This window comes from uncultured Mobiluncus sp. (genome assembly GCF_947254095.1).
Classification (GTDB): domain Bacteria; phylum Actinomycetota; class Actinomycetes; order Actinomycetales; family Actinomycetaceae; genus Mobiluncus.
Genome location: NZ_CAMYBV010000003.1, coordinates 1 through 57,671, shown reverse-complemented (window position 1 = coordinate 57,671; position 57,671 = coordinate 1). Strand labels below are relative to the sequence as shown.

General features: G+C 59.0%; 46 protein-coding genes (1 of these 46 running past the window's edge). 31 read left to right on the top strand and 15 right to left on the bottom strand.

The features are described from left to right. Positions 1-1,471, top strand: the 3' portion of a protein-coding gene (locus Q0X47_RS01570; protein ID WP_297722019.1) for a cell wall-binding repeat-containing protein. It extends 449 nt beyond the left edge of the window; the window shows 1,471 of its 1,920 coding nt (coding positions 450-1,920); the start codon falls outside the window, past its left edge; it ends in the stop codon at positions 1,469-1,471. Positions 1,472-1,610: 139 nt separating this feature from the next. Then, a complete protein-coding gene (locus Q0X47_RS01565; protein ID WP_297722016.1) occupies positions 1,611-3,041 on the top strand; it encodes a sodium:alanine symporter family protein in 1,431 nt (476 codons plus the stop codon). A gap of 77 nt (positions 3,042-3,118) precedes the next feature. Here Q0X47_RS01565 and Q0X47_RS01560 read toward each other — a convergent pair whose 3' ends face one another. Next, entirely contained in the window at positions 3,119-4,114 is a 996-nt protein-coding gene (locus tag Q0X47_RS01560; protein ID WP_297722013.1) for a bifunctional riboflavin kinase/FAD synthetase, read from the bottom strand. Between the two features lie 153 nt (positions 4,115-4,267). Here Q0X47_RS01560 and Q0X47_RS01555 point away from each other — a divergent pair, with 153 nt between their 5' ends. The 5 genes from Q0X47_RS01555 to Q0X47_RS01535 all read left to right on the top strand — a co-directional run bounded on the left by Q0X47_RS01555 (position 4,268) and on the right by Q0X47_RS01535 (position 11,468). Next, entirely contained in the window at positions 4,268-5,683 is a 1,416-nt protein-coding gene (locus Q0X47_RS01555; protein ID WP_297722010.1) for a cell wall-binding repeat-containing protein, read from the top strand. 78 nt (positions 5,684-5,761) lie between these two features. After that, the gene (locus tag Q0X47_RS01550) at positions 5,762-6,817 is read left to right on the top strand and encodes an NAD(P)H-quinone oxidoreductase (RefSeq protein WP_297722007.1); all 1,056 of its coding nucleotides are present in this window, start codon (positions 5,762-5,764) and stop codon (positions 6,815-6,817) included. Positions 6,818-7,183: 366 nt separating this feature from the next. Next, the gene (gene rpsO, locus Q0X47_RS01545; RefSeq protein WP_297587615.1) at positions 7,184-7,453 is read left to right on the top strand and encodes a 30S ribosomal protein S15; all 270 of its coding nucleotides are present in this window, start codon (positions 7,184-7,186) and stop codon (positions 7,451-7,453) included. Positions 7,454-7,660: 207 nt separating this feature from the next. Next, positions 7,661-10,042 carry a polyribonucleotide nucleotidyltransferase gene (locus Q0X47_RS01540; RefSeq protein WP_297722004.1) on the top strand — a complete coding sequence of 794 codons (2,382 nt, stop codon included), beginning with the start codon at positions 7,661-7,663 and terminating at the stop codon, positions 10,040-10,042. A 76-nt stretch (positions 10,043-10,118) separates the two neighbouring features. Next, positions 10,119-11,468 (top strand): carboxylate--amine ligase, encoded by a 1,350-nt coding sequence (locus Q0X47_RS01535; RefSeq protein ID WP_297722001.1) that lies wholly within the window; start codon positions 10,119-10,121, stop codon positions 11,466-11,468. Positions 11,469-11,480: 12 nt separating this feature from the next. Here the strand turns inward: Q0X47_RS01535 and Q0X47_RS01530 are convergent, their stop codons facing one another. Together Q0X47_RS01530 and Q0X47_RS01525 are read right to left on the bottom strand one after the other, a co-directional pair. Next, positions 11,481-11,738, bottom strand: coding sequence for an MFS transporter (locus Q0X47_RS01530; protein WP_297721998.1), 258 nt, complete (start codon positions 11,736-11,738; stop codon positions 11,481-11,483). Positions 11,739-11,750: 12 nt separating this feature from the next. Further along, positions 11,751-14,180: a PspC domain-containing protein gene (locus Q0X47_RS01525; RefSeq protein ID WP_297721995.1), complete on the bottom strand. Its 2,430-nt coding sequence runs from the start codon at positions 14,178-14,180 to the stop codon at positions 11,751-11,753. Between Q0X47_RS01525 and Q0X47_RS01520 the strand changes: the two genes are divergently transcribed. The 5 genes from Q0X47_RS01520 to Q0X47_RS01500 all read left to right on the top strand — a co-directional run bounded on the left by Q0X47_RS01520 (position 14,179) and on the right by Q0X47_RS01500 (position 20,164). Continuing rightward, positions 14,179-14,319: a hypothetical protein gene (locus tag Q0X47_RS01520; protein ID WP_297721992.1), complete on the top strand. Its 141-nt coding sequence runs from the start codon at positions 14,179-14,181 to the stop codon at positions 14,317-14,319. The two genes, Q0X47_RS01525 and Q0X47_RS01520, sit on opposite strands and share 2 nt — an antisense overlap. Beyond that, positions 14,306-15,580, top strand: coding sequence for an ATP-binding protein (locus Q0X47_RS01515; RefSeq protein ID WP_297721988.1), 1,275 nt, complete (start codon positions 14,306-14,308; stop codon positions 15,578-15,580). Before Q0X47_RS01520 ends, Q0X47_RS01515 begins: the two co-directional genes overlap by 14 nt. A gap of 13 nt (positions 15,581-15,593) precedes the next feature. Further along, entirely contained in the window at positions 15,594-16,295 is a 702-nt protein-coding gene (locus tag Q0X47_RS01510; protein ID WP_297721985.1) for a response regulator transcription factor, read from the top strand. Between the two features lie 102 nt (positions 16,296-16,397). Beyond that, positions 16,398-17,534, top strand: coding sequence for a sialidase family protein (locus Q0X47_RS01505; protein WP_297721982.1), 1,137 nt, complete (start codon positions 16,398-16,400; stop codon positions 17,532-17,534). Further along, positions 17,531-20,164: an ATP-dependent helicase gene (locus tag Q0X47_RS01500; RefSeq protein ID WP_297721979.1), complete on the top strand. Its 2,634-nt coding sequence runs from the start codon at positions 17,531-17,533 to the stop codon at positions 20,162-20,164. Before Q0X47_RS01505 ends, Q0X47_RS01500 begins: the two co-directional genes overlap by 4 nt. Before the next feature lie 45 nt (positions 20,165-20,209). Here Q0X47_RS01500 and ppk2 read toward each other — a convergent pair whose 3' ends face one another. Further along, entirely contained in the window at positions 20,210-21,196 is a 987-nt protein-coding gene (gene ppk2, locus Q0X47_RS01495) for a polyphosphate kinase 2 (RefSeq protein ID WP_297721977.1), read from the bottom strand. 164 nt (positions 21,197-21,360) lie between these two features. Between ppk2 and sucC the strand changes: the two genes are divergently transcribed. The 8 genes from sucC (at position 21,361) to Q0X47_RS01455 (ending at position 31,594) form a co-directional block, all read left to right on the top strand. Further along, a complete protein-coding gene (gene sucC / locus Q0X47_RS01490; protein WP_297721974.1) occupies positions 21,361-22,521 on the top strand; it encodes an ADP-forming succinate--CoA ligase subunit beta in 1,161 nt (386 codons plus the stop codon). A gap of 15 nt (positions 22,522-22,536) precedes the next feature. After that, positions 22,537-23,460, top strand: coding sequence for a succinate--CoA ligase subunit alpha (gene sucD / locus Q0X47_RS01485; RefSeq protein ID WP_297721972.1), 924 nt, complete (start codon positions 22,537-22,539; stop codon positions 23,458-23,460). A 350-nt stretch (positions 23,461-23,810) separates the two neighbouring features. Next, positions 23,811-25,229: a DUF6350 family protein gene (locus tag Q0X47_RS01480; protein WP_297721970.1), complete on the top strand. Its 1,419-nt coding sequence runs from the start codon at positions 23,811-23,813 to the stop codon at positions 25,227-25,229. Beyond that, a complete protein-coding gene (gene purN, locus Q0X47_RS01475; RefSeq protein ID WP_297721967.1) occupies positions 25,226-25,870 on the top strand; it encodes a phosphoribosylglycinamide formyltransferase in 645 nt (214 codons plus the stop codon). Before Q0X47_RS01480 ends, purN begins: the two co-directional genes overlap by 4 nt. A 114-nt stretch (positions 25,871-25,984) precedes the next feature. Then, positions 25,985-27,841, top strand: coding sequence for a bifunctional phosphoribosylaminoimidazolecarboxamide formyltransferase/inosine monophosphate cyclohydrolase (locus tag Q0X47_RS01470; protein ID WP_297721965.1), 1,857 nt, complete (start codon positions 25,985-25,987; stop codon positions 27,839-27,841). 88 nt (positions 27,842-27,929) lie between these two features. Continuing rightward, positions 27,930-28,292: an intracellular motility protein A gene (locus tag Q0X47_RS01465; RefSeq protein ID WP_297721962.1), complete on the top strand. Its 363-nt coding sequence runs from the start codon at positions 27,930-27,932 to the stop codon at positions 28,290-28,292. Positions 28,293-28,343: 51 nt separating this feature from the next. Next, on the top strand, positions 28,344-30,245 hold the full coding sequence (locus Q0X47_RS01460; RefSeq protein ID WP_297721959.1) for a long-chain fatty acid--CoA ligase: 1,902 nt from the start codon (positions 28,344-28,346) through the stop codon (positions 30,243-30,245). 131 nt (positions 30,246-30,376) lie between these two features. Then, complete coding sequence (locus Q0X47_RS01455) at positions 30,377-31,594, top strand: NADP-dependent isocitrate dehydrogenase (protein ID WP_297721955.1); 1,218 nt, start codon at positions 30,377-30,379, stop codon at positions 31,592-31,594. On the opposite strand, the gene Q0X47_RS01450 is transcribed toward Q0X47_RS01455, so the two are convergent. The 4 genes from Q0X47_RS01450 to Q0X47_RS01435 are packed head-to-tail and all read right to left on the bottom strand — an operon-like array spanning position 31,551 to position 42,209. Next, positions 31,551-32,579, bottom strand: coding sequence for an adhesin (locus Q0X47_RS01450; RefSeq protein ID WP_297721952.1), 1,029 nt, complete (start codon positions 32,577-32,579; stop codon positions 31,551-31,553). The genes Q0X47_RS01455 and Q0X47_RS01450 overlap by 44 nt on opposite strands. After that, on the bottom strand, positions 32,564-33,535 hold the full coding sequence (locus tag Q0X47_RS01445) for a class C sortase (protein ID WP_297721948.1): 972 nt from the start codon (positions 33,533-33,535) through the stop codon (positions 32,564-32,566). Before Q0X47_RS01445 ends, Q0X47_RS01450 begins: the two co-directional genes overlap by 16 nt. 56 nt (positions 33,536-33,591) lie before the next feature. Next, positions 33,592-35,049 (bottom strand): SpaH/EbpB family LPXTG-anchored major pilin, encoded by a 1,458-nt coding sequence (locus Q0X47_RS01440; RefSeq protein ID WP_297721945.1) that lies wholly within the window; start codon positions 35,047-35,049, stop codon positions 33,592-33,594. Between the two features lie 29 nt (positions 35,050-35,078). Beyond that, positions 35,079-42,209, bottom strand: coding sequence for a DUF5979 domain-containing protein (locus Q0X47_RS01435; RefSeq protein WP_297721943.1), 7,131 nt, complete (start codon positions 42,207-42,209; stop codon positions 35,079-35,081). 468 nt (positions 42,210-42,677) lie between these two features. Between Q0X47_RS01435 and Q0X47_RS01430 the strand changes: the two genes are divergently transcribed. The 3 genes from Q0X47_RS01430 to Q0X47_RS01420 are packed head-to-tail and all read left to right on the top strand — an operon-like array spanning position 42,678 to position 45,811. Next, on the top strand, positions 42,678-43,964 hold the full coding sequence (locus Q0X47_RS01430) for an ABC transporter permease (RefSeq protein WP_297721940.1): 1,287 nt from the start codon (positions 42,678-42,680) through the stop codon (positions 43,962-43,964). Continuing rightward, the gene (locus Q0X47_RS01425) at positions 43,961-45,169 is read left to right on the top strand and encodes an ABC transporter permease (RefSeq protein WP_297721936.1); all 1,209 of its coding nucleotides are present in this window, start codon (positions 43,961-43,963) and stop codon (positions 45,167-45,169) included. Before Q0X47_RS01430 ends, Q0X47_RS01425 begins: the two co-directional genes overlap by 4 nt. Before the next feature lie 9 nt (positions 45,170-45,178). Next, positions 45,179-45,811, top strand: a complete 633-nt coding sequence (locus Q0X47_RS01420) for an ABC transporter ATP-binding protein (protein WP_296178986.1) — start codon at positions 45,179-45,181, stop codon at positions 45,809-45,811. 45 nt (positions 45,812-45,856) lie between these two features. Here the strand turns inward: Q0X47_RS01420 and Q0X47_RS01415 are convergent, their stop codons facing one another. Continuing rightward, positions 45,857-47,245 carry a sodium-dependent transporter gene (locus Q0X47_RS01415; protein WP_297721932.1) on the bottom strand — a complete coding sequence of 463 codons (1,389 nt, stop codon included), beginning with the start codon at positions 47,243-47,245 and terminating at the stop codon, positions 45,857-45,859. 323 nt (positions 47,246-47,568) lie between these two features. On the opposite strand from Q0X47_RS01415, the gene Q0X47_RS01410 reads away from it, so the two are divergent. The 3 genes from Q0X47_RS01410 to Q0X47_RS01400 all read left to right on the top strand — a co-directional run bounded on the left by Q0X47_RS01410 (position 47,569) and on the right by Q0X47_RS01400 (position 49,473). Further along, positions 47,569-48,540, top strand: a complete 972-nt coding sequence (locus tag Q0X47_RS01410) for a diaminopimelate dehydrogenase (RefSeq protein ID WP_297721929.1) — start codon at positions 47,569-47,571, stop codon at positions 48,538-48,540. A gap of 218 nt (positions 48,541-48,758) precedes the next feature. Then, positions 48,759-49,043 carry an HU family DNA-binding protein gene (locus Q0X47_RS01405; protein ID WP_004008105.1) on the top strand — a complete coding sequence of 95 codons (285 nt, stop codon included), beginning with the start codon at positions 48,759-48,761 and terminating at the stop codon, positions 49,041-49,043. A 121-nt stretch (positions 49,044-49,164) separates the two neighbouring features. Then, on the top strand, positions 49,165-49,473 hold the full coding sequence (locus Q0X47_RS01400) for a DUF3039 domain-containing protein (protein ID WP_282921877.1): 309 nt from the start codon (positions 49,165-49,167) through the stop codon (positions 49,471-49,473). Here Q0X47_RS01400 and Q0X47_RS01395 read toward each other — a convergent pair. Next, positions 49,470-50,807, bottom strand: a complete 1,338-nt coding sequence (locus tag Q0X47_RS01395) for a nicotinate phosphoribosyltransferase (RefSeq protein ID WP_297721926.1) — start codon at positions 50,805-50,807, stop codon at positions 49,470-49,472. The genes Q0X47_RS01400 and Q0X47_RS01395 overlap by 4 nt on opposite strands. Positions 50,808-50,957: 150 nt before the next feature. Between Q0X47_RS01395 and Q0X47_RS01390 the strand changes: the two genes are divergently transcribed. The 4 genes from Q0X47_RS01390 to murI all read left to right on the top strand — a co-directional run bounded on the left by Q0X47_RS01390 (position 50,958) and on the right by murI (position 53,135). Next, a complete protein-coding gene (locus tag Q0X47_RS01390; protein WP_297721924.1) occupies positions 50,958-51,098 on the top strand; it encodes a hypothetical protein in 141 nt (46 codons plus the stop codon). 72 nt (positions 51,099-51,170) lie between these two features. Beyond that, entirely contained in the window at positions 51,171-51,473 is a 303-nt protein-coding gene (gene clpS / locus Q0X47_RS01385) for an ATP-dependent Clp protease adapter ClpS (protein ID WP_297721922.1), read from the top strand. Positions 51,474-51,488: 15 nt separating this feature from the next. After that, positions 51,489-52,307, top strand: coding sequence for a DUF2017 family protein (locus Q0X47_RS01380; RefSeq protein WP_297721919.1), 819 nt, complete (start codon positions 51,489-51,491; stop codon positions 52,305-52,307). Between the two features lie 18 nt (positions 52,308-52,325). Further along, on the top strand, positions 52,326-53,135 hold the full coding sequence (gene murI / locus Q0X47_RS01375) for a glutamate racemase (protein ID WP_297721916.1): 810 nt from the start codon (positions 52,326-52,328) through the stop codon (positions 53,133-53,135). An 18-nt stretch (positions 53,136-53,153) separates the two neighbouring features. Here murI and Q0X47_RS01370 read toward each other — a convergent pair whose 3' ends face one another. From Q0X47_RS01370 to Q0X47_RS01350, 5 genes are all read right to left on the bottom strand, one after another. After that, positions 53,154-53,318 (bottom strand): hypothetical protein, encoded by a 165-nt coding sequence (locus Q0X47_RS01370; protein ID WP_296178977.1) that lies wholly within the window; start codon positions 53,316-53,318, stop codon positions 53,154-53,156. Between the two features lie 34 nt (positions 53,319-53,352). Continuing rightward, the gene (locus tag Q0X47_RS01365; RefSeq protein ID WP_297721913.1) at positions 53,353-53,622 is read right to left on the bottom strand and encodes a hypothetical protein; all 270 of its coding nucleotides are present in this window, start codon (positions 53,620-53,622) and stop codon (positions 53,353-53,355) included. A gap of 220 nt (positions 53,623-53,842) precedes the next feature. Beyond that, entirely contained in the window at positions 53,843-54,538 is a 696-nt protein-coding gene (rdgB, locus tag Q0X47_RS01360) for an RdgB/HAM1 family non-canonical purine NTP pyrophosphatase (RefSeq protein ID WP_297721910.1), read from the bottom strand. Beyond that, a complete protein-coding gene (rph, locus tag Q0X47_RS01355) occupies positions 54,535-55,308 on the bottom strand; it encodes a ribonuclease PH (protein WP_297721906.1) in 774 nt (257 codons plus the stop codon). The genes rdgB and rph overlap by 4 nt, the downstream gene beginning before the upstream one ends. 12 nt (positions 55,309-55,320) lie before the next feature. Then, positions 55,321-56,538, bottom strand: a complete 1,218-nt coding sequence (locus Q0X47_RS01350; protein ID WP_297721903.1) for a PDZ domain-containing protein — start codon at positions 56,536-56,538, stop codon at positions 55,321-55,323. 18 nt (positions 56,539-56,556) lie between these two features. Here Q0X47_RS01350 and Q0X47_RS01345 point away from each other — a divergent pair. Beyond that, positions 56,557-57,671 (top strand): zinc-dependent metalloprotease (locus Q0X47_RS01345; protein ID WP_297721900.1); only part of this gene is annotated, 1,115 nt, incomplete at its 3' end.

Genomic DNA, 57,671 nt, shown 5'->3' with positions numbered 1-57,671 from the left:
TTTTGGGCCGACCCGGCAGTCGACCACTGCCGTGAACGATTACAAAGCCAACCCTCAGTATGATGCTGCGGTTATGCACCTGGAGAACCCGGTTTATTCCATCCCCCCCGTCACTTTAGCCTCCGGGCCAGCCAAAGTCGGCGATGTGGCGGTGGAGTATGGCTGGGGCGGCACTTCCAATGCCCTCCTGTCTACGTCACAACGAATTGTCGCGACCTGTTTCACAGTGGTTCGAGGCGATAAACAGGGTGAATTTGCGGCGAACTGCAACGTGCCTAGCGCCCCCGGTCAGTTCAGCTACAAGACCTCGTGGCCGGGAGTGAAAACGGAACATGGGGACTCCGGCGGACCCCTGGTGGTGGGGAACCAGGTCATAGGCACTTTGATTGGGGGTAACGATCAGGGGGCTTACTTTGGTTCCGTGATTCCCCTAGCTTCGTGGCTGAAAGACATCACCGGGGTGACCCTGGGTTCGCCGTCTCCTAACGCGGCTGAATATCCTTATGAATCTCGATTGAACCGGATTGGCGGAGCCGACCGTGTCTCTACAGCCTTGGCGTTGCACGCGGCCAGCGGGACCAGCGGGGACGCGATTGCGCTGACCACCGGGCGGCTCGCTCCGGATGCTCTGAGTTCGGCAGCTTTGGTGGGGGCACGAGGCGCAACGGTGCTGCTCACGGTGTCCAACCCGGTGGAACCGGCGGTGATTTCCGCCATCAAGGCCTCGCAGCGCAAGACCCTCTATGTAGTTGGCGGGGGAGTAAAACTCTCGGCTGCCCAACGCACGGAACTGCAGCAAGCCGGAATCTCCATCACCGACCTAGGGGGTCAAGACCGTTTCGATACCGCCAGCCGGGTCGCGGCCTGGGCGGCCCAGGAAAACGCTTCGGTCGTTGCCAACACAAAGATCCTTGACGTCTTCCTGGTCGACGCCGTTAGCGACCCCAACATTCCCGACGCCATCGCCGCCGGTCCCTCGGTGGCAAACACCCACGGTGTCATCCTCTTCACGCGCTCCAACAGTATCCCCCCAACCACCCGTCAAGCGATTACTAACCTAGCGAATATGGCGGCACAGCAGGGGGGCAAGCTGCGCATCTGGGGCGTAGGCGGTGGGGCTGCCGCAGCTGCTACCGCTAACTCTGCCTGGGGTGCTGCCGCTAGCGAGGTAAAGACCATCGTGGGTAAAGATCGTTTCCAGACCTCCACCAAGTTGGCCCAAAACTTCTTCCCTAACACCTCGGGGTACCTGATTGCTTCGGGTACCGTGTTTGCGGACGGCTTGGCCGGCTCCGGCTACGCGCACGCGAATAACCAAGCCATTTTGCTTAGCCGCCCCGCCGCCCTGGACGTGAGCCTGCAAAGTTTCGTGCAGGCTCACTCGCAGGCCTCCTACACCATCGCCGGTGGCTCCGGGGCGGTGTCACGAGGCGTAGCAAACCAGATTGGCGCCCTGCTGACGGCGCGGTAACCGGCCGAAAGCACCGCCCCCATCCACCGGCCTTGTCGCCTGTCTCGAATAGTGGACAACAGTGCCGAATTATGGATAACCGGGCTCACTCGCTAAACTTGCCACAAGTTTGTATCCGAAAATACTGAGGCAATACACTATGGACAAGTTTTTTGAGGTTCTCAAAACCATCGACTCTTTCGTCTGGGGGCCGTTTTTCCTGATTCCCCTGCTGCTGGGAACCGGATTGTGGCTGACCATTCGGCTGTCGGGAATCCAGTTCCGCAAACTCGGTCCCGCCATGCACCTCGCCCTGCTGAAACGCGACGAGGGCACCGGGGAAAGCCCCGAGGGGAAACAACCGCTCGACGACACTATTGAGGGCGACATTTCCCACTACCAAGCGTTGACTACCGCCCTAGCCGCAACCGTCGGGGTTGGCAACATCGCCGGCGTCGCCACCGCTATCCACATTGGCGGACCCGGAGCGGTGTTCTGGATGTGGGTTACCGGTTTAGTTGGCATGGCTTCTAAGTATTCCGAGGCTTTCCTGGCAGTGCGTTTCCGCACCAAAGACACTAAAGGTGAGATGAGCGGCGGTCCGCAGTACTACCTGGAACACGTCACGAAAGTGAAGTGGCTGGGTCGGACTCTGGCTATTGCCTTTGCGATTTTCGCGATTATTGCCTCGTTCGGTATCGGTAACTTGACCCAAGCGAACTCGGTTGCGACCCAGCTAGAGGCCTCTTTCGGGGTGAACCCGTGGATGACCGGCCTGTTCATGGCGGCTCTGACCGGTATCGTCCTGCTGGGCGGAGTGAAATCCATCGGCCGGGTGACCTCGGCTTTTGTCCCCATCATGATTATTCTCTACGTGGGAGCCTCGCTGATTGTGCTGGGTCTGTACGCCACGAAAATCCCCGGCGCCTTGGCGCTGATTGTTCACGATGCCTTTACGGGCAGCGCCGCGACGGGCGGTTTCGTGGGCTCCACGTTCATGGTGGCGCTCCAGTACGGGGTGGCGCGCGGGATTTTCTCTAACGAGTCCGGGATGGGCTCGGCCGCGATTGCTGCGGCCGCGGCCCGCACTCGCGAACCGGTCCGGCAAGGGCTCGTCTCCATGACCCAAACCTTCATCGACACCATCATCGTGGTGTCCATGACGGCGCTGGTCATCGTCGTTACGGGAGCTTGGCAAGCGACCGACGCCAGCGGTGAGACGCTGGATGGTTCACCTCTCACCGCCCAAGCTTTCAACATCGGTTTCCCCGGCGGCCAGGGCCACTTTGTGGTGGCAGTGTCCCTGGTGTTCTTTGCGTTTTCCACCGTGCTGGGCTGGGCCTACTACGGGGAACGCTGCGTGCAGCGTTTGTTCGGCCTCCAAGCCGTCGTCGTCTATCGTTTGTTGTTTGCCATAGTTGTTTTCGTGGGCTGCATCACGGAGCTAAAAGTGGCCTGGACCTTGGCTGATGTCACGAACGGGTTGATGGCTCTGCCGAACCTGATTGGGCTAATCCTGGCTTCGGGTTTGATTGCCCGCGAAACCCGGGCCTACCTGAAACGCGACCCGAAACTGCAAGAATCGGCTTAAACTCGGTCTGCCCTGACTTCGGCAAAAGGCGCTCCCGGGTCCCGTTTGCCAAAAGACGCTGAGCCCACCGCGCGACCTCAGACTGTGACCGCGCCGGGGTCGATACGTTGGGATTTCGGAACCCCCAGAACCACGGCCGTCTCCAGCAGGTCGCGATCCATGCGCTCCAACAGTGCGTCCAAAGAATCAAAAGCCAGGTTGTCGCGAATCCGATGCACGAACTCGACCACGACTTCTTCCCCGTACAAATCCAAATCCGCGCGCCCTAAAACGTGAGCTTCCACGGTGCGCCCCACGTCGCCAAAATGCGGGGAAGTTCCCACCGAAATGGCGGCGGGCACCACCTCTAGTGAAGTCGGACTCTTAGAGTGGGGCGGGTAAGGCATCCGCAGCCAACCGGCGTAAACACCATCGGCGGGAATCGCCTCCACAAACTCCGCGTCCAGGTTAGCGGTGGGAAATCCCAGTTTGCGCCCCCGCCGCTTGCCGTGAATGACCGTGCCGCGCACCGAATGGGCGCGACCCAACACATAAGCTGCCTGGTCAACCCGACCTTGAGCCAGCAGCTCACGCACCCAAGACGAGGACCAGCGGCGCCCAAAAATCGGATCGACGATGTTAGACACCGTCACGACGGTAAAACCGTACTGTTCCCCCAGTTCCCGTAAAGTATGGGCATCTCCGCTGTTCTTGGATCCGAAATGCATATCTTCCCCGATGACGACCACCAGGGGATGCAGGGGGGTGACCAGGTAGTTATTGACAAACTCGGCGGGGGACTGGGCGGCAAAATCGAGGTCATACTGTTGGACCCAGGTTGCGTCCACCCCCAGCTGTTCAATGCGGGTCAGGCGGTCTGGCAGGGAACAAATCAACTTATTCTTGGGGTCGGGGTGGTGAACTTGGCGAGGCAGCGGGTCGAACGTCAACACGGCAGAGGCCACCTCGTGCTCGTGAGCCAGCGCCACGACTTTCTCGATGATTCGCTTGTGTCCGGTGTGAACACCGTCAAAAGTACCTATGGTCACGACACTCGGCCCGAAACTTGACGGTTTGTCACGAAAAATTTGCACCCCTCAACCTTAGCATGACGCTATCCGCTCCGATTTCGCCCCTGTTCCGGCGCGGGGAAGGGGCGGGACTTTCACCCTTTTGGGTGTTCAGTTATCAAAAGTGCCTCAATAGGCTGAGTGGGTCACGACTGTTGCAACGGAAAGGTTACAGATATGCAGGCATGGGTAAAGCGCGGAGCCATTTCCGGCGCCGTGGGAGCCTTGACTTTAGCGATGATGACCCTGGTCACCGTCAGCGAATCTCAGGCAGAGGGGTTGAACTATGAACGTCTGGCGGGGCCCAGCGGGGTGGAAACCTCCCTGGCGGTAGCCAAGCACACTTGGGGGACAAACTGGCCGGTGGTCTACGTGGCCGCGAATCGTAACCCGGTGGACGCCCTGCCGGCGGCGACTATCGGGGACGGGCCGGTGGTGCTCACCGATGGCAAGCAGCTGAACCTTGGTGGGGTCAAACCCGGCCATATCGTGATTTTGGGCGGATCGGGCGCGGTTCCTGACAGCATTGCCCAGCAAGCCCGGCAAACCTGCGGCGCAGAAAACGTGGAACGCCTGGCTGGCCCGGACCGCAACGCGACTGCCCGGGCTATTGCGGACCGCTGGATAAGGGTAAACGGCGCCACCAACCGGATGTATCTGACGAGAAATGCCGGGTCCGGTTCCCCCGACGCGGTAGCCGGTTCGGTGCTGCGTGACGGTCCCATCATCACCTATACGAACGAGGCCAGCATCAGCGCCGCACAGCAGTTCGTGGCGATGCGGATGCCGGCGGACCAGCCGGCTGGCGCACAACTGGTGGCTTTGGGCGGATCTGGCGCGGTTCCCGACGCGGTACTCCAAACAGTCGCGAACGGTGCGGCAACCCAACGTTTTGCGGGAACAAATCGTTATCTCACTGCCCTAGAAATCGCCAAGTTTGCCGCCACTGATCCGGCCCGAAAGGTCGCCTACGTGGCGTCGGGAACCGCCCTGAAAGACGCGATGGTGGCGGGGGCATCCAAGGACGGTTTTATCCTGCTGACACCCCCCGGTGGTGGAGGTACTTTCCAGCAAATCGTGTCTATGAGCGCTAACAAGATTGTATTTATCGGAGGAGAAGGCGTGTTGCCCCAAAGCACTGTAGCCATGGCAGCCGGCGTTGGTTTAGGTGCGGATGGTCCCGGTAATCCGCATTACATCACCAATAACGTGGGTTTTCAGCTTGAAGGCCTCATTCGGGTACTAAGTGCAAAGGAACTTATCCAGATGGAGAACCTCAAGAATGTATCGGAGTTGTCCGAAGTGTTCGCTGGCTCCGAATACGCTGTGCTCATTTTGGATGAACCGGCGGTATTCGACATTTCCTATGCTTCGGATATTGGGCCAGGCAACCCCACTAATCCGCGCGAGGCTGACATAGTCTTGCTCGCGGACAACTATTCCGAGGCTACCCTGGAGTCGTGGCGTGGATACAATGGTGTGCGGGCGTCTGTTACCTTTAAGCCTTACAGTCTTTTCTGGCCCACCGACGTGAGGCTTCCCATCAATGGCGCGCATTCTGAAGGAGCCTATATCGACCACGGCAAAGGATAGCGCTCGCGGGGCTGCTTCGCTGATTTCATTGACCCCCTTGCTTTAGACTTGGAAAAGACTTAAAGCAAGGGGGTTTTCATGTGGAGCGTACAGGGCGTTGACGGTGTGCCGGTCCTGGTCGAGGCGGACCGTCCCCAGGTCGGTGCCGGACAGATTCTCATTGAAGTGGCGGCCGCGGGAGTGAACCGAGCGGACTTGCTGCAGGTGGCAGGCCATTATCCGCCGCCTGCCGGGGCGCCGCCTACGCTCGGGTTGGAGGCCGCCGGCACCGTCGTGGAGGTGGGGTCGGGTGTTGACTCGGCTTGGCTGGGACGTGCGGTGGTGGCCTTGGTGGAAGGTGGTGCCCAGGCGGAATACTGCGTGGCTAATCCTGACCTGTGCCTGCCGGTGCCGGTGGTGGGACGCTTGGACGGCTATGTGGCCGGGGCGGCGCTGCTGGAGGCAGCGGTGACCTCCTGGCATAACCTGGTCAATTTGGAACCACGGATAACCTGGATGGATGGGCCGCGCGACGGCTTCCTGGCAGGCCGCGACCCATACGGGGAAAGCTGGCGCTACCCAGTTGGCTTCAGCGTGCTGATTCAAGGCGGAAGCGGTGGGGTCGGGACCGTTGCGGTGCAACTGGCCAAGGCGCTGGGTGCCAACGTGGCGGCTACCGCCGGGGACGAAGCCCGTCGCCAAAAAGTGACCCTGCTGGGAGCTGACGGCGTGGCGGACTACCGTGACGAAGAATCGCTGAAAAAAGCGTTCGAGGACGTGACTGACTGTTTAGGGTTTGACCTGATTTTGGATGTCAGTGGGGCCGGAGGGCTGGGATCGAATCTCAATCTTTTAAAGACCGGGGGACGTTTAAGCATTATCGGACTGCAAAAGGGAGCACGCGGGGAAATCGATTTGGCATATTTTTTGCAAAAACAGGCGACTTTGCAAGGTTCCACCATTCGCACGTTGGATACGGACACCAAGGTTGACCTGGTTCAAGCAGTTGGTGAATACGTTTGGCCCGCTGTCGAATCCGGCCAAATCCGCCCGGTTATTGCCGAAACGTACCCTTTCGCCAAAGTCGCTCAAGCTCACGAAGTCCTTGGAGCCAAAACCAACCGTCCGTTCGGCAAATTGATTCTTGCCAAATAATCAGCCCTAAAGCCAAACAGCCTGCCCAGCTAAAAATTCAAGTTTTCCCAAAAACCCGCCCTGCAAATGCAACGTTTCCCGCAAGGCGGCGCGGCTGAGCGAAAGTGGGGGTACTCAGGCGGGGGACTAGGGGGTATGTTTTCGTTGCTTTGCAACGAAAACGAGGGGGACCCGTGCCCCTCCCTAGGTCCCCCGCGAGCCCCCCCACGAGCGATACCGCGCCGACCCGCGCTATTGAAAAACAAAGAAAATTCGCTTGAATGCGGGGTGTTTGCTAAACTTGTACAGCCGTCATGTCGGCCGCGCTGCCGATGCCCCAGGAAAAGCCTGGGCGCTGCGCGCAACGAGTTAATCTAAGGAGAACCTGTGGCACTGACCAAGGAAGAAAAGCAAGCAATCATCAACGAATACGCGACTCATCCCGGGGACACTGGTTCCCCCGAAGTGCAAATCGCCCTGTTGTCCAAGCGGATTAAGGACCTGACCGAGCACTTTAAGACTCACGAACATGACCATCATTCCCGTCGTGGTTTGATGCTGCTGGTCGGCCAGCGCAAGCGTCTGCTGGGCTACTTGCAGGACGTCGACATCGAACGCTACCGCAGCCTCAAAGAGCGCCTCGGTTTGCGTAAATAGTAACTAAGCTGGCCGGTCACCGGTCAGCTTTCTTTTCATGCCGGTATTGTCCGGCTGATATATGTAGGAATCCAGCGTTAATCGGTCCTCGGTAGTGGCCTCCTGGACTGCCGCAAGTGTCCCGGTTCGTCCGGTGAGGTTTGCGGAGAGCCAGCCCAGTGGGCCTCGATCGATGACCGCCGCGCTGAACAAAGAGAGGGGGATCCCTTGGAGGGACCCGAAATCACGGCGGCGGAAGCCGTCATCGACAATGGTAAATTTGGCAAGCGCGTCCTGCGCTTTGAAACGGGCCTTTTGGCTCAGCAGGCTGCCGGTTCGGCAATGGTCACCCTGGACGGGGAAACCGTTGTGTTCGCAGCCACCACGGTTGGTAAGCAACCGAAAGATCAATTCGACTTTTTCCCCTTGACCGTAGACGTTGAGGAAAAGCAATACGCCGCGGGACGTATTCCCGGATCGTTCTTCCGTCGTGAAGGCCGCCCCGGTACCGAGGCTATCCTGGCGGCCCGCCTGATTGACCGCCCGCTGCGTCCGGCTTTCGTAAAGGGGCTGCGCAACGAGGTCCAGGTCGTTGACACCGTCCTGTCAATCCACCCCGACCACGCTTATGACGTAGTGGCTATCAACGCCTCCTCGATGGCGACCCAGTTGGCTGGGTTGCCGTTCTCTGGACCCATCGGCGGCACCCGCCTGGCCTTGATTGAAGGGCAGTGGGTGGCGTTCCCGACCTACCCCGAGATGGAACAATCCACGTTCAACATGGTCATCGCCGGTCGTGTCGTCAACGAGGGCACCCCCGAAGAAGACGTGGCCATCATGATGGTGGAAGCCGGCGGCGGCGAATACGCCTGGGACCTGATTCAAGAGGGCAAACAGGCTCCGACCGAGGACTTTGTGGCCAGCGCGCTGGACGCGGCCAAGCCTTTCATTAAGGAACTGTGCCGCGCCCAATCCGAAGTGGCTGCCAAGGCCGCCAAGGAAACCCAGGAATATCCGCTGTTCCCCGACTACGAGGACAACCACTTTGAGGCGATGAAAGCCGAGGTAGAAACCGATTTGACCGCGGCTATCCAGATTGCCGACAAGCTGACTCGAGAGAATCGCGAGACCGAAATCCGCGATGCCGCCATCGAGAAGCTCGCGGTGGAAGGCGGCGAGTTCGAGGAACAGGAAAAGGAACTTAAGGCTGCCTTTAAGGCTTTGGAAAAGAAGTTGGTGCGCGCCCGGGTACTGCACGAAGGCAAACGTATCGACGGCCGTGGGCTGAAAGATATTCGCTCCCTGTCTGCTGAGGTCGAGGTGCTGCCTCGGGTTCACGGCTCGGCTCTGTTCCAGCGCGGGGAAACCCAGGTTCTGGGGGTGACCACGCTCAATATGTTGCGCATGGAACAGCAGTTGGACAATCTGTCCCCGCTGACGCACAAACGCTATATGCACCAGTACAACTTCCCGCCCTACTGCACCGGTGAGACCGGTCGGGTCGGTTCCCCCAAGCGCCGCGAGATTGGTCACGGCCACCTGGCAGAGATGGCACTGGAGCCGGTCATTCCGGCTCGCGAGGAGTTCCCCTACGCGATTCGCCAGGTCAGCGAGATTATGGGCTCGAACGGCTCGTCCTCGATGGGTTCGGTTTGCGCCTCCACGCTGTCCCTGTTGAACGCTGGTGTGCCGCTGCGCGCCCCGATTGCCGGCATCGCGATGGGCCTGATGAGTGAACCGGGCGAAAACGGCACCCAGTTCGCGACCCTGACCGACATCTTGGGCGCAGAAGACGCTTTTGGTGACATGGACTTCAAGGTAGCCGGCACTAAGGACTTTATTACTGCCCTGCAGCTGGACACGAAACTTGATGGCATTCCTGCCGACGTCTTAAAGGGTGCCCTGGGCCAAGCCCGCGACGCTCGCCTAAAGATTCTAGACGTGATGCACGCCGCTATTGACGGGCCTGATGAACTGGCCCCGACCGCGCCGCGTATCCTCACCGTGAATATCCCGGTGGACAAGATTGGTGAGGTCATCGGTCCGAAAGGAAAGATGATTAACCAGATTCAAGAGGACACCGGCGCTGAGCTGACCATTGAGGACGACGGCACCGTCTACATCGGGGCGGATAACGGTCCGGCCGCCGAGGCCGCTCGTGACGCCGTGAACGCGATTGCGAACCCCCAGATGCCCGAGGTTGGCGAACGTTTCGTTGGTACCGTGGTGAAAACGACCACGTTCGGGGCGTTCATTTCCTTGACCCCCGGCAAGGACGGTTTGCTCCACATCTCCCAGATTCGTCGCCTGGTCGGCGGCAAACGTGTGGAAAACGTCGAGGACGTGCTCCAGGTCGGCCAGCAGGTTCAGGTCGAGGTTGCCGAAATCGACCAGCGCGGCAAGCTCTCCCTGCACGCCGTGGTAGACGATGAGGACGGCGAAGTCGCAGCGGATTCGGAATCTGAACAGAACGAAACTTCTGAGAGCCACGATCCGCGTGACCGTGAACGCCGTGATCCGCGTGACAGCAGCGAACCGCGCCGTCCGCGGGAGCGGGCTCGCCGGCGGACGCATCGTTCTCGCGGCGAGGATGATCGCGATTTCTCATAGAGTAACGCTATCGAAAACTACGGTGGCTCGGCGGGGGATATTCCCTCGCCGGGTCACCTATTAGAGGAGAGTATCAATGAACACAGCTGAAAAGTCCGGTGCACCGTTTTTGCCAATTATCCTGTCCGGCAACATTGGAACGTATGCGTTTGCGCGGTCATTTTATGAGCAATGGCATGTGAAATCTCTGATAATTACCCCTCTGGTGCTGGGGCCGATTCGCCACTCTCGTCTGCTTGACGCGATAGAGATAGACGAAAGCAGCGTCGACCCAAACCTCAGTGCTTTCATCGAAAAACTCATAGAGATGGGTCCCGAACTGGCGGCGCGTTACCCGGACACCCCGCTGGTGTTGGTGGCGAACCAAGATACCCACGTTGTCAATATCCAACAAAACGCTTCTCGGCTGGCTCCTTACTATCGCTTTGCTTTCCCCAGCGTGGACGTCATCGAACTGACCAATGACAAGGCGCATTTCGCCCAGGCTGCCGAAAAGTACGGGTTGCGGGTTCCCACTACTCTGGAGCTCAATCTCGATGCTGGAACGACCGCCCTGATGGACGCCATCACCGAAACCCTGGGGGACAAATATCCGCTGATTATCAAGCCGAGCCAGTCCTACGGTTACGAGCGGCTGCGCTGGCCGGGCAAAGCCAAGGTTTATACAGTTGATAGTCCGCGCCGGGCTCGAGCGATTCTGGAGGAGCTGGAAACGCACACTGCCGGAAACCCGGATGCGCGCCGGTTCGTGGCCCAGCCGCGGGTGTCCGGAAACGACACGCACAGCTTGTCCATAACGGTGTATGTGGACGCGGACAAACGGGTTAGTTTCCTGGGGTCGGCTCACGTGCTGCTGGAAGACCACGTTCCGACCGCCCTGGGCATTCCGGCCGCGATGATTACGGAAAGCTACCCTGAACTGTATCGTCAGGCCAGCGATTTCCTGACCGGCATCGGCTGGCATGGCTTCGCAAACTTTGATGTCAAGGTCGACAGTGCCACCGGTCAGGCTTACTTCTTTGAGGTCAACCCCCGTATCGGCAGGAACCTGTATTACAACACCGCTGCCGGAAATAACCCGCTGCCCGCTTTGATTAACGACATCATCTATAACCGACCTACTGAGCCGAAGTCTCACTTCGACACGGTTCTCTATACGGTGCTGCCGTTACGTCTGATTTTGAAGTACACGACCGGTCAGGTGCGCCGTCAAGTCCAGTCGCTGCACCGGTCGGGCAAAGTCTTTAATCCTTTGCTCGCTCCGGCGGAAAGACAGTTTTCCCTGCGATACCTGCGGCGTCGTCTCTATGTGTGGCTTTCCACCCAGCGGCATTGGTTCAAGTTCAAACAGAACTATCCGCTGGAGGCGCTGCAGGCCGAAGGCCGCGACTCTTTCGATACCGCTCAGCTACGCGCGCAGCGTTAGTCTCCGTGCGCTCTAGCGGCGTGATTCCGCCAGGGCGCTAACCAGCAGGGCGATCCCGGAGGTCCCGAATACCAGCAGGACCAGCGTCCACAGCGACACGACGACGCCCAGGGCGGCGCCGAAAACTACCAAACCAATCAGGATAAACACCACGCTGAAGGCGATGGCGGCCAGGCTGCGATGCTCACGGCGGGGTTCCAAGGGTGGTTCCGGTGTTTTCTCTGGCTCCAAGTTGGGGGAGAGGGAGATGGTTTCTGTTGTGTTTTCCATAGTTGTCACCTGTTAATTGTTCTCAAGGTCGGGGGCGCGGTACGGGGAAGGTGTTGTGGATGAATCCGGGGGAACCGGTGTCGCAGGTATGCTTGGTGTTCCGTTGGACATCCCCGCGGAACGCGGGGTTCCGTTTAGCGGGTCAAACAGGTTATCGCCGGGTTTCCACTTGCTGCCGCCGGGCTGGAACAGGTCGTTGAATCCGTCGTGGTTCGCGTCCGTCCACGTCCCGGCCTTGCCTGCCTGAACGTCAGCGAGGGTTAATGTGTTGTCTATGTCCAGTTCAGCCACGCCTTGTCCGCCCAGCGCTATGGGGTCACCCTCAACTCCGCCGGTCCTATTAATCTCGATAACTCCGTCCCCGGATACGGCGCGGCGGCGAAACTCGCGCAGTGCGGCGCTACTCTCGTTTTCAGAGCCGACCTCAGTGCTGTTGTATTCCTGCAGATTGGCAGTCATCAAATCCCGGCCATTTAGCACATAGTTGACCAGGAAATGCCCGTCAGGCAGCACCGCTCCGTTCCATAAATCTACGGGGGGACGTTCGTAGAGTGACACGGTTCCGTGTGCCAGGTTGATTTCGATGGTTTGGGGTTTTGTCTGGTTTCCTGGCGTGTTGTCCGACAGCGGGACGTCGTGTTGGATTTTTAATTTCGTCACCTCTGAACTGCCCAGACTGATGTTAGCGGCCTCATATTCCTTGGTCCGATCCACGAATTCCACGCGCTGATTGCCGTCCATAGTGAAGTATTGCGGGCGGTGCGTCTCTTTTGAAGAGGACTTTAAAAAGGTTTCGTCCATGTTCCATTTGCTGTCTTTCAGGGTGGAAGTCGTCACGCTGCCCTGCGCCAAGTTGATATCCAAGGCAACGTTTTGGTTCGGGAGTGTGTATATGGAAACGTCCCCGTTAACCAGATTGACTTTGATGGGTTTCCCCAGGTTTGTGGCACGCAGGTCAATGTTCGCGTTGCCGCGAACGGCTTTAAGTTCATCTCCGGGGCGCAAATCGTTGCTCTGGTAGCTAAACGTTTCGGGAACATCACCCCAGTCAATGGTGGAACGCAGCTCGCGCAGCTGGGGCATCACGGACATTCCCACTGTTGCCAGGGGCAGCGTCACGAACAGAATCACCAGTGGGGTGACGACGGCAAGCCAGCCCGTCCGTCGTTTCTGCAGGGCTGCTACCAACATGCCACCCCCCAGCACCATCGTCAGCAGGCCGACCGCCAAAAGCGCGGAACTGAGCGGATCGAGCACCCCTATCAAGGGCAGCAAGATGCCGGTGAAAATCGACAGCAGCGTCAGTCCGCAAATCGTGAGACTGAGCGCGCGGCTCGGTCCGGGAATGCGCGGTGCCAAAATCGTCCTTGGTTGCGGATGAGGTGGGGCAGACATGGTCGAGGTGGTGCTGGGAGCTGCGGAGCCGGCAGCGGGGACGGTGAAGCCCGGGTTTGGAGCCGTAAAGCCGGTGGTGGGAGCCGCAAAGCTGGTAGTAGGCGGGGTGAAGCCGGTGGCCGGTGCTGCGGGGGAAGCGAAGGCATCGTGAAGGCTGTCCGCGGGGGCTGGATCAGTGGGTGCCTGAGGGGTGGAAACAAAGCCGGTGGGGCCAGGAACGTAAGCGTTCCCGGCTGGCGGCATACCGGCCTTATTCCGGTTCGCAAAGTGAACGATGACCAGCACCACCACGGCTAGGGGCGCCAGCAGCAAGCACAAAACCAGAGCTATAAAAAAGAACGCGAGTAAATCGCCAAATTTGTCCCCACCGTCCCAGATGTCAAATACATCGAACAGGAAAATACCTTGGGGCAGCATCCGCATCGCCCCGAAAAACATCAACAGAATTGAGCCGGCGACACCACCGCCCTGGTTGGGCACGCCGGCGCGCCAATCGGTCCACAAGCTGCGTCCGGTGGTTTGGCTGGGCATCCACAACCACAGCGCCCCGTAGAGCAAGGGAATAACCCCAAAGAACAGCAAACCGACCACAGCTAAACCGCGCACGATTACGGGGTCGATGTTCAGGCGTGAGGCGATTCCCGCACAAACTCCGCCGATGACTCGGTTATTGGACCGCATCCATGCCGCTCCGGTGGAATCTTGGCCTCCGGGGTAGCCTCCCGCGCCCGCGGTTCCATAGTTTGCGCCGTTGCTCGGGAAAGTGCCCGAACTGGGGTAGCCCGCGGTTCCGTAGTTTGTCCCGTCCGGGTAAGGTACCTGCGGATTGGGTGTCTGCGAGTTAGGTGCTCCCGGGTTGGGCGTGCCGAATGCGGCATCACCGGTCTCGGTTGGGTTCGCGGAACTAGAGGGGGCCGCACCGGTAGCCGCGTTTGCCCCGGCAGCCGCGTTCGTATCCGCAGTCTCGTTCGCGCCGGAAATCTCGCCGCCTTGGGGAGGCTCGCCCCCAGCGGGAGGAACTGCGTCAGTTGCTTGATCTGGGTTCATGTTTTCTTCCATGTTTCCATCATTGCCGCTGCAGCGCCCGGTGGCTATGGGGGTTATCCCTGATTTGTCCCTGATTAATCCCTTAAGCCGGGCGAAACCCCGCCAAGCCGTGGCAAACTGGATTTATGGCCACATCTGATGCACCCCCCCGTATGCGCCCTCCGCTGCGCCGTCCCGTGTCTGGGACGGTTCCGCCCGGCAAAGACGGGGTTCTGGCTGGGGTGGCCGCAGGATTGGCGCTGCATCTGGGAATGCCGCTGTGGCTGGTGCGGCTCATCCTGGTGGTTTTAGCTCCCACCGGGGTTAGTCTGTTGCTCTACGCCTGGTTATGGATTTTTGTGCCGCGGGGAAACCCCGGGGTCCAGGCGGGTGTGCCGTTTGCCGGAGATTCGCGACTGGCGAACCCTAACGCGCAGCTCGGGGGGAATTTTGGCAGTAATGACCGCTGGCGAAATGTGACGGTTCCGGCAATTTTGCTGGCGCTGGGGTTAATCGCCATAGCTGTCTTCGGAGCCTATTCTGGTCCGAAAATCATGAGTGATTTGCGTCCCCTCATCGCCATCATCATCCTCATCACCGGTATCGCTCTGATTTGGGTGGGGGCTTCCGCCGGGTCTTCTCTGGTCGAGCTGCGAATGGGACGGTTTCTGGGCTTTGCCATTCCCGGAGCCCTCCTGGTGATTTTTGCGGTCATGATTGGATTTTCTGGAACCATCAGTCTGGGTGACGCACTGCGCGGAGGACTCATCACCCTGGTCGTCATCGCGGTGCTGAGCTTGGCAGTTTTGCCGCTCTGGGCACGCTTTTGGATGTCTTACAAGGCGTCTCTGGCCGAGCAAACCCGCCAAACTGTCCGCGCCGATATGGCCGCTCACCTGCACGATTCTGTGCTGCAAACCCTTGCGCTGATTCGTGCGCGAGCCGACGACGCCCCGGAAGTCGCGAAACTGGCTCGTGCCGAGGAACGTCAGTTGCGCTCTTGGCTCTACGAAGATCGCGGCCACGCGGACTCATCCCTGTCCCAAATCATTAAGGAGCTGGCCGGCGAGATTGAGGACCGTTACGGGGTAGTGTTGGACACTATCACGGTGGGAGACGCGGTTCCAGGACCGTGGTCCGAGCCGCTGGTGGCGGCGACGAGGGAAGCCCTGACAAACGCGGCTCGCCATGGAAAGCCTCCGTTTTCGGTCTATCTGGAAGTAGGGTCGGATGCGGTGGAATGTTTCGTGCGCGATCACGGCTCCGGATTCGACATTGCGGCTATCCCGCAAGGACACCAAGGCGTGAAACATTCCATCATTGAAAGGCTCGAGCGCCACGGCGGCACCGCGACCATTCGGTCGGGGTCTAGCGGCTGCGAAGTCGCGATGAAAGTGCCCCGCCAAACTGGGGAAAACTGAGGGAGGACAAACGATGAGTGACGGAAACGCGAACCCGGCCGCTGCGGGGGAACATTCGAAGCGTCCCATTTCGGTGCTGGTCATCGACGATCACGGGCTGTTTCGGGCGGGAGTGATTGCGGAACTGAGCAAGTATCCCGACGAAGTCCAGGTCGTGGGGGAAGCGGACAGCGTGGAGGACGCTATTGCCGCAGTGCGCCAGGGCGTTCCCGCGGTGGCGCTGCTGGATGTGCACTTGCCGGGCGGTCACGGCGGCGGGGGCGCAGAAGTCGCGGCGGCCTGCATGGGGGTGCCGACCCGGTTCCTGGCGTTGTCGGTGTCTGACGCGGCAGAAGACGTGGTGGCGGTTATTCGGGCGGGAGCCCGCGGCTACGTGACCAAGACTATTGCCACGCCTGACCTGGTTGACGCCATTGTCCGAGTGGCGGGGGGAGACGCGGCTTTCTCACCTCGGCTGGCGGGTTTCGTGCTGGATGCGTTTGGGGCGGCGCGTACCGACATGGTGGGCACCGATTCCGAACTCGATTCCCTTACGGAGCGCGAGTTTGAAGTTATGCGTCTCATCGCGCGCGGTTTCGCTTACAAAGAAATCGCCTCTGAGCTGTATATTTCGGTGAAAACTGTCGAATCTCACGTGTCCTCCGTGTTGCGCAAACTGCAGTTGTCCAATCGTTACGAACTGTCTAAATGGGCCCAAGACCGGCGCATTGGTTGAGGGTGAGGGGAAACTTCCTCGGGCGTGCCGCAAGGTGAAGTGAACGGCTGCGAGATGATAACGTAAAGGCGCAATTATTTTCGGGATAGAAAAGGATTATTGATGCAGCGCACCGTGGTAGCCCCCCATGTTACCTCCGGCTTCACGCAAGCACGCTATCCCGCTATTGCCCGCACTTCCAGCCGGGTTTTGCTGATGATGTGGGAGGCGCTGCCCTCAGAGTGCGCCACTCGCACCAAGGCTGAGCTCGCCGGCGCGAATCCGGCCAGCCCCGAGGAACCGCACTATCGCCGGCTGTGCCCGACCAGTCTGTGCCTGTCACGGTCTTTTGACAACGGTTTGACCTGGGAAGAACCCCGCACCCTGGCGGCGGGCAACCCGCAGGAATTTCTCGGATTCCATGTTCCCTCATTCCTACATGACCGCGTGACCGGGCGAATGTTTTGTTTCTATACCCGTTCCGAGGTGCCGGGTTGGGATCCACGCCAAGCAAAAACTGCGCTCTTTGTCGCGTGGACCGATGACGACGGCTTGACCTGGGAAAATCAAGACATCACTTCCATGATTATTGCCGGACGGGACTTTACGATGGCGTATATTCCGCGCGGGCGCGGCACGCAACTGACGTCGGGACAGTGGGCTCAGCGCTTGTGCCACGCGGGTGTCATCGTGGACGAGTCAGGGGATCGCAAAGCGGTGTTTATCGGCTCGGATGACCACGGTGCCAGCTGGTGGGCCTCACCCCCGGTGGGAGCGAATGTAGATTATTGTTCGGCGGTGTCCAACAGTGACGGAACCGAAGTTATGCTGCTGATAAAAACCCAAGGCTCGACGGTGAAAACGTGGGCAAAATCGACCGATGGCGGCCACACTTTTGGGCAACCCACCGCCGCGATGGATTCCCGGCTCATCAACATCATGAGCCCGCTTGAGGAAGTGTTTCACGGAGCTTGCCCCGGCACCCCTCATGCGGAAGTGTTCAGCTACATCGGCGAACGCACGGTGTGCAACGGGGATTGCACCGTGTTGATGCTGTCTGTTGATGGGGCCCGTTCGTTTCGTGAGGCAGCGATTTTCGATGTGAAGACCTACGGCGCCATCGACATTGTTTCGCTGGCTGACCAGGCTAAATTTGCCATTGCTTACGAAGGCCCTGACGGTGTGGTCTGCGAAATTTTGCCGTTCTCTAAGCTCAGCAGCATCAAAGCGCTAGCGGAACAGTGGGCTCAACAGGCATGAATGATTTGTTTTCTACCATTTCACAAGGGGCGCTCGACGAGATTCCCGTGTCGGCAGCCCTGCCGCGGGGGGCGGTCGCGCAGCCCGAAACCCCCGACATGTCCTCCGGTTTTGCGGACTGGTCCGGGGTAGACGCGGCGCAGCGCGAGGACTGGCGGGCGCGCAAAGTTGCGGCAATCGTGGACGGACTGAACCCGGAACAGCAGGCCGCGGTGACCCACGAGTCCGGTCCGCTCCTGGTGATGGCAGGCGCGGGTTCGGGCAAGACCCGGGTGCTGACTCGGCGGATTGCGTGGCTGCTGGCGACTGAGCGAATCCGCCCTTGGGAAGTCCTGGCGATTACTTTCACCAACAAGGCGGCCGCCGAGATGCGTGAACGAGTCGAAGCCCTGGTCGGCAACGCCGCGAAATATATGTGGGTGTCGACTTTCCATAGTGCCTGCGTGCGGATTTTACGCTCCGAAGCTGACACCCTGGGGGTGACCCGATCCTTTTCCATCTATGACACCGCCGACACGAAAGCCCTGCTGACGCGCATCATCAAGGGTCGGGGGCTGGACCCGAAACGTTTCACCCCAAAGTCTTTTGCCGCCAAAATTTCCCAAGCCAAAAATGAACTCATCACCCCCGAAGTGTTTGCGCGGGATACTGGCGTGGACAAGATGAGCCAGCTCACGGCCGAAATCTATACCGAGTATCAGCAGCTACTGCGTCGCGCCAACGCGTTCGATTTTGACGACCTCATTGCGTCCACGGTCTATCTGTGGAAAGCCCATCCCGACATTTTGGCGCAATATCGAGCGAAATTCCGTCATGTTTTGGTGGACGAATACCAGGATACGAACCCGGCGCAGTATGAGCTCATCCGCTTGCTCACGGTGGGGGCGGCGGGTGAGGCCCAGCCGCCTGCCGAACTGACGGTAGTGGGGGATTCGGACCAGTCGATTTATGCCTTCCGCGGCGCCACGATTCGCAACATTGAGGAATTTGAATCGGATTTCCCCGGCGCTACCACGGTTTATCTGGAACAAAACTACCGTTCGACCGGCACGATTTTGTCCGTCGCGAACGCGATTATCTCGGAAAACGAGGGCCGGCGGAAAAAGCATCTCTGGACCGAAGCGGGGCAGGGCGTGCAGGCCGTGATGTATGCGGCTGACACCGACCGGGACGAGGCCGCTTTCATCGTCCGCGAGCTGCTCACGCTGCGCCAGGACGGCTCGTCTTGGGACGAATTCGCAGTGTTCTACCGAACCAACGCCCAGTCGCGTTCCCTGGAGGAAATGCTGACGCGAGAGGGCATCCCTTACCGGGTCGTGGGCGGCACCAAGTTCTATGACCGGCGCGAAATCAAGGACGCTATCGCTTACCTGTGCGCCGCGGCGAACCCAGCCGATGACGGTAACCTGCTACGGGTGTTGAACGAACCAAAACGCGGTTTGGGAGACAAAGCGGTCGCGACCATTCGTGAGGTGTCACTGAGTGAAAGCCTCGATTTCGGCCAGGCTTTGCGCCAATTCCTACCGGGGGGAACCCATCACGGCGACTTGAGTGCGAAAGCCAGCACGGGGATTGCCCAGTTCGTGGGCGTTTTGGACGCCATGCGGGCTTTGGATGCGGCGGGCGCTCCCCTGGACGAAATCTTGGACACGGCTCTGGAAGACAGCGGCTACCTGCCGAAACTGCGGAAATCTAACGACCCTCAGGACGACGCACGGGTGGAAAACCTGGCGGAGTTGCGTAACGTGGCGCAAGACTTTTCCCTTTCCGAGCCCGATGCCCGCCTAGCGGATTTCTTAGAGCGGATTTCCCTGGTCGCAGACGCGGATCAGCTCCCCGACACCGCTGCCCAGCCCGAACGCCCTGCTGACCCCGCGCCCCCCACGGCCTCGCCGGAAGTGACCCTGATGACGGTGCATACCGCAAAAGGACTGGAGTTCAACACCGTGTTCGTGACCGGGATGGAGGACGGACTGTTCCCGCATTCTCGTTCCCTGGACAATCCCCAGGACGTGGCAGAGGAACGTCGGCTCGCTTACGTGGCGGTCACCAGGGCGCGCCAGCGGCTGTACCTGACCCGTTGCGCCGCGCGTACGGTTTTTGGTGAGACGGTAACCATGCCGGCTTCGCGGTTCTTGGAAGATATACCGGCTGAACTGGTCGATAACCGGCGCGAAGCCACCACCGTGGACTATTTCGGTGGGCTCGCGTCCCGCGGCTACGGCGAACCCGCCAGCTCCGCTTACGGTTACGGTGGGCGTGGCGGCCGCAGGGGAGCTACGAGCGGTTATGGCGCATACCGTGGCGCTCGGCAATCCTCCGGTTCACGAGGGTCGAGCTCCACGTCCGGGGGTAAGTTCGCCAACTCGCGGATAGGGCTGACTACGGCGCGCGACTTGGCGGGCGGCAAAGGCTCGACCGCCTCGCCGGCGAAAACCACGAAAGCGAAACCGGCTGGCAAGATTCCCGAACTTCACGTCGGCCAGCGAGTCCACCACGACATCTACGGGGAAGGCAAGGTCATCGGCTTGGAGGGCCAAGGCAAAGGCACCATCGCTACCGTGAAGTTCCGCACGGGCGCCGCCAAACGGTTGTTGTTGAACTTTGCCCCACTCACTCCAGTCGATTAAAACGCTACAGACCGGCGGATGAGGCCGGTCTGCAGCGGAAGTCAGCTACTTCTTCTTTTTCTTCTTTTTCTTTTTCTTCTTCTTGTCGTCCTCGCCGTCCTCAGCACTGTCGGCAGCCGGCGACGCCGCATCAGCCGGTGAGAGATCCAACGTCACAAACGGAATCTCCCCCGCTTTGGCGCGCCCCACCACTTCTGCGGCATGATTAGGTACGGAACGAACCGTCTCAAACGACGTGCGCACATACCCGCTCGACGGCGGACGATCGGGCAAGGTAATGGGGGCAGTATCGCTGGGCAGATCCGTATAGGGAATGGTGGACAGGAAGTGGGCAATCATATTGAGCCGCGCGGCCTTCTTGGAGTCCGAGGACACCTGATACCACGGGCATTCCGTCGTGTCGGTATGCACCAGCATCTCGTCTTTCGCCCGTGAATAGTCCTCCCACCGGGTGATGGACTCCAAGTCCATGGGCGAGAGTTTCCATTGGCGCAAGGGATCGTGCAAACGCCGGGAAAACCGCTCGTACTGCACTTTGTCGGACACCGAGAACCAGTATTTGCGCAGCATGATGCCGTCCTCGACCAGCATTCGTTCAAAAGTCGGGCACTGCTGCATGAACTTTTGCACCTGAATCGGGGTGGCGAACCCCATGACCTTTTCGACCCCGGCACGGTTGTACCAAGACCGGTCAAAAATCACGATTTCTCCCGCGGCGGGCAGGTGGGAAATGTAGCGCTGGAAATACCACTGGGTTTTTTCGCGTTCCGTAGGGGTGGGCAGCGCCACGACCCGGGCAACACGCGGCGAGAGGTATTCGGTCAGCCGTTTGATGGTCCCGCCTTTCCCGGCGGCGTCCCGGCCTTCAAAGATGATTACAATCCGGGCGCCGGTTTGTTTCACCCAGCGTTGCAGCTTTGCCAGCTCGGTTTGCAGCCGGTACAGCTCAGTTTCATAGATTTTATTGGGGACTTTCAGGGGTGGCTCCGGCCTGGACTTCAACAGTTTTTCCGGGTTACCGTGGTCTGACATGACGACGCTCCTTTGCTCCGCTAACGTGCTGAAAAGGCATGCCTCCAGCATAGACACATTTTTTGCGGTTGGACCGGGATTGTCTGGGTGGAAAATTTGTTTTTTTTAGATACACTAGAAATATCTCGATGTCGAGACATAATTTCTACAATGAAAGGAACAGCGTGGACCTCTACGAGTACCAGGCGCGTGACCTGTTTGATAAGCATGGAGTCCCGGTTTTGTCGGGCAAAGTCGCAAGCACTGTGGAGGAGGCCAAGGCTGCTTTCATCGCCTTGGACGCTCCGCTGGCAGTGGTAAAAGCCCAGGTTAAGACCGGTGGCCGCGGTAAGGCGGGTGGCGTTAAGCTGGCTCGCAGCGCGGAGGAAGCCGAGGCTAACGCCCAGGCAATTTTGGGTATGGACATTAAAGGCCACACTGTTTACCGCGTGATGGTGGCGGCCGGAGCCGACATCGACCGAGAGTTCTATTTCTCGATTCTGCTCGATCGCGCGAACCGCCAGAACCTGGCGATGTGCTCGGTCGAAGGCGGCATGGAAATCGAGCAGCTCGCCAAAGAAAAGCCCGAAGCGCTGGCGAAGGTGCCGATTCCCGCCTCCGGCATGGACGCGGCCGTGGCCCGCCAGATTGCCGATGAAGCCGGATTCGACCCGGAAACCGCCGCGAAGGTCGCTCCGGTTTTCCTGAAACTGTGGGAGGTTTACACCGGTGAGGACGCCACCCTGGTGGAGGTAAACCCGCTGGTGGCAACCCGGCAGGGCGACATCATCGCCCTTGACGGCAAGATGACCCTCGACGATAACGCCCGCTACCGTCACCCCGAGCACAACGAACTGGTCGACCACAAGGCGGCTGACGAGCGCGAACTTAAGGCTCAGGAGGCCGGGTTGAACTACGTGCGCCTGGAAGGCCAGGTCGGCATTATCGGTAACGGCGCCGGTTTGGTTATGTCCACCCTGGACGTGGTGGCCTACGCCGGGGAAAAGTATGGCACTAAGCCCGCGAACTTCTTGGACATCGGCGGGGGCGCCTCGGCCGAGGTCATGGCGAAAGGTCTGGATGTAATCTTGACCGACCCGCAGGTCAAGTCCTGTTTCGTCAATGTTTTCGGCGGTATCACGGCGTGCGACGAGGTCGCGAACGGCATCATCGGCGCGCTCCAGATTCTGGGCGACCAGGCGACGAAACCCCTGGTGGTGCGCCTGGACGGCAACAAGGTCGAGGAGGGGCGCGCGATTCTGAAAGCCGCCAACCACCCCTTGGTCACCATGATGGAAACGATGGACGAAGCCGCCGACAAGGCTGCACAACTGGCCGCGAAGTAAAGGAGAAGCACCACAATGTCGATTTTTCTTGATGAGAACTCCAAAGTAATTGTCCAGGGCATGACCGGTTCGGAAGGCCGCAAGCACACGACACGGATGCTCGCTTACGGCACCAAGGTGGTCGCTGGCACGAACCCGAAAAAGGCCGGAACTACCGTCGAATTCGACGTCGTTCCCTACGGCCCGCTGGCTGATTCGGTCCAGGGCGGCACCGTCAGCGTCCCGGTGTACGGCACGGTTGCTGACGCCAAGGCCGCGACCGGCGCGAACACTTCGGTCATCTTTGTGCCCCCGGCCGGCGCGAAAGGCGCCATCATCGAAGCCGTGGACGCCGGTATGGAACTGGTGGTGGTCATCACCGAGCACATTCCCGTCCAGGACACGAACGCCGCTTTCGCCTACGCGAAGTCCCACGGCGTGCGCATGATTGGCCCGAACTGCCCCGGTATCATCAGCCCCGGCAAGTCCAACGTCGGCATCACCCCTGGCGACATCACCCCGCGCGGCAAGCTCGGCTTGGTGTCCAAGTCCGGCACTCTGACCTACCAGATGATGTACGAACTGCGCGACCTGGGCTTTACCACCTGCATCGGTATCGGCGGGGACCCGATTATCGGCACGACCCACATCGACGCCCTCGAGGCTTTCGAAAAGGATCCCGAAACCGAACTGATCGTCATGATTGGTGAAATCGGCGGGGACGCTGAGGAACGCGCGGCTGCCTACATCAAAGAGCACGTCACTAAGCCGGTCGTCGGCTACGTGGCGGGCTTTACCGCTCCCGAGGGCAAGACCATGGGGCACGCCGGCGCTATCGTCTCCGGTTCCTCAGGGACTGCGGCGGCCAAGAAAGAAGCGCTCGAGGCTGTCGGGGTGCGCGTCGGCAAGACGCCGAGCGAAACTGCGCGCATCGCCCGTGAAATCATGCAGAGCAAATAGGGTTTTGCCCTAGCTTTCAATGGGGCGCGGTCGGAACTGAGGTTTTGGCCGCGTCCTTTTTGCCTGTTCACAAGGCGTTGCGGCGGGCTATGGGGCGGCACGCCAGGTCGCGTGGGTGGTTTATGGCGCGGGATTCACAAGGGCGGTGTGCTGGGCCGTGGGGGTCGTTTACGGTCTGAGATTCACTAGGGCGTCGCGCCGGACAATGGGCGTTGCGGCGGGTTTCGCCGGCGCGCCAGGCAATAGGGCGGTGTGCCGGGCCGCTTCGGCGCGGCAAGTCCGCGCGGTTCTGAGGGTTTCCTATACTTAGGTTGGATGAGGCGCGGCTCACTGCGCCAGGGAGGAGAGTTATGGACGCACGGTCTAACCGTCCTGGTCAGCGTCCCCCAACTCGCCCGGGGAGGCGCCAGCGCCGCGTCACCACCGCTCCTGATGGCCAATCCCTGCCGACCGAACTCAGCCAGGAACGCTCCGGTTCGCCCGCCGGCTCTACCGGCACCGGTGCCGCGGGACTGAACGCGACGAAACGGTTCCGCCACCCCGATTTCCGCTCCGCATTTCGTTCCGTTTTCCACAAACCTACCCGCGCCGAACTGTTCCCTGCTGGAACCTGGCGTTCCCTGTGGCTGGGGTTCCAGACTTGGGCAATCAGCTGGGCGGTGCTGGTGCTCTTGGCGATAGCGGTGTGGATGCCCACAGCCGCTACTCCCTCGGAAAAAGGCACGAAGTGGAGCGACGTCCTAGCGGTGGGCAACGCTATTTTTGCCGCCGCGTTCCGTGCCGAATTTTCCAGCGAAACGATGCGGTTTTCCTTGACTCCGTGGGGGCTCACCCTGCTGATGGGGCTGATGTTGGCCGCGAGTCTGCGGGCGGCGAAACCGGCGAATGTCGCCGCTTTGGCTTGGGGACTGTTGGCGTTCCTCTTTCCGACCTGGGCTTGCCTAGGGTTTGCCGCGGTTTCCCTGGTGGTGTGGCGCGCGTTCATTTTCTCGCTGTTCTTTGCGGTGATAGTGTTCTTTGTCGTCGCCAGGCATCTGACCTGGTGGAATGTGACCGTGTTTTTCCCCGAGGGTGAGCCGTGGCCGTGGCTGAGCCTGGCGGGTCGCTGCCTGCGCGTGCTGGCTGGGGGAGGCGCGGCGCTATCCGCGGTTTTCCTGGTCGTGGGCTTGATTACCGGCTGGGAGCAAATGCGCACCATCTGGACCGGACTGAAACCGGACGCGCTCGGTTCCGTGGCGATGTTCTTGGCCCTCCTCGCTTACCTGCCGACCCTGCTGGTGTGGGGTATCGCGTGGATAACCGGTCCGGGCCTCAGCTTGGGTCAGGGAACAGTGTTTTCTCCCGGTCAGGTCATCGGGGGCGACTTGCCGCCGGTGCCGGTGTTGGCGTGGCTGCCGGATGGGCCGGTAGGGTGGTGGCCCCTGATTTTTCCGGTAGCACTAGCGATTGGCTTGGGCCTTTACCTCGGCGGACGTCACCAGCTCGGATTGGCTGACACCGCGTTGTCCCTCGCCCTGTTCCTGGCGGGACTGCTGGTGGGTGGGCTGCTCATCGTGTGGTTTGTCAGCGGTTCACTAGGGCCGGGACGCCTGGTGAACGTGGGTCCCACCGGCTCGACCCTCTATGCGGGAGTGCTGGCCTGGGGCGTGCCTTTCGTGGTGACCGCCCTGCTGAACCACCCGCAGATGCGCGCCGCCACCCGGCGTTTCGCGGTGCGGGTCTCGGGCAAGAATCCGGAGGCTCTGCCCACTGCTAGAATCGACTTATGACGAAGCGAGTCTTAAAGCTACCCGGAGACCGTCCCTCCCGTCTGGTGGTGCTGATTTCCGGGGACGGTTCTAATCTGCAAGCGCTCTCCGAGGCAACCACGAACCCTGCTTACGGGGCGGAAATAGTCGGGGTTGTTTCCGACCGGGAGACAGCCGGGGGACTGCAGTGGGCGCAGTCACAAGGGATTCCCACCGCCGTGGTTTGTTTGGGGGACTTTCCCGACCGGGAGGCCTGGGACAGTGCGCTGACGGAAGCGGTACAGTCCTGGGAACCGGATTTAGTCGTCAGCGCCGGGTTCTTGAAAATTTTGGGCCCGAAATTCTTAGCTCAATGGCCCTCTCACATCGTCAACACCCACAATTCGCTGCTGCCCTCTTTCGTGGGTATTCACGGGCCGCGTGATGCGCTGCGCGCCGGGGTGAAACTGGCGGGGGCCACGCTGTTCATTGTTGATCCAGGTATGGATACCGGACCGATTTTGGCCCAGGTAGCGGTTCCTGTCCACGACGATGACGACCTGGAAACCTTGACCGAGAGAATCAAAGTCTCCGAATGCGCCCAGCTGGTCGACAGCGTGGGCCGAATGGTAGCGCACGGCTGGTGGATTGACGAAGTTCGTGCCGGTTTTGAAAGCGACTAGGATTGAACCGTGGGGTTTCTTTCCGCGCAACCGCGGTCGCGGCCCCGAAAGACACCCGAATAACTGTTGATTTTTAGATAGAGCAATAACCCCAATTAAGGAAGGCAATACAAGGTGGCGGAAACGACAAATCGTAATCAGGAAACTCAGATTCCCATCAAGCGCGCGCTGGTCAGCGTGTGGGACAAGACCGGGCTGGAAGAGCTGGCGGCGGCTTTGGTCGAGGCCGGGGTGCAAATCATTTCCACCGGTTCCACCGCGAAAAAGATTGCGGCCGCGGGCTTTCCCGTCACCCCGGTAGAAGACGTGACGGGCTTTCCCGAATGCTTGGAGGGACGGGTCAAAACCCTGCACCCGCACATCCACGCCGGTATCCTCGCGGATCGGCGCAAACCTGACCACGTCAAGCAGCTGCAAGAACTGAACGTCGAGCCCATCGACCTGGTGGTGTGCAACCTCTACCCGTTCGAGGACACGGTAGCCAGCGGAGCCGACTTCGACGCCTGCGTGGAACAGATTGACATCGGCGGGCCCTCCATGGTGCGCGCCGCGGCAAAGAACCACCCCTCGGTCGCGGTGGTCACCGCGCCTTTCATGTACCCCCACGTCATCGAGGCGGTCCAAAATGGAGGCTTTGACCTGCGGGAACGCCGAATTTTGGCGTCTCAGGCTTTCGCGCATACCGCTGAATATGACGCGGCCATCGCCACTTGGTTCGATGATCAGATTACCCACTTTGCAATGGAGGCTATCGGGGCGGAACTCGACCCGGACGCCACCGGGGATAACGGCGCGGACGCGCTGCCCGAATGGGTCGAGATGTCGGGGGATCGGGACACTTCCTTACGTTACGGGGAAAACCCGCACCAGGCCGCAGCCTTGTACATCGACATGGATGCGCTGGCGGCAAAGGTGGCCGAGGGCGGGCCGGACTCTGATTGTATGTGCCCCGAATGCACTCCCCACCCGGATTTGGCTGACGTGGCGCTGTGCGACAGTATCGGCGCTGATGAGACTATCGTGCCAGCTCCCGGTATCGCTAACGCGATTCAGCTGCACGGCAAGGAAATGTCGTTCAACAACTACACGGACGGGGACGCGGCGATTCGCGCGGCTTATGACCACGCGGAGCCTTGCGTGGCGATTATCAAACATGCTAACCCCTGCGGCATCGCGGTAGCCGCTGACGTCGCCACTGCCCACCGCAAAGCTCACGCCTGCGACCCGGTCAGTGCTTTCGGTGGGGTCATCGCGGTGAACCGTCCGGTGACGGTGGAGCTGGCGAAACAGATTGCCCCGATTTTCACCGAGGTGGTGCTGGCTCCGTCCTATGAGCCGGGAGCTGTGAGCGCCTTGGCGGCGAAAAAGAACGTGCGGGTACTTAAGGTCACTCCTCCCGATCGGGGAGCCTTGGAAATCCGCCAAATCAGCGGGGGCTACCTGGCCCAGCAGCGTGACGACGTGGCCGAGTCGGGCGACCGGCCCAGCGGTTGGACCAAGGTGTGCGGTCCTGATGTTGACGAGGCGACCTTGCACGACCTGGAGTTTGCTTGGCAAACTATCCGCGCCACGAAATCTAACGCCATTCTCTTGGCTCATGACGGGGCGACGGTTGGCATCGGCATGGGCCAGGTCAACCGGGTCGATTCCTGCAAGCTGGCGGTGGAACGCGCCAACACCCTGGGCGGACGCGAAACTGGAGACGCGGCCGCGAGTGCTCAAAGCGATGTCGCCGGGGGCGCACGAGCCGACGACTTGGCGGTGGCAGCTCCTCCCGAGCGGGCGCGCGGCGCGGTCGCGGCCTCCGACGCGTTCTTCCCGTTCGCGGACGGCCCGCAAATCCTCATCGACGCGGGCGTGAAAGCTATCGTCCAGCCCGGCGGTTCTATCCGTGACCAGGAAACCATCGACGTCTGTGAAAAGGCCGGGGTCACGATGTTCACCACCGGGGTGCGTCACTTCTTCCACTAGAGGCGTTTGGCGCGGCTGGTAATCCGGGGATTGCCGGTCGCGTCGCCCGTATAACCGTAACCGACCCGCAAACCGTCGAGGGATTCTTTTGAACACCCCAAACCCGTCGCAAACCCCTGAACCAGACACGCCGGACTGGCAGTCGCTGGATTCTGTGACGCCTGACCAGCCCACGGTCGTGCCCAACACGGCTCCGCATCCTTTCGATGCCCCCAGCCGCGCCCAAGTGTTGCTGCTGGTGGTGGCGGTGGTGATTCTACTGGTGTTGTCTGTCATCGGATGGTGGCAAGCGGCGGTCTGGGGTTTAGTCGTAGTGCTGTTGGCGCTGGCGGGGTTTCGCCTGACTAACCGCCACGCCTGGACTCGGGCGCGCGGAACGGTCTTTGACGTGACGGTCCTGGTCGTGACGGCGGTGGGGATTGCCCTGGTGATGCTGGTATTGCCCGAGTGAACTGCGATAACTCGGCAGTGGGAAAATTCAGAAAGTTGGTAAGCTAACCCTATGTCTGATGAGAAACGTAACAATCGAGACGAGATTGTCAATCGGGCGCAAAACCCGATGGATAAGCCTGGTTGGGTCGAAGTAGACGGCGAACGGTACTGGCATTGCCCGCGGTTGTTTACTGCTGAGAAACACCAAACTTTGCCTTGGACCCTGGCGGACCGGGTGCGTCGCCTGCCTAACGCGAAATTGCTGGACCGAAAGACCGAGCTCGGCGGGTGGCGTTCGATGACGGCGGTGGAGTTCAACGAGGACGTTCATTCGGTAGCGCGCGGCTTGATTGGGATGGGTTTGCAGCCCGGGGATCGGTTCTCCATCATGGGTCACACCTCGTATGACTGGATGTTGTTGGAATACGCGGGATTTTGCGCCGGACTGGTGTTGGTCCCGATTTATGAGACGGATTCCGCCGAACAGATTGCGTGGATTTTAGAGGACGCCGACCCCGCTTTGGTGGTGTGCGAAACGAACGCGATGCGCCAGCTGGTCAGCTCGAAACGGGATTGCGGCCGCAGCCTGAAACACGTGTTGTGCCTGGAAGACTCGGCGGTGGTCAGGATTAAAAAGGCCGGTATGGACGTTCCCGATTTCCAGGTTGACGAGCGTTCTCGCGCGGTGACTATCGACGACGTGTCCACGATTGTGTACACCTCCGGGACTGCCGGAAAGCCCAAAGGTGTGGAAATCACGCACGGGAACTGGATGGAACTGCTGGCCAACGGCATGAAGTGGATGCCGGAAATCGCGGGGTATCCGTCCTCTCGGCTGCTGGTGTTCCTGCCGTTGGCTCACGTTTTGGCCCAATACCTGCAGTTGATTCAAGTGTGGGGGGCGGGCACGCTGGGTCATGCTCCCAATATCCGCAACCTCATCACTGACCTGCAAGAATTCGCCCCCTCCTACGTCATGGTGGTGCCGCGGGTGCTGGAAAAGATTTACAACACGGCTCAGGTCCAAGCCCGGGCGCACCGGATTTCGCGCATTATGTTTTCTCGGTCGGTGAAAGTCGCCGAAGCGTATTCGCGGGCTTTGGATACGGCAGAAGGGCCCAGCCGGCGGTTGCGGGCGAAACGTTTGATGTATTCTCAACTGGTTTATCGCCGGATTTTGTCTCTGTTCGGGCCGAATCTGAAGTTTGTGATTTGCGGCGGGGCGCCGTTGAGTGAAGAACTCGGCCACTTTTTCCGCGGCATCGGCATGCCGGTGTTGGAGGGCTACGGTTTGACCGAAACCTGCGCGCCGCTGTGCTTTAACAACATTAAGAACTACCGTATCGGGACGGTCGGGCCCGCGGTGGCGTCTACTGACCTAAAGATTTCCCCCTCCGGCGAGCTGCTGGCAAAGAGCCCGGCCATCTTCCATCGCTACCGCAACAACCCGGAACAAACCGAGGCCGCTTTTGAAAACGGCTGGTTTAAGACCGGTGATTTGGCGGCCATTGACCAGGACGGTTTCGTCAGGATTACCGGTCGCGCCAAGGACATCATCGTCACCGCCGGGGGAAAGAACGTGGCGCCTTCAGTGCTGGAAGATCCGCTGCGCCAGTATGCCCTGATTAACGAAGTGCTGGTGGTGGGCGAGGGGATGCCTTTCGTGTCCGCCCTGATTACCTTGGATACGGACATGTTGCCGACCTGGCTTAAGAACCACGGGATGCCCACGATGGACGCGCTGACCGCCTCCAAGGATCCCCAGGTGTTGCAGGCCATTTCCCGAGCGGTGGAACGAGTCAACGCCCGCGTGTCTCGCGCCGAGTCTATCCGCAAGTTTAAGGTCTTACCGACCGCCTTCACCGTCGAGAACGGTCTGCTGACCCCGTCGATGAAGGTCAAGCGCAAGGAAGCGGCCGCGGCGTTTGCTGCCGAGATTGAGGAACTTTACGCCGACAAGCTGGTGAAGTAAGGCCGCCGGGCCGCCGCGGGAAAACCGTAAACAACTCCAGGGGAAAACTATCCTGGAAATTTATCTCGATATCGAGTAAAATTTCGATGGTGGCGATAAGCCCGCAAAATTGACCTCTACAAGGAGTAAAAATGGCGAAAATCAAAGTGGAAAATCCGGTGGTCGAACTCGATGGCGATGAGATGACCCGCATTATTTGGCAACAGATTCGCGAAAAACTCATTTTGCCTTACCTGGATGTGGACCTGAAGTATTACGACTTGGGCATCGAAAATCGCGACAAGACCGAGGATCAGGTCACTGTCGATTCCGCCAATGCCATTAAGAAGTACGGGGTGGGCGTGAAGTGCGCGACCATCACTCCTGATGAGGCCCGCGTGGAGGAATTTGGACTAAAGAAAATGTGGAAGTCCCCCAACGGCACTATCCGCAACATTCTGGGCGGGGTCATTTTCCGCGAACCCATCATCATGCAAAACGTGCCGCGTTTGGTCAAAGGTTGGGACAAGCCCATTGTGGTGGCGCGTCACGCGTTCGGCGACCAGTACAAGGCGACGGACTTTAAAGTTCCCGGCGCCGGCAAGGTCATGTTGAGCTGGGTGCCTGATGACGGCAGCAAGCCCATCGAGCACGAGGTCATTCACATGCCCGAGGCGGGCGGCGTCACCATGGGCATGTACAACTTCAACGATTCTATTCGCGATTTCGCCCACGCCTGCTTTAACTACGCTCTGGTACGGAAGTACCCGGTGTACCTGTCAACCAAGAACACGATTCTAAAAGCGTACGACGGCCAGTTCAAAGACATTTTCGCCGAAATCTATGAAACCGAATTCAAGGACAAGTTTGAGGCTGCCGGTTTGCTCTATGAACATCGGTTGATTGACGACATGGTCGCCAGCTCCCTGAAGTGGCACGGCGGCTACCTCTGGGCGTGCAAGAACTATGACGGTGACGTCCAGTCCGACACGGTGGCGCAGGGCTTTGGCTCGCTGGGGTTGATGACTTCTGTGCTGATGACCCCGGATGGGCGCACGGTTGAGGCCGAGGCGGCTCACGGCACGGTGACGCGCCACTACCGGGCTTGGCAGCGTGGGGAAAAGACTTCCACCAACCCGATTGCCTCCATCTATGCGTGGACGCGCGGGCTGGCGCATCGCGGCAAGCTCGATAACACTCCGGCGGTCATTGAGTTCGCCGAGACCCTTGAGGATGTCATTGTGAAGACTGTCGAGGGCGGCCAGATGACCAAGGACCTGGCGCTGTTGGTCGGCGGGGACACCCCCTGGTTGACCAGCGACGACTTTATGAATGCGTTGGACGAGAATCTGCAGGCTCGTTTGAGCTAGAGCGTCGGCGCATCAGCACCAGCCCCATCACAATCAGCCCGGCGCTCAGCGTCACGGCTCCGGCTATCTGCACCCCGGTTTTCGCCAGGGCGTCAGCGACTCTGGCGGGCAACGACTGATTCGGCGGGGTCAGGCCCCATTGCTCCCACACGCCCGCCACGCGCGGGTCGTCCGGGTTGGGAATGTAGGTGTTCTTGTCCGGGTCGTAAATCCAGCCGGGAATGTCATAAGGGTCGGTGACCCGGTTCGGGTCCACCCCTTTCGGCAGCGGCGGTAGCGGTTTCTCAGGCGGGGTCGGGGTAGTGCTGGGTGTTGGGCTCTGGCTGGGCGTGGCGCTCTTGCTGGGCGTGGGGGTGGAGCCGGGCACGATTGAGCCGCCCCCGGTGTTCCCTCCCGGTGTCGGGGTGTTCACGATTGGTTTCGGCACCAGCGCCAGTCCGTAACCCCACTGGGCGGTCCCGGACGAATTATCCCCATAGGGCAGGGTCACCAGGGAGGGGGAAAACTTGAGGTAGTTGGCGGTTGGCGTGGTGGGTGGGGTGGACTCGATGAGGTACATTCCCAGCGCTAGATTGCTGAACGTCACCACGCCGGCATTGTTCGTGGTGCCGGTTCGGGGGCTTTCCAAGCCTTTATTGCGTGCCTGGGCGACTGTCATCTCTCTCAACTGGGTAAAGTCAGCGCTAGGCCCGGCGGTAGCTACATTCTTTACTTTAGAAATCGTTACAGTGTAGTTGTCGGTCGAGCCATCCGTGATGCCAGGCTCACTGAGGTCGTCGTAGGGGTTCTTGCGGGTCAGGCGCACTTCCAGCGTGCCCAGACGGGTGGAGTCGATATCATCCACATTGAGATGCTCGGCATCACCGGTGATGGCGGGAATGTTGTCCTCTGCGCTGCTGGCCAGGGCGGGCGCCGTACCCATGCTGAGAGCCAGCGCAAATCCTGCCCCCAGCGCGGCTAGGCGCATTCTCAGTTTCGTTTCCATGACTTCATCTCCCTGGTTTTTTCCGTTTCGCCGGGCGCATCGCCTTTAAAGTTTTCGTTTCGCCGCCGGCGCCGTTGGCCCCACACCCACACTATTGCCAGCACTGCAGCCGCCGCGGCGATAGCGACCAGCACCCACATCCACCAGGACACAACCTGCAGCGGAGCCTGCGCCGCGGGGAAGTCTTCGGGGGGCAGGGTGGTGCGTTCCCCGGTGACCAGCAGGCGGTGGGAGTTGATTCCATAAGGAGTGCAGGTCAGCACCGTCAGCAGGTCCCGTCCCCCCTCGACTTTGAGGGTTTTCACTTCGTCAGGTTTCACGACTCGAATGTCGTAAACCCGGTAAGCCATTTTGCGTCCCATCACGTCCAGGAACATCAAATCGCCTTTTTCCACGTCCACCAGGTGGTCGAGTAGGGTCGCGGTGGGCAGTCCGGTGTGTCCGGTCAGCACGGCGTGGGTGTCATTCCCACCCACCGGCAGGGACGAACCGTAGAGGTGGCCAATTCCGCGCTCCAGAGTCTCCACTTCGGAACCGTGATAAATCGGCAGGTCGACCCGCGCTTTGGGAATCACCAGCCGTCCCATTTCGGGCAGCAGGTCCAGCTGGTGCAAATACCCTTGATAGGGGTAGTTGTTCTTGGACACGCGCGCCATCCACGGGTCGAGCACGGGAATGCCGGGAATGCTCCGGTTGTATTCCTCGGCTTTGGCGAGCATTTCGTCCAGCGCCTCGGGTCGGCTCTGTTCTATCTGTTCGCTGTAGGCCAAGGTGTGGCGGCGTTGTTCATAGTTGTTGAGGTTTGTCGCCACCACCGGGTAGAGCAGTACCCCTATCCCGATGATGGTCAACAGCACAGGAATCCACAGGCGGGGGCGTGAGTGGACGACGTTGATGTGTTTTGGCGCGTTCGCGACTGAGCGCGGCGCCAACACTACAGAGTTCTTTCCGCTCACGTTATTCCCCTCCTTTCGGTTAGTTGAGATTATCCCGGTACTGCGGGTGAGCGCGGTTAGGAGCGCTGGCGGTGCATATAGACGGCAGCTCCACCCAACAGCACCAAGCCGAGCACCACGAACAGGGCAATGCCCATGCCGCCGGTATTCGGCAGCAGTCCGGTAATGGAGCTGGTGGAGGTGTTCTTCACCGTCACCGTTACAGTTTTGTCACTAGCGGCAGCAATCTTCGCGCTGGTGAATTCAAACTGTTGCGGACCAGCTAGCTGCTGATAATCGTCTGGTGCCTTGGTTTGCACCAGGCAGAGATTGCCATTGGTGGCGCCCAGCGGTTCAACCGTCACGCCGGTATTTGCGTCGTTGATCGTAAAGGTATCGGAGCCGTTAACCTGCAGGGCAGTCCCGTTAGTTCCATTTCCGTCACAAGCAAAGATTTGGAACTGTGCCCCGGAAAGTTTGGTGCCGGAAGCGTTTTCGTTCAAAATCTTCAGTTTGCCAAACGTCGTTTTAGCGGGGTTATTCGGGTCGGACTCAATAGTCGACTCGTTAGTGTCGCCGTCCGCGGTGGTGTAAATGGCTTTCGCGGCGTTAGTGACTTTGTTGGTAGTAGTGACCGAGCTCAATACTTCGGTGGTGACCACCAAACGCATGTTTTTGCCCTTGGCGTCATTAATCTTAGTCAGACCATTGGTAGTAAAAGTGACCTCCAGCTGGTTCGCGGTAGTAGCCACGGTGTAGTCATTGTTAGCGCCAGCGGTCAATTCGGTCTTCGCGTGTTCGGGGTCAATGACAACTGAGGTGACATTCTTAGCTTTCATATTGGTCGGCAAATCCTGCACCTTAAATGCCGTGAAAGTGTCGGTCTTGATATCAGGAATCGGCACGTCCATCTGCCAAGTCATCGTGGAACCGACCGTGATAGGAGTACCAGCCGGAGTGATGTCCGTCTTGGTAATCTGGCCGGCATCTCCGTTCTTGGGATAGACATGAATGTTATACACCCACTCAGACGTGTTCGTGGGGTTCGTCATGGGGACGAACACGACCGCCGGAGCCATCAGGGTTTTCCCGGCCGGAGCGGACGTCTGCGTGAGTCGATACACGCCCGGCTGTAGGTTCGCGAACTTAAACGAGCCATCATTCCCGGTAGTGCCGGTCCGCGCCGAGAAGTTCGTATCCAAGTTGCCAAAACGCGCGGCCGTCAATCTGAGGGCATCAGAGTAGCCTTGGTTGGTCGTGATATTAATGGCGGATTTCTCGAGTTTGAAAGCAGCGCCTGGGATTGCCGCGGCTTCCGCCGGTAATGAAGTTGTTTCCATGCCGGTGGCGGGTACGCCGCCTCCGGTAGGCATAGTCAGGGCGTGAACTGTGATTGATCCATTTGTATCTGGATTAATCGGCGCGGCGGAGGCGGCCGGTGCGTTGAGCATTCCCGCAGCCCCCAGCAGGGCGACCGCCCCGGTGGCAAAAATCGCCACGGCGCGACGCCAAATGGGTATTCTTATGGATTTCATAATCTTCTAACCTCATCTTCCTGTGTTAATTAGTGGTTTTCCTTGAGTAAAGTCTTGCGCCGGTAAGCCAGGGCGAGCCCGCCCGCCAGCATCAGCAGTCCGGTGATTTCAACCCAGAGTCGCGCCCCGCCGGTCTTGGGCAGGTACCCGGAAGAGACTTCCGCCACATCAATAGACCACGGCTGGGCATCGTTTGCGGGGGTCTTCACGGCAACCAGGCCCGAATGTGAGACATAGTCCGCCAGTTCTACCTTGAGGTCCTCACCAAAGTCGGTGTACGGGTCAAAATTGTTGTTTTTCTGGTGGTTTGTGGCGCTTACGGTAAACGGCCAGTAGGTCGGCAACATTTCACCCATACCGGACTTGCTTTCTTCCAGCACATAGCCACCGGGTGCCAGTGTGGCTGCGAATACGCCGGGTATTGTGTTACCGCTCGCGTCGGTTTGCTCGCTGACCTCGATGCGTTGATTCAAATCTGGCTGACCGTTCGTGTCGACGGGATAAATCTTAAAAATAGCCCCTTTATCGACTGGCTGTTGCTCCTTATCGACCTTGCGGACCTGGACTTTTGCCTTGTATCGATAAATCGTGTGCGGCACCACGCGCGGGTCGTCTCCGGCAGTCATCGTGAAACCAGTAACGGGTATCTTGGCGCGGGCCGCAGCCGACCATGCAATGCCGGAGCCATCGGCCTTGAGTACGTCGGTAAACGTCGGTTCGGTGCGGGGCGCCCCGGTGGCCGGGTCTATCAGCTGGTTTCGTGGCGGCGTCATCAGCGCGGTCAGGTGGGTCAGCCCCTCAGCCGCGAGGCCACTCAAATCTGCCGATGGCTCCTGGGGAACAATGGTGCAGGTTGAGCCGACTGGCACTATCGTGCTCGCCAACTGGGCCGCCTTGGCGTTGCCTACCTTGGCGGGGGTAACGCTGGTGTCTTCATGCTGCAATGGGCCCGAGCCGGGGGACGTGTAACCCGGCAGTGCCGGATAGTTACAGCTGTAGGTATAGCCATAGGTGGTGTCTGGCTGCAGATACTGCTTAGCGCGGTCGCCTTGCGGATAGGCCACCACTCCAATATCGGCCTTTTGCACCAGGTAGATATTCGTGAAAGTGATGGTGGTCTGATTTTGCCCCGTGGGGTCAAGGGTTACGCCTTTCGCGTTCCGATACTGCGTCAAATCCGATTTTGTGGCCTGGCATTGCTTATCCGGTTCGTCTTCGGTCGGGCAGGAGTATGAATAATTGTCCATATACTCGGGCTGGAACGTTTCCGCATGCACTTCCGTGCCGGGATTCGTGCCGCTTGACGACGTGACTTCGCTCCAGTCCGCGCCGAGCCGGTGACGCAAAGTCTTGTAGGCTCCAATCGGGTCAGTGCCGGCGTTGTCTAGCGTGAAAGCGCAGGTAGCCGTGGCGGGCAGGATATCTTCCTGAGCTCGCGTAATCTGAACAGCGTGACCGGAACTGCCCACGTCAACGGTGCCGGTATATGTCACCGGAGTACCCTCCTTGGCAGGAAGTACCGCCGGATTCCGCAGGTACGCATCGGTACAGGTGTATTTGACCTTGTATCCCGAAATGGTGAGCTTAGAGCCAACGTTTTCTTCATACGTGCTGGTGGTCGTTTTATCCACCAAGGCATTGACCCACAGATTTGCCTCGGGGCGAGTGTAGGTGTTCGTCAAATCAAACTCGGTGAAATTCTGGGTTGAGCCTTGAGCCGCCACGTAGTCGGGGTGCACGCGAAAGCCTTTCAAGATACCCTCGTTTTGAGCCGGCAACAGGTTCCCGTCCGCCTCGTGAGCCACGCCGCCCACGGTACCGCCGTTGACATCAACGGTGCCGAACAGGTCGTTAGTGCCGTCATACTTAGCCAGCTGGCCTTTCAAAGTTTCCAGGGGATTGTGGTCGTCAGCGGGAATGTCCGGGGTCAATATCGTGGGACTATCCGCGGGGTGGTTGTGCAGCTGATAGCCCACCGTAGCGTCGTAGGGTTCCGGCCGGGTCTGCGCGATGACACAGTTATAACCCACCGGCACAAACACGTCGGAGAGGTAGGTGGCGGTGTAGGGGTCAGGATCAGACGTACTGTGCTCCAGCTTCAGCGTAGTGTTATAGATAGCGGCGGCGTTACCCCCGTTGCCCTCAATCGGCGCTCCATTCGCCACCAGGGAGGGGGGCTTGCAATACAGACGCAGCGAAATCTCCTTGCCTGCGCCCAAGCGTTTCCCATTCCCGCCTATCGCGAGGTGAACCTTAACCTGGGTCTTTTTAAACGTGTAGTTGTTCCACGGCACCATCGTGCCCGCAAAGTTTTCCGGCAATGTCTTGGGCACAATCGGGTTGGTGGATCCGTCGGGATTGTCTTTATTCGACCAGAAATCGTTGTTCTTGGTTCCGGCATCGCGCGGCAGCTTCACCAGGGCAGTGGCTTTCGAGCCGGAGTCTCGGTAGCTACAAAGTTCGGTGCCTTTCGTTTCGCAGTTGGACACAATCGGTTCGCGAGAACGGAATCCGGGGGTTAGCTCCCAATAGTTATCCCACTTCGAATACTCACGCTCGGCTTTGGCCCGGTCCTCGGACACGGCGCAGACAGCGCCGGCGGGCAGGGCATCAATCGGGTGCCATTCACCTTGCTCGAACCGTCCCATCTTCATGCTCCGCTGGTCTGCCAAGTCAGCGAGCCGGTTGCTGAGGTCTTTGCCTAATGTGCCGGTAACGTCCTGTTTTTCCGCCATTGTGCGGGCAGCGGGTATCGGTATGTCCACCCCGTTGAGGCGACAAGAATAATCGACCTTGAACTGGTGGGATCCCGGAATCATCGACACGCCCTCGCCGCCGACCTTTTTCTTAAGGTTGAACGAGCCGAGCTGCATTCGGTAGGGAATGTGCAGAGCGAGACTGTTGGCATCAGCAGTATTCCCAGCCTGAGTTACCAGCTTGCCGATTAAACCGCTCTGGGTGGGGGCTGTTCCCGTATCGCCCACGGCGCTCCACGTAAAGTTCGCACCCGTGGCGGCATCGGCGCGGAGTGCCTTGCCGCTGGAATCCACCAGGTCAGCGCCGGGAATCTTGAATAGCGGCTGGTTGAGGTCAATCTGACAGTTCCAGCCCACCGGCACGGTGAGCGGGGCGGGCAGGTTCCAGTCGTTAGCGTTTACCGTGAAGTCGCCGGCAATCTTGTATTCGTCCGTGCCGCTGGTACACACCAGTTCGGCGCGCACCTTGTAACCCTCTACGGTCTCTTCCGTGCCGGTTCCGTTATCAGTTCTGTGCGTGAACAGGGGAGTCTTCCAAGCCTCAGGCACGTCAATGTTGGCGGCGGTCTTAGCATCGGCGGAAGTCTTCACCTCCGTGGAGGTCGAGAGCATCAGCTGTGTATATGCCACCGCATAGTCGTTAACAATGTTGATGTTCAAGGTACCGTCCGTCCCAGGGGAAGTAAACGTGAGTTTGGGATTGCCGGTATCGCCTGACGTATGCGTGGCGGGGCTGCCGTTTGAGGGCGTCATGGTGGTGGTGCGGGTCAGCTTGGCGTTATCTGTGGTGGCTTGGGTCAGGGTACACTGGGTGTTTGCGGGAATCTCTGGGTTCCCGGTCAGTTCTTCCACGGCCCCATCACGGTTCAAGGTAACGTTTAGGTCGCCCTTCCCACAGTTGATGGTGTATTTGTAATTGTCGGGCAGCAGCTGTTTCAAGGAGTTATAGGGCAAGGTCTCCGTAGAGGCAGTCGTCAGAGTGATAGCCCCCGCCACCTGCAGTTTATAGGTTGTGGTGATTTTCGCCGGAGTTCCGCTGGAATTCACTGTCGTAGTGGTGGGGTCCACCGTGGAGGTGGTAATGACTCGGTAGGCATCTGGATACAGCTTTTGCCCCGGGTGTTCGGGGTCCTCCGCCGAGGCTAACTTATCCAACCCCTGCACGGTGGTCTTAAAAGTGCAGGTTGTAGTGGCTGGCAGGGTGCCGAGGCTCACTGTGCCATCACCGGTAATGGTCTGGGTGATGACTTCCGGTTCGGTCACTCCCGGTTTCAGACAGGTTGCAGTGACGGTCTTATCAAGTCCCCGCAACGCATCTCGCAGGCTCGTGTAACGCACGTCATTCAGATTTTCATCAAATTCAGAAACGTGCTCGACTTTCTTCGTCGCAGTTTTATACTCAAATTTGGTATCGGTCGTGACCGGAACCGGGGTGGTGGTGTCCGTAATCGGACCGAAATTCTTTGGATCCGGCTTAGTGACGGTGATGGTGTTGGGTACCGTCACATCTTCTTCGGTAATGGTACAGGTGGCAGCGGCCGGGACCGTGACCGTAACGGGCACGTCCGCTTTCGCACTAAAACTCGCGGTGCCGGTAGGTATGTCCACGTCGCCTTGTTTACAGCTGAGGTTTTCCGTAAACGTTTGCTCCCGTCCCACTTGCTGCGCGTCCCCGCTGACGGTCTTGGTGAAAGTCATCTGCGCATTGTTCCGCACGATGTCCTGGGTCAAGGTAATCGATTTTTCGCCCTGAGAGTTAACCCAGAAATAGTTATTGGTGCACTTTTTCTCGGCAGGGTCCGTATCTTTCCAATTGCTGGCGCACACGTTGGAGGAGTAGCTGTCGGTGATGTTAAAGCCCGGTACGCTCCACGGGGTGGAGGTGGCTGTTCCCGGAGCGTCTTTCGGCGGCAGAGAGGTAAACAGGCAGTGCGTACCAACTGGCCAGATTGGAATGGTCTTGCCGTGTTCATCCAAAATCGGCTGATGGGTATTGGGGTCTCGCTTAATACCGAGTTCATAGAATTCGGTTCCGTCGGTGGGGACGTCGACCGCACCGAGTTCTACATACCCCGGCATCGCGGCGGCATTAGACTCAGGAATCTCCGGGGGACGGGTCGGGTCGCCCATATAGCGGCAGTTGTAGTACACCGGCACGGTCGAGTGCTTTTCCAAGGTGTTATAGGCCGGATCGTTACTGTTATTGGTAAATTTCACCCGCACTTTCACGGAGGCTTTCTTCGAAGTGAAAGTGGTCAGCGTTTCCAAGATGGATTTTTCCGCAGGGTCAGCTGAGGCAGGTTTCGTCAGATGCTCCCCGGAGGCCTTAAACCCGTAATGGTAATCTGTGGCGGGCGGTGCGGTTTCAGTAGTTTTGACCTCAAAGTATTGGGATTGGTCCAGCGTGTCGTCCACGGTCATCAGGTTGTCCCAGTCATCTTTCGTCCACTTATCGGTGCATCCCGCAGACTGATCCCTGCCGTAGCAGCGGTGCGGATACTTCACGGAACTGTTTACCTGGCATGTGGCGCCGACCGGCATACGTTTCACTTTGTCTGTTCCGGGAGTGCCGATAGGCATATCCGGGAAACTGTATTCGGTGTTTAGGATAATGTCGGGGTCGTCGGGGTTTTGTTTCTCCAACACCAACTTTTTGTTGCCCGTAACAAAAGGCGTGTCCTGGTTTTCAATCGCGTAGGGATCCTTACAGCTCCAGTTCACTTGAAACTGGGATTTCAGCACGTCGAAACGGATTTGCTCATTGCCGACTTTCACGGATTTTCGCAGCACGGATTCTTGCATGGGGCGGTGATAGAACCCGCACTTAATATAGGTGTACTTATCGAGGATGGCTTGTTCGAGGGAAATCCCGCCGCGGGTATTCGCACCCGTAGCATCTGCCGGGGCAAAAATAATCGGATCTGTGCGACTGGAGAAACCTACGCACCGGGCATTAGCCTCTTGGGGCAGTTTTTCCGGGGAGTATTTATCATCCGGCAGCCGGAGGCGGGTCAGGGCGTACTTTTCCTGATTTGGTCGAGGCACAATTTGCAGGCTGCGCTCACCCCTGGTGGGTTTTTCGACGATGCCATCCGTGCCGGTAGACAGTTTCCTGCCATCGATGATTTCAAATTCGGTATTCGCAATGGGGTGTTGAAACACCAGGTTTTCATCGACCGCGTCGGCTGTAATCTCCAGACCTTTATCTTTAAACAGGTAGTCCTCGACGGTGTCGGCGAACTTCCCGTCGCGCACGTGGTTGCAGCGTTGCTCAGCTAAGTCGTACGGTTTTCCCGTCGGTTCCGGAACACCGGGGAGGGGGACAAATTGGTTACAGGCTTTTCGGATTGCTTCTCGCTGGTCGGCATTTTTTGGATTGTTCGTTTTGTACCAAGCATCGTCTTTCCGGGGGTCTTGGAAGTGATACCAGTCGTAGTTCAGCAGGCCATTCGAGGTCTTTGTTCCGTAGCCGTTCACATTATGCTTGATGACGGTGATATTGCCGTCGGTTCTCTTAGCTAATTCGCTGAGGAAGGCTCTGCGTCGGCTATCGTTGTAATAGGACGGCCCCATAGCTAAAAAGTTCACGTGGGCGCCCTTTTTAGCGATAGCCGTGGCCTCAGCATAGGCCGCATTTTCGGCCTCATTCCTGTCCAACACCGCTCGGCATTTCTCATTGCTGGGATTGCCGTAGCAGAATCCCAGTCCGGTGGTGAACACGATGATGTTGTTATACAGGGGCTGCGTGGGGCGGCGGCCATATTGGGATTCGATTTCCTGCTCATAGGCATCCATATCTTCGCGAATTTGCTGTAGCCCCCATTGGAAGTTCGACCCGTCTTCGGCTCTCATTCGTTTGCCCTGTCCATCGGAGGCGTCCAGGGTGCGCAATTTGGCGATGACCTTATCAAAGCCATCTTTGTTTTCCAGGGAAGTGGCTTTCAGGTTCGGGGTGTTATTGGGGGACACGCCGTTGGCGGAACGGGCCCGGTGGAAAGTGTAGACCCCGACCGAGACCGGAGCGCCTTTCAGGTGATTCAGCATCTGAATGATCTGATTGGACTGATCAAAGTTGCGGTAGGGTTTGCCGTCTTTGTAACTGAAGTAGGCTCCGCCCATGGTTTCCCAGGCATAGCTTGGCTCGAAGTTAAACACCAAAGCAACGCGGTTATTGGTCAATTCGGGGGCGTGTCCGACATTGTCGGGGCGGGGGAAGTTCGTGGTAAACGGGTCGTTTGTCAAATCACCAATCGGACCGTAGTCCGGGGGAATGTTTGAGGTGTTCGTCGAAGCGTCGGCCGTGGCGGGTCGGACCATTAGCGTAACCAGCTGCACGGTGCCCACGATTAGGGCAAGCGTGGCGATAATAGCCAGCGCTTTCTGTATTATTACTCGGTTTATCATTGTCCCCACCCTGATTCGCCGTTGTTGTATTTTGTTCCTGTGTTCGTCCCCGAACGCCGGGTCCTGGTTTGCTTCTATATTCGCTACTCTCATCGGGGTATCGACCTGCACTTTTAGATTTTTCTGTGATTTCCCTCGACAATTTGAGGAAATTTTCAGGAAAACGGGACTTTTTGTGATGTTTCCGTGATTATTTCGTGCTAAAACGAGTCCTTGCCGGCTCGGAGATTCACCGGGACAAAGTGGTGCCCCAGTCTGAGGACGGATTGGCAGGTTACTACCCTGGTATGAGGTTTCGGGGGCGCGAGCGGGGCAGCAGTCGCTTATGCTTACTGAGCAAAGAAAACCACTGAGCTTACGCTAAACACCACGACAGGAGGGAATCTATTGTCGTTCGTAGGAAGATCCTGGCGATACGTCGCCCGGAAACGAATCAAAACCATCATCATTTTCGCTATATTCCTGGCGATGTCTACGGTGCTGATGTCCGCTAACGCGGTGTCCCGCGCTACTGACGCCACCGCGGCGGAAATCGATGCGAAAACCGGACAGGGTTTTGTGCTGGGGAACAATACCCAGTTCAACACGGGCACCCCGCGAGGTGCGGGGAACGTGAAGCCCGCGGACATTAAAAAACTTGCCGAGCTGGACGGGGTAGAGAACTACGTCGCCCGCCAGAACGTCACCGCTGACCTGGTGGAGGCGAAAGCCCAAAAGCTCGACCGTCAAGACTATGACGAAACGAAAGAAGCCCAGTTCGGCAACGCCGTGAACGTGTGGGGAGTCAACAACACCAAGATGGACAATAACTTCCGCTCCGGGGCGTTGAAGCTGGTGGCGGGCCGTCACCTGACCGCCCAGGACAAAAATAAATCCATCATCAACGAGGACTTGGCGAAAGCCAATCACCTGACTATCGGCAGCAAACTGAAACTCAAGGGCAACCCTTATGACGCCGATAACCAAAACCACTCGACTAATGAAGTCACCACCGAAATCGTCGGACTTGTGTCCGGTTCAAACGCCGACCGAGCGGTATCGCGCAACGAACTGTTCTCTAACACCGTGTTCACCGACCTGGACACGACCCGGACCCTGTACAACGTCACGCCCGCGACCGAAATCTATCAAGACGCGAACTTCTTTGTGAAAAAGGGCGCCAACTTTGACGACGTGGTGAAAGCCGCCGCCGCCAAAGACATCGATTGGCGCAGCTACCAGCTGAGCCGCTCGACCCAGTACCTCTCGGGCATCACCGGCGCGATTGACGGGGTCCGCAGCGTCATGAGCACCACCACGATTGCGACCTTTGTGCTGGCCGGAGCCATTTTGGCGCTGGTGTTGTGCCTGTGGCTCAACGAACGCAAGAAAGAGACAGGAACCCTGCTGTCAATGGGGGTGACGAAAGCGAGCATTATGGCGCAGTACGGCCTGGAGCTGATCTTTATCGCCGTCCCCGCTTTCGTCCTGTCTTTCTTCGGGGCGGGAATGCTGGCGCAGGGCATGGGCACCTCCGTGCTGTCCTCGGTCAACCACCAAGCCGCCCAAGAAATGGCGAAAGCCGGCCAGTTTGGGGCGGATATGGAATCTTCGGCGTCTATGAAGACCTTAGAGAAACTCACTGTTGACCTGAGCCTGGCCTCTGCTACTCAGGTTGCGGTCATGGTGCTGGTGCTGATTGCGATAGTCGTGGTCATCGCCTCCGTGCCGATGTTGCGCAAGAGCCCGCGCGCCCTGTTGGTGGATAACAAATGAACGGGGTGTGGTCACGATCTTGGCGTTCGGTCGTCCGTCGACCGCGGCGCAGCCTGCTGATGGTGGCGATTATCACCTTGGTGTTTACCGCCCTGGTGGCCCAGTCCGGGGTGAAGTCCACCATGTTGAGTGTGCGTGATGCCATTAGTTCCAACGTTTTGGCGGGGTTCACCGCCACCAGCCAAACCGGTCAGCTACCCGACCAGACCCGGAAACAACTGGCGGACCTGCCAGGGGTGAAACGCCACGCTTTTGAGGGCGAGGCGTGGGCAAAACCGGAGAACGCGACACTGGTCAGTGCCGCCGGGGGGATTCAGTTGGATCCCGAGTTCGGCGGGGATTTGCTGGGAATCAAAGGCACCAGCGATTCGTCGCTGAACCCGGAGTTCTTGGGGAAAATCTATACCCTGGAACAGGGCTCTCACATCGGTAAACCTGGTGTCGAGGCGATGATTCACCGCGACTTTGCCCAGAAAAATTCCCTGCACCTGGGAGACACCCTGGAACTGCGTCACGAAAACACCGTGGTGCGGCTAAAAATCGGGGGGATTTATTCCGGGAAAGCCGAAAACCCTACCGGCATGCCCTCGGGGAACTCGGAAAACCAGGTGTTCACAAACCTTGACGCCCTGCAAAAGCTCGGCGGTCAGGTCAGCACGGCCCGGTACTTCACCGAACGGGCCGACCAGCTGCCGAAAGTCCTGAAAGCGGCCCAGGCCACGGCTCCCAAGCTGAGCCTAGAAAACAACTCGGCGCAGTTCGCCGATGTCCTCCAAGCCATTTCCGGGGTCGACCAGATGCTGGGAATGCTGCTGTGGGGATTCTGCCTGGCCGGAGCCTTGGTATTGGCGCTGGTTGCGACATTCTGGGTGCGCTCGCGACTGCCCGAGATTGGTATCTTGCTGTCCCTGGGCAAGACGAAACTGGAGGTCGGGCTACAGTTCCTCCTGGAGGCGGTCCTGTTTGGGGCTATCGGCGCCGTGCTGGCAGTCATTCTGGGACGGTTGCTGTCAAACAGTTTGGGTCAGCTGGTGCTGGCCAAAGCCGGAAATGAGACGTTAGCGGCACTAACACCCGCCAACGGAATCGCGGGGAATGCGATGTCCCTGGGACTGGGTTTCCTGGTCATCATCATCGCGCTGGGGCTGGCGCTGTTCCCCATCATGCGTCAAACCCCGAAAACTATTCTTTCCAAGCTGAGTTAAGGAGAAAAAATGAGCATTTTACAGTTGGATCAAATCGATTACACCTACAAAGGGGCGGGGGCGAAAGTCCTGGATAACGTCAACTATGAGTTTGAGAAAGGCAAGTTCTATGCCATTCTGGGAGCCTCCGGGGCCGGCAAATCCACGATGTTGAGTTTACTGGCCGGACTCGACGCCCCGACCGCGGGCACGGTCCGTTTCGACGGCGAGGACATCGCGAAAAAGGGCTATTCCTACCATCGCAAGCACCAGATTTCCCTGGTGTTTCAAAACTACAACCTTATCGACTACCTGACTCCGTTAGAGAACCTGCGCCTGGTCAACTCGAAAGCCAGCACGGAGATGTTGGAAAAGCTGGGGTTGGACGCGAAAGAGGCGAAACGCAATGTCCTGTTGCTTTCCGGCGGCCAGCAACAGCGGGTCGCCATCGGGCGCGCCCTCGTGTCACAAGCGCCGGTCATTTTGGCTGACGAACCGACCGGCAACCTGGACGAGACGACCGCCGCGGGAGTGACCGAGATTCTGCAAAAGGCCGCTCACGAGGAGGACAAGTGCGTCATCGTGGTGACTCACTCGAAAGAGCTGGCCCGCAACGCCGACGTGACCCTGCGGCTGCAGCGGCGCAAACTGGTGGAGCTATAAAAGTTCTTGCCTCCGGTGAGTGACTCGCCGGAGGCAAAACTATATTTAGAAACTGATGACGCCAAACGTTTTCAACACGCTGGTGATAAAGATGGCCACCAACAGAATGGGAGCGATGAATTTAATCATCACGCTCCACAGCCCGGCGCTTTTGAACTCACCAGACAGACACACCTCGTCGATGAGGACTTTGGGCTGGCGTATCCAGCCAAAGAACAGGCACATCAGCAACCCGCCCAGCGGCATCATAACCGAGCTGGTCAGGAAGTCCAAGAGGTCCAGTATGGTCGAACCGGCTCCGAGCGGCTGAATGAACGACAGCGAGCTGTACCCCAAGGTCACGATGACTCCCGTGGCGCTGAGCACGATGACGGTGACCAACAGCGCCTGGCGCCGTTTCCATTCCAACGTGTCTTGCAGAATGGACACGCAGGCCTCGACCAGGGAAATCATGCTGGTCAGGGCCGCGAACATGACCAGCAGGAAAAACACGAAACCGATGACGGTGGCGATGCCACCAAACTTTTCAAACACCTTGGGAATAACCAAGAACATCAGGGACGGCCCCGAATTCTTGGCCACCTCGTCAGCGGAACCCAAGGTCGCGAACGTGGCGGGGATAATCATCAGCCCCGCCAACAGGCTGATTCCCAGCGTGGTGGCGGTCGTTTGGAAAGCCGAGGACGTAATCGAGACGTCCTTTTTCATGTAAGACCCGTAAGTGACCATCGTCGCCGCGGCCAGCGACAGACCAAAGAACGTCTGACCCAGGGCGGCGATGAGCAACTCTAGTGAAAACTTGGAAAAATCGGGGACCACAAAGTATTTCAGACCCTCCAGCGCGCCGGGCTGGGTCAAAGTAAAGATACCAATCAACAGCGAAACCAGAATCAGCGCCGGCATCATAATCAGGTTGGCTCGTTCCACCCCGCCGTTGACCCCCAGCGCCACGATGATGAACGTAATGGCCCCGAACAGCAACATGAACGCCACGGACTGGGGAGCGTCAGAGATGAACGCCCCGAAGTTTTCGCCCCCGTCAGCCAGCTCTTTCGTCATGCCGGCCGCATAGGCGAACATATAGCGGGTGACCCAGCCGCCGACCACGCCGTAAAACGAGGCGATGACGAAAGGAACCGCGGCGATAAACACGCCGATGAAACGATACTTTTTACCGAAAGACGTGAACGCCACGATGATGGATTCACCCGTTTTCCGTCCTAGTGAAATCTCTAAGACCAGCAGCGATACGCCCAGGGTCAGCATAAAGATAAAGAACACGAAGATAAACGTGCCCCCGCCGTAGTGCGCCGCCAGGTACGGGAAACGCCAGATCGTGCCCAGTCCGACCGCCGAACCGGCTGCCGCGAGGACGAAACCTAGTTTTCCTGACCACGAAGCTCTTTGCTCGGGGACCACACTGACATCAACCAAAATAATCTTCCTTTTTGTTCTCTCGGTTTTCGGAGGGGGGCAGTCGGCGCCGTTTCGGGTCACGAAACCGGACCGGAGCTATCTCCGCAGAAAATCTTACATTCCAAACCCGCAAAGACCGTATTTTGGATTTCGCCAAGGTGTGGAGGGGTTTAGTCGAGGGACGTGGGGGGTCGGGGGCGGTACCGGTATGGTCGCGGCGTGGATGGGCGCACTAGCCCAGTGCGGCGGGCGGCGTGTCACGTATTGATACGCCAGCTTGCAGGGAATATGCCCGATTTGTAGGATAATCGAAAAATTGTTTCTGAAAGTTAGGTAAATCAATGCAGCGCGTAGCAATTAACGGTTATGGAAATTTGGGACGCGGTGTCGAAAAAGCTCTGGAGCTCGCCCCGGACCTGGAGCTGGCGGCGGTGTTTACCCGCCGTGATCCCCAGTCGGTGAATACCTTCGGCGCGCCGGTGGCCAGTGTGAATGAGATGCCCGATTACGCCGACGACATCGATGTTTGCATCAACTGCGGCGGTTCGGCCACGGACTTGATGGAACAGGGAGTCGCGACCAGCCAGTGGTTTCACACCGTGGATTCCTTTGACACCCACGCGCGCATTCCCGAATATTTTTCCCGCATTGAGGCGGCGGCCCAGGCCGCGGGACACTGCGCCATCATCAGCTGCGGCTGGGATCCGGGGCTGTTTTCCATGTTGCGCGTGCTGGGCGACGCCGTTTTGCCACAAGGGCGCACCACTACGTTTTGGGGGCGCGGGGTGTCACAAGGGCACTCCGACGCGATTCGTCGTCTGGATGGGGTAGTGGATGCGCGCCAATACACCGTTCCGGTTCCCGAAACTGTGGCGGCGGTGCAGGCGGGGCGTGCCGGGGAACTCAGCGCTCGCCAGATGCACACCCGCGAATGTTTCGTGGTGGCCGCGCCTGGGGCGGATAGGGCCCGAATCGAAGCGGAAATCAAAGCCATGCCTAACTATTTCGCCGACTATGACACGACCGTGACTTTCATCACCGCGGCGGAAATGGCGCAAAACCACAGCGGAATGCCCCACGCCGGTCAGGTTATTCGCACCGGTACGACCTCGCCGCAGGTACGCCAATCCCTAACATTTCACCTAGAACTTGACTCCAACCCCGAGTTCACCGGCTCCGTGCTGGTGGCGGCCGCGCGGGCGTGCACCCGGAAAGCCGCGCGGGGTGAAACCGGGGCGTTTACCATGCTGGACGTGACCCTCAGCGACTTGTCCCCGCGTGACCCCGAGCAGTTGCGCCGCGAAATGCTGTAGGGGAGGTGTGCGGTGCCGACCCGACCTTGTGCAGTGTGGTCGAGGCAAAAAACGTGGTACTTTTGTGACCGGTGTGAAATAAGTGAATTTGAAGCGGAAAAAACCGCGGAAAATTCGCGAATTGTTTGCTAACTCGCTGACAAATGCGCTAAATTTGCGTAGTCTCTAATGGAGGATTTCACCAAAGTGAAATCGACGATCTATCCGAAAGGAATCACATGTCTGTGAATCGTACTGAACTTGTTGCTGAGATTGCTAAGAAGGCCGGCCTGTCCAAGACCGAAGCTGACGGTGCTCTGTCCGCCTTCCAGGAAATCCTGATTGACTCCCTTAAGAAGGGCGAAACTGTCAAGGTAACCGGTCTGATGAACGTGGAGCGCGTGTCTCGTGCCGCCCGCACCGGCCGCAACCCCCGCACCGGCGAAGAAATCAAGATCCCCGCTGGTTACGGCGTTAAGATTTCTGCTGGCTCCACCCTTAAGAAGGCTGTGTCCAACAAGTAATCGACTCATCTCGTACAAAGCGGCCGCCCCAGTGGCGGCCGGCTTTGTTTTTAGCGCGGTGACTCGGGTCGGTCCGCTCCCCGCAACAGCTCAGGCTTGCCAGGGCGGTTACAATGGTGGCATGAGCGAAACAACTGCGGGCCAACCCCTGACTCAAGGCGGCACGGCGGTGCTGGAACGCACCGAAACCGAGCTGAAACGCAACCCTGGTGACAACGAACGTTACGCCCACTACGTGCGCAAAGACCGGATTACTGCCTCGGCGGTGACCGGCCAGGCCGTCATCGCCCTGTGCGGCAAAGTCTGGGTGCCGATGCGTGACCCCAAGAATTTCCCGATTTGCCCGGCGTGCAAAGAAATCATGAAATCCATGAACGGGGACCACAACGGCCAACCCGGCTGGCCTTTCTTTGGCGGCTCTGACAGTTAGAGATCTACGTATTCCGTGGGGATAGCCACTTCGCCCTCGCTCAGGCGCCACGCCTGATAAGGCAGCTCGTTACGGCTTTCGATGTGGCGCTGCTGGGCGCGCTGCAGGGCCTCGGGGCCCATCCAAGTTTTGTCAATAGTCCCGCCGACCACGAAGTCCTGTTGCAGTGGGCGGGCCTCGCGGCTGGCGAAGTATTCCGTGGCGGCCTCTCGGTTCGGGGCCGTGACCAGCAGTTCAGTCGTGGCGGTGTGATCCTCAATAGCGCGTCCCGCCCACTTCAGTCCGCCCCGAGTCGATTTCTCAACCGAGCGTTTCGCTACCGGTTCCAGGTTTCCGTTCGCGTCCTCGCGGGCGACCAGCTTGTAAACCAGGGAGGCGGTGGGAATCCCCGAACCGGTCACCAGTCGAGTGCCCACCCCGTAGGAATCGACCGGCGCCGCCCCCAAACCGGCAATAGCGTATTCGTCCAGGTCGTTTGTCACCGTAATCTTGGTGGAAGTCGCCCCCAAGTCGTCCAGCTGCTGGCGGACCTTGAAAGCGCCCGCCACCAGGTCACCCGAATCCAAACGGACCGCGCCCAGTTCCCCGCCGGCGGCTCGGGCAATCCGCACCGCTTTTTCGACCGCTGCGGTCACGTCGTACGTGTCTACCAGCAGCGTTGTGTCCGGCCCCATCGACTCAATCTGAGCGGTGAAAGCGGCTTCTTCGTCCTCGAACAGCAGGGTAAAGGCGTGGGCGGCGGTGCCGATAGCGCGAATCCCGTAACGCTTGCCGGCTTCCAAAACAGACGTGCCTTGGAAACCGCCGATTTGCGCGGCACGAGCCGCGGAAACAGCTGCCCGCTCATGCACCCGGCGCGCCCCCATATCCAGACAGGGCCGACCGTGAGCGGCGATGGTCATGCGGGACGCTGCTGACGCCACCGCGCAGTCGAAGTTCAAAATCGACAGCAGGTAGGTCTCCAACAGGCAGGCTTCGGCAAAAGTTCCGCGCACCGTCAAAATCGGCGAGTTGACCATGAAAACTTCGCCCTCGGGATAGCCGAAAATGTCGCCGGAAAACTCGTAATTCTCCAGGAACTTGATTGTATTCGGCCCGACGATTTTGTGATCCGACAGGTACTTTAGCTGGGAGTCGTCAAAACGAAATCGCTTGAGCCCCTCCAAAATCCGCGCGACTCCGGCCATCACCAGGAACCGCCGGGAGGCGGGAAAACGCCGGGTGAAAATCTCGAACACGCATTGGCGCTGGCCCATCCCGTGTTCCAAAGCGGAGTCAACCATGGTCAGCTCATACATATCGGTCAGCAAGGAAGTCGTTTCGCGCGTATTCATAGGTATAACTATAGTCGCGCCCGCCGGCTTTTCCGTTTTCGCTCGAATGCTCCCCGTCCCTCAGCGCGTTTGCCTGCCGCATGAGTGGGGTTCAGCCAAATCCGGTTCGTCTCGGCGCGGCGGCGCGGCGCGAGCCGGTAACATAAAGCTATGAGCAACGCTTCTCGTAAAAACGTAGTTCCCCGCGTTTCTAATGCGCACAAGCTCGGCAGCGGCCGGGTGACCAGGGTCGTTGTCGCCCTCCTGGTGGTGCTGCTCCTGGCCGGTCTGGTCGGTTTGCTGGTGCTCTAGGATAGACCCCTGCTTTTTGCTTCGAGGCGCGGTAATCCTGCGCGCCAGGTGGAAAACCTTTAACCTTAAAACGTGAGTTTTGTCGAACCCGGTACCGAGTATGCTCCGTCTCCGGTCGCCCAGCTGGACCGGGTACTTCCCGGCCAGTGGAACACGGTGGTGTGGAACGACGCCGTGAACCTGATGAGCTATGTGACGTGGGTGTTTAAGACCTATTTCGGGTACTCTCACGAGCGCGCTGAGCGGCTGATGAAAGAAGTTCACTTTAACGGTCGGGCGGTAGTTAGCGCCGGAACTCGTGAACAGATGGAGGCCGACGTGTTGGCGATGAGCGAATACGGACTGTGGGCGACGCTCGAACAGGAAGCCGATTGAGGGGAGCCGGACACGATGCATGCATTTGCAGCGCTGAGCGCGCCTTCAGAAGGGTGGTTCAGCAGGGTTGAGCCGCATGAGGCGGTCTTGCTGGCGGGGATTTTCGAGGAACTGGCTGATGCCATGGAGGCCGAAGAAAAACGCGACGTCCTGGACATGATGGGGGTGGACCTCGATCCGAACTCCCCGAAAGAACACACCCTCATGTTTGAGAAGCTGTTGGGGGTGGACACGGTTTCTTCCATCACTGCCCGCCGTGAGATGCACAGCGAGGGCGAGGACTCGGAGGCGGAAACCGACCCTGAACAGCCCCGCGAACACACTTCTGAACCCGTCCAGCGAGGAAATACCGGCTTTGAACCGAACTCCCGGGGCGTGACCGACGACCAAACCTTGGCGGCGCTGGATTTTGACCCCCTGGGGCCGCGTCCGTGCCCGGCGAACCCCTACATTGCAGCGATTTTGCGCCCGATGAGCCAAGACCCGGAAGAGGCGGCGGAACTGCGCGCCTTGACCACCCCGGACTTGGCGGCGAAAAAGGCCGCCTCCATGCGAGTCGTCGCCGATAGCCTGCGGTGGGCCGCGAACGGCAACGGTGCCGTGGTGGTGAAACCACAGACGTTGAAAGTGTGGGTCACTGCCATCAACGATGCGCGACTGGCGCTGGGGTGGTCCTTGGACATCGATAACGACACCAGAGCCGAAGAGGTCGAGATGATGGCCGAGTCCGACCCGGAGGCCGGAGTTTACACGGCTTACGAAATCACCATCGCCAGCATCTATAATGCTTTGTCATGGTGGCTAGAAACGCTGATGCTGGCTGTGGATGGCTGAAACGCGAAGGATTTGAGAGTGAATAACGCACCCATTGGGATTTTTGATTCCGGGCTGGGCGGGCTGACCGTGGCTCGTTCCATCATCGACCAGTTGCCCGGAGAATCTGTGATTTATATCGGGGATACCGCCAACAGCCCTTACGGCACCAAACCTGTCGAGAAAGTCAAGGAACTGTCCTTGAACGTAATGGACAAACTGGTGGAGCGCGGAGTAAAGATGCTGGTCATCGCCTGTAACACGGCGTCGGCAACGGCGGTGTTTGCGGCGCGTTCAAAGTATGATGCCCTGGGGATTCCCGTCCTGGAGGTTATCTCGCCCGCCGTGCATCGCGCCGTTTCTGCCACGCGAAACGGACATATCGGGGTCATCGCCACCCACACCACTATTGAAACCGAAACCTATCAGCGCGCCCTGCATGCTTACCAACAAGTGCAGGTCAGCGCGAAAGCTTGCCCGGCATTCGTGGACTTTGTGGAACGCGGTATCACCTCGGGGCCGGAACTGTTGGCGGTGGCGCGGGAATACCTGGAACCGGTACGTGCAGACGGGGTGGACACCCTGGTGTTGGGTTGCACCCACTATCCGCTGCTCTCCGGTGTCATCAGCTACGTTATGGGTCCGGAGGTGACCCTGGTTTCCTCGGCGGAAGAAACCGCCCACGACGTCTATCGTCAGCTGTTGGACAAGGACTGGTTGAATACGGGGGACCGCGCGGGCACGCCGAACCCCCGCTACCAGTTCCTGGCAACGGGGGACACGCAAACCTTCACGCGGCTGGCTCGCAGATTCTTGGGACCGGAGGTCACTGCGGTAGAGCGCGTGTGAGAATCAAATTACTGGCCCTTAGGCGTAAACGTCGAGGCCGCCTTGCGGGTTCATGACCTTTAGCGCCGCGGCTGCCGTAGCAGCTTTCGTCGCGGTGGCTGTCTGAGCGGCGACCGCGTTAATCATCAGGGCTTTCATCGTTTCTGCGTCCATAATCGGCGCAGCACCTGAAATCGGGTTCATGGCTCCATCCTTTCCTTAGTAACTCGGATAACCGTCACAGCATGACATCGAGGTGTGAATTCGATGACTTGTAGGTGTGGGGCAAATCCGCGTGGGTCGGTTGCGAGGGGCCAACAACGGGCTTGAACTCGGCAACATTGCCGTTCAACGCACCGTGAGTGCCAGTAGCCGCGGCCTCGGTTTTCGAGGTATTCGAGATGGGCTCCGGCTTGTCTGCTTTCGCGCTCGGCTCCGGGGCAGGACGCGTGAAAGCCTGATTTGTCAATGCGGGGTTTAGAGCCCCGATTACATCAGTCGAAAGCATAATTTCCTCCTGAAACTCTGGCGAAGTTTAAACGACTCCGCGAGGGCAATCCTTTGCCCTCACTAATTATTGTGCCATCTCGCCCCGCTAAAGGCCAGACTTCGAGGAAAAATCAAAGAAAAATTCGCTGTCCTCACAGGCTACTTTCAGACTTTGTCAGGACAATTGGGGTGCTTTTCGTTACCGACTTTCGTGCCCGGCGCCCATTCGAGCGGCGCTGTTACCGGGTGAGCCGGGTGCGAATCCCCAGTATGGCTTCGAGCTGCGGAGCTATCTGAATGAAAGCTTTGGCGCGGTGCGAAATCGCGTTCTTGGCGTCATTGCTGAGTTCACCATTGGTGACCTTTTGGCCGTCCGCGATAAAAATCGGGTCGTATCCGAAACCGTTTTTGCCTTTCGGCTCTCTCACCAGGCGTCCGCCCATAACCCCGTTTCCCAGGTATGTTCCGCCTCCCGGGACCAGCAGCACCGCGGCACAGATGAAAGCCGCCGTGCGGTAGGAATCGTCCATGTCCTGCAGCTGGTTCAACAAAAGTTCCAGGTTGGCCCGGTCATCCCCGTGATGTCCGCACCATCGAGCCGAGAAAATTCCGGGGGCGCCGCCCAAAATGTCTACGCTCAAACCGGAATCGTCAGCCAGAATCGGTACGTCCACCAGATTGGCCAGGGCGCGCGCCTTAATCAGGGCGTTAGCGGAAAACGAGGTACCGTCCTCGCGAGGCTCAGGAGCCCCCAACGTGCCCGCGGCGACAATCCCTCCCGGACGCAGGCTCGGCACCAAGGGACGCAAAATCTCTTCAACTTCCTGAACCTTGTGGGCATTGCCCGTCGCCATCACCACCTGCGCCTCCGGCGGCAGTTCCAGTTTCTGAGCGTCCTTATCACGCAAATCCGGTACAGAAGTCAAAATACTCACGCAATTACTCCATCTTTTAGTGTCAACACCGCTCCGGGCGCACTGTCTACCGCCGCGCGCTGCAGCCGAGTCAAATCGCGGCACCCGGCCTGAGCCAGGTCCAGCAAAGCGTCCAGCTCGGCGCGGCTAAACGGTGCGCCTTCCGCGGTTCCCTGCACCTCCACCAGACTTCCTGAGCCGGTCATCACCACGTTCATGTCTGTTTCGGCACGAGAATCTTCCTCGTAGGGCAAATCCAGGCGGGGAGTGGAATCAATGATGCCTACCGAAATGGCACAAACCGAGTCGCGCGTGGGATTGCCAGGAATGAAACCGTTGTCCTTACCCACGGCGATAGCGCGTTGAAGCGCAATCCAAGCCCCGGTAATCGAGGCGGTGCGAGTGCCCCCATCGGCCTGCAAAACGTCGCAGTCTATCGCAATCGTGTTTTCACCTAGCGCGGCGTAATCCACTGAGGCGCGCAGTGCCCGTCCAATGAGCCGGGAAATCTCTGAGGTACGCCCGCTGATTTTTCCTTTCACGGACTCGCGGGTATTGCGGGTATCGGTCGCGCGGGGCAACATGGCGTACTCAGCCGTGACCCATCCCAAGCCGGAGTCCTTGCGCCACCGGGGAACCCCCTCTGTCAGGCTGGCCGAACACAGCACTCGGGTGTTCCCGCAAGACACTAACACGCAGCCTTCTGGGGCGCTGACCCAATCCATGTGTAAAGTCACTTCGCGGAGCTGGTCCGCCCGACGGCCGTCCGCTCGCTCAATCTTTTCTGTCATATTCTCAGTCTATTATTTCTGGGTCGGGAGGGCGCATTGGGGCAGGTCAGAGATCTTTCCGTCGCGAATCTTTTGCACGGTGTCCAGCGCCTCGGAAAACGTCGCGATTTTCGCGACCCGCAACCCTTTCGGGATGTTGCCCACAACTTCGTTGCAGTTTTCTGCCGGAGCTAGGAAAAACTTGGCTCCGTCAGCTTTCGCCCCCGCCATCTTTTGCTCAATTCCGCTGATAGGGCCGACTTTGCCGGCCAGGTCAATAGTTCCGGTTCCGGCAATGACCGATTTTCCGGTCAAGTGTTCGGGGGTGAGCTGCTCCACTATACCCAGGGCGAACATGGTGCCTGCGGAGGGACCGCCCACGTCTTTAAGGTGAAAAGTGATGTCGAGGGGGACGTCCACGTCAGAAGCCAAATAGATGCTGAGCTGCGAGCCTTTCCCGGTTTTGCCTTTCGCTAACTTTACCGGAGCAGTTTTCATACTCACCGTCTGGGCTGCGCCGTTGCGGATGATACCGAGTTCAACAGTGTCGCCGCCCGGCACCCCCTTCAAGAATTTGCGCAAGTCCTCAACAGTGTGGACACTCACCGGGGTTTGCCCGGGTCGGGAAATGGTTTGCACCACGTCTTTCTTACGCAAAATGCCGGCCGCGGGCGAGCCTTTGGCAATCTCGGCGACAGACCAGGTGATATTGACGTCATAACCCAAGGTTTCCAACGCCACCGCCTCAGCGGAGAGCTGGGATTGATCCATCTGTTGTACGCCGAGTTTCTTAATGTCTTTGCTGGAGACGTTGCGGGGATAGACCATGTCCTCGGGCAAGATGGTGGTATTTGGGCTAAACACCGCCACAATCAGGTCCCAACCGCTGACCATTGAGCCCGGTCCGCCCAGGGAAGACACCGTAGTCATGCGCAGCTGCCCGTTGTTGTCCGGATAGGTTTTCGCGCCTTTCACTTCGATGAGGGGGGTTTGCTTAGAGTCCTTACCCAGCACGTCAAAGGTCGGTCCCGGATAGTTGATGACCACGGGGTAGGAATAGATGAACAGGAAATACACCCCCAGGACGATGAGGGCAAAGCTCAGGACCCAGCGGCTCAAAGACCATCGGGAGCGGGTACGAGTGGGTGCGTCAGCAGGGGATTCCGGCGGTGTATCAGTTCCAGATTCGGGCGTCAGCGAAACTTCGGGTACAGGCGTATCCGTTCCCTTATTCAGCGCATCGGTGTTCATCACGGTTACTATAGTCTCATGGATGAAAGTGAGATGCCTGACTGGGCTGAGATGCTGCGCCAGGTCTTTGGCGAGGAAAAAGCCCGCGAGATGGAGGAAAAGCTCCGTTCCGGCACCCCATTCTCGGCGTTTTCCGGCGGGGAAGGGGTTTTTGCTTTCCCGCTGCAGTCCTTGCTGTCCAGTTCCGATGAGCCGGTGAACTGGGACTTGGCGCGTATGACTGCCTTGGGGCGTCTGGGTGGAGCAACCCAGGTAGTGACCGCCGCAGACGCCGACCGGGTGCGTCAAGTTTTGTCTGAAGCGAACTTGCGCCTTGACCCGGTCACCTCGCTCACCCCGCCGCCCGCCAGCTATACCGCCCTATCTGCGCCGAAGTGGCTAGACGCCTCGTCTGAAGTCTGGAAAATCTTGGTTACCCCGGTGGCTGCCAAAACGTCTGAGTCAATGAAACAGGCGCTGTCTGCGCATATAGCGGACGGCGACCTGCACGTCGAGATTTCTTCCGGCCCGCCCGAACTGCAAAATCTGATGGGGTTGTTTTCTAAGGACGGCGACCCGGCGTCGCTGAACCTGGATTCCTTGCTGGGGGTTTTGAGTTCCAACCTGTTCGGGCTGCAGTTTGGCCAAGCTTGGGGGACCTTGGCGGCCGAGAGTTTCGGCTCGACCGACATCGGACTGCCGATTGGAGAGGCGAACCAAGCGGCGATAGTGCTAGAAAACGTGGAAAAGTTCGCTGCCGACATCAGCCTGGATGTCGAGCCGGTGTTGACTTTCCTGGCGACTCGCGAGGCCGCCTACGTGCGGCTTTATCACGCCGTGCCGTGGCTGCGGATGCATGTCACCAAGGCGATTGAGGACTACGCCCGGGACATCAGCTTCGATTTGCAGGCGATGGAGTCGGCCATGCAGGGTCTGAACCCGATGGATCAAGACGCCCTGCACAAACTCATCGCGCAAGGCGTGCTGACTCCCAGCCAGACCAATAACCAAACCGCCGCGAAACAAAGCCTGGAAACCCTGCTGGCGATTATGGAAGGTTGGGTCGACATGGTGACTACGCGCTGCCTGGCAGGGACGTTACCCCAGATGGGAGCCTTGCGAGAGATGATGAATCGGCGCCGCGCCACCGGAGG

Coding starts and splice junctions, on each gene's coding strand:
- purN (WP_297721967.1), top strand. CDS start 25,226: ATGACGAAGCGAGTCTTAAAGCTACCCGGAGACCGTCCCTCCCGTCTG.
- Q0X47_RS01460 (WP_297721959.1), top strand. CDS start 28,344: ATGTCTGATGAGAAACGTAACAATCGAGACGAGATTGTCAATCGGGCG.
- Q0X47_RS01365 (WP_297721913.1), bottom strand. CDS start 53,622: ATGCTTTCGACTGATGTAATCGGGGCTCTAAACCCCGCATTGACAAAT.
- Q0X47_RS01455 (WP_297721955.1), top strand. CDS start 30,377: ATGGCGAAAATCAAAGTGGAAAATCCGGTGGTCGAACTCGATGGCGAT.
- Q0X47_RS01370 (WP_296178977.1), bottom strand. CDS start 53,318: ATGAACCCGATTTCAGGTGCTGCGCCGATTATGGACGCAGAAACGATG.
- Q0X47_RS01440 (WP_297721945.1), bottom strand. CDS start 35,049: ATGAAATCCATAAGAATACCCATTTGGCGTCGCGCCGTGGCGATTTTT.
- Q0X47_RS01400 (WP_282921877.1), top strand. CDS start 49,165: ATGAGCGAAACAACTGCGGGCCAACCCCTGACTCAAGGCGGCACGGCG.
- Q0X47_RS01520 (WP_297721992.1), top strand. CDS start 14,179: ATGTTTTCTTCCATGTTTCCATCATTGCCGCTGCAGCGCCCGGTGGCT.
- Q0X47_RS01420 (WP_296178986.1), top strand. CDS start 45,179: ATGAGCATTTTACAGTTGGATCAAATCGATTACACCTACAAAGGGGCG.
- sucD (WP_297721972.1), top strand. CDS start 22,537: ATGTCGATTTTTCTTGATGAGAACTCCAAAGTAATTGTCCAGGGCATG.
- Q0X47_RS01535 (WP_297722001.1), top strand. CDS start 10,119: ATGAACACAGCTGAAAAGTCCGGTGCACCGTTTTTGCCAATTATCCTG.
- Q0X47_RS01555 (WP_297722010.1), top strand. CDS start 4,268: ATGCAGGCATGGGTAAAGCGCGGAGCCATTTCCGGCGCCGTGGGAGCC.
- Q0X47_RS01565 (WP_297722016.1), top strand. CDS start 1,611: ATGGACAAGTTTTTTGAGGTTCTCAAAACCATCGACTCTTTCGTCTGG.
- Q0X47_RS01530 (WP_297721998.1), bottom strand. CDS start 11,738: ATGGAAAACACAACAGAAACCATCTCCCTCTCCCCCAACTTGGAGCCA.
- Q0X47_RS01510 (WP_297721985.1), top strand. CDS start 15,594: ATGAGTGACGGAAACGCGAACCCGGCCGCTGCGGGGGAACATTCGAAG.
- Q0X47_RS01410 (WP_297721929.1), top strand. CDS start 47,569: ATGCAGCGCGTAGCAATTAACGGTTATGGAAATTTGGGACGCGGTGTC.
- Q0X47_RS01515 (WP_297721988.1), top strand. CDS start 14,306: ATGGCCACATCTGATGCACCCCCCCGTATGCGCCCTCCGCTGCGCCGT.
- ppk2 (WP_297721977.1), bottom strand. CDS start 21,196: ATGTCAGACCACGGTAACCCGGAAAAACTGTTGAAGTCCAGGCCGGAG.
- Q0X47_RS01505 (WP_297721982.1), top strand. CDS start 16,398: ATGCAGCGCACCGTGGTAGCCCCCCATGTTACCTCCGGCTTCACGCAA.
- Q0X47_RS01430 (WP_297721940.1), top strand. CDS start 42,678: ATGTCTACGGTGCTGATGTCCGCTAACGCGGTGTCCCGCGCTACTGAC.
- Q0X47_RS01390 (WP_297721924.1), top strand. CDS start 50,958: ATGAGCAACGCTTCTCGTAAAAACGTAGTTCCCCGCGTTTCTAATGCG.
- Q0X47_RS01350 (WP_297721903.1), bottom strand. CDS start 56,538: ATGAACACCGATGCGCTGAATAAGGGAACGGATACGCCTGTACCCGAA.
- Q0X47_RS01450 (WP_297721952.1), bottom strand. CDS start 32,579: ATGGAAACGAAACTGAGAATGCGCCTAGCCGCGCTGGGGGCAGGATTT.
- Q0X47_RS01480 (WP_297721970.1), top strand. CDS start 23,811: ATGGACGCACGGTCTAACCGTCCTGGTCAGCGTCCCCCAACTCGCCCG.
- Q0X47_RS01395 (WP_297721926.1), bottom strand. CDS start 50,807: ATGAATACGCGCGAAACGACTTCCTTGCTGACCGATATGTATGAGCTG.
- Q0X47_RS01380 (WP_297721919.1), top strand. CDS start 51,489: ATGCATGCATTTGCAGCGCTGAGCGCGCCTTCAGAAGGGTGGTTCAGC.
- Q0X47_RS01425 (WP_297721936.1), top strand. CDS start 43,961: ATGAACGGGGTGTGGTCACGATCTTGGCGTTCGGTCGTCCGTCGACCG.
- rph (WP_297721906.1), bottom strand. CDS start 55,308: ATGACAGAAAAGATTGAGCGAGCGGACGGCCGTCGGGCGGACCAGCTC.
- Q0X47_RS01550 (WP_297722007.1), top strand. CDS start 5,762: ATGTGGAGCGTACAGGGCGTTGACGGTGTGCCGGTCCTGGTCGAGGCG.
- Q0X47_RS01435 (WP_297721943.1), bottom strand. CDS start 42,209: ATGATAAACCGAGTAATAATACAGAAAGCGCTGGCTATTATCGCCACG.
- Q0X47_RS01405 (WP_004008105.1), top strand. CDS start 48,759: ATGTCTGTGAATCGTACTGAACTTGTTGCTGAGATTGCTAAGAAGGCC.
- Q0X47_RS01500 (WP_297721979.1), top strand. CDS start 17,531: ATGAATGATTTGTTTTCTACCATTTCACAAGGGGCGCTCGACGAGATT.
- Q0X47_RS01525 (WP_297721995.1), bottom strand. CDS start 14,180: ATGAACCCAGATCAAGCAACTGACGCAGTTCCTCCCGCTGGGGGCGAG.